General features: G+C 59.8%; 49 protein-coding genes (1 of these 49 running past the window's edge). 10 read left to right on the top strand and 39 right to left on the bottom strand.

The features are described 5' to 3' along the window. The 3 genes from argH to RX395_RS00825 form a co-directional block, all read right to left on the bottom strand. Positions 1–1,321: the 5' portion of an argininosuccinate lyase gene (argH, locus tag RX395_RS00835; RefSeq protein ID WP_316364774.1), read on the bottom strand. Its footprint begins 110 nt before the window's first position; only the first 1,321 of its 1,431 coding nucleotides appear in the window; its start codon is at positions 1,319–1,321; its stop codon lies off the left edge, out of view. Positions 1,322–1,439: 118 nt separating this feature from the next. Next, positions 1,440–1,610 (bottom strand): hypothetical protein, encoded by a 171-nt coding sequence (locus RX395_RS00830; RefSeq protein ID WP_260699153.1) that lies wholly within the window; start codon positions 1,608–1,610, stop codon positions 1,440–1,442. 233 nt (positions 1,611–1,843) lie between these two features. Continuing rightward, the gene (locus RX395_RS00825; RefSeq protein WP_035138001.1) at positions 1,844–3,070 is read right to left on the bottom strand and encodes an argininosuccinate synthase; all 1,227 of its coding nucleotides are present in this window, start codon (positions 3,068–3,070) and stop codon (positions 1,844–1,846) included. 554 nt (positions 3,071–3,624) lie between these two features. Here RX395_RS00825 and RX395_RS00820 point away from each other — a divergent pair. Then, positions 3,625–4,452, top strand: coding sequence for an HAD family hydrolase (locus tag RX395_RS00820; protein WP_316364769.1), 828 nt, complete (start codon positions 3,625–3,627; stop codon positions 4,450–4,452). A 277-nt stretch (positions 4,453–4,729) separates the two neighbouring features. Here the strand turns inward: RX395_RS00820 and polA are convergent, their stop codons facing one another. Beyond that, positions 4,730–7,480 carry a DNA polymerase I gene (polA, locus tag RX395_RS00815; protein ID WP_316364766.1) on the bottom strand — a complete coding sequence of 917 codons (2,751 nt, stop codon included), beginning with the start codon at positions 7,478–7,480 and terminating at the stop codon, positions 4,730–4,732. Positions 7,481–7,646: 166 nt separating this feature from the next. Here polA and RX395_RS00810 point away from each other — a divergent pair, with 166 nt between their 5' ends. Continuing rightward, on the top strand, positions 7,647–9,044 hold the full coding sequence (locus tag RX395_RS00810; protein WP_316364764.1) for an aminopeptidase: 1,398 nt from the start codon (positions 7,647–7,649) through the stop codon (positions 9,042–9,044). Positions 9,045–9,149: 105 nt separating this feature from the next. Next, positions 9,150–9,959 carry a YaaA family protein gene (locus tag RX395_RS00805; protein WP_316364762.1) on the top strand — a complete coding sequence of 270 codons (810 nt, stop codon included), beginning with the start codon at positions 9,150–9,152 and terminating at the stop codon, positions 9,957–9,959. 136 nt (positions 9,960–10,095) lie between these two features. Here RX395_RS00805 and RX395_RS00800 read toward each other — a convergent pair whose 3' ends face one another. Beyond that, a complete protein-coding gene (locus RX395_RS00800; RefSeq protein WP_316364760.1) occupies positions 10,096–10,617 on the bottom strand; it encodes a hypothetical protein in 522 nt (173 codons plus the stop codon). A 171-nt stretch (positions 10,618–10,788) separates the two neighbouring features. On the opposite strand from RX395_RS00800, the gene thiC reads away from it, so the two are divergent. Further along, complete coding sequence (gene thiC, locus RX395_RS00795; protein WP_316364759.1) at positions 10,789–12,123, top strand: phosphomethylpyrimidine synthase ThiC; 1,335 nt, start codon at positions 10,789–10,791, stop codon at positions 12,121–12,123. A 181-nt stretch (positions 12,124–12,304) separates the two neighbouring features. Next, entirely contained in the window at positions 12,305–13,135 is an 831-nt protein-coding gene (gene thiD, locus RX395_RS00790; RefSeq protein WP_316364757.1) for a bifunctional hydroxymethylpyrimidine kinase/phosphomethylpyrimidine kinase, read from the top strand. A 332-nt stretch (positions 13,136–13,467) separates the two neighbouring features. Here thiD and RX395_RS00785 read toward each other — a convergent pair whose 3' ends face one another. The 4 genes from RX395_RS00785 to RX395_RS00770 form a co-directional block, all read right to left on the bottom strand. Beyond that, on the bottom strand, positions 13,468–14,127 hold the full coding sequence (locus RX395_RS00785; protein WP_316364756.1) for an SGNH/GDSL hydrolase family protein: 660 nt from the start codon (positions 14,125–14,127) through the stop codon (positions 13,468–13,470). A gap of 77 nt (positions 14,128–14,204) precedes the next feature. Next, a complete protein-coding gene (locus RX395_RS00780) occupies positions 14,205–15,323 on the bottom strand; it encodes a TIGR02452 family protein (protein ID WP_316364754.1) in 1,119 nt (372 codons plus the stop codon). Positions 15,324–15,462: 139 nt separating this feature from the next. Beyond that, positions 15,463–16,158 (bottom strand): Bax inhibitor-1 family protein, encoded by a 696-nt coding sequence (locus tag RX395_RS00775; protein WP_316364752.1) that lies wholly within the window; start codon positions 16,156–16,158, stop codon positions 15,463–15,465. 78 nt (positions 16,159–16,236) lie between these two features. Next, complete coding sequence (locus RX395_RS00770) at positions 16,237–16,575, bottom strand: hypothetical protein (protein ID WP_117746758.1); 339 nt, start codon at positions 16,573–16,575, stop codon at positions 16,237–16,239. A gap of 250 nt (positions 16,576–16,825) precedes the next feature. Between RX395_RS00770 and RX395_RS00765 the strand changes: the two genes are divergently transcribed. From RX395_RS00765 to RX395_RS00755, 3 genes are all read left to right on the top strand, one after another. Next, complete coding sequence (locus RX395_RS00765) at positions 16,826–17,875, top strand: inorganic phosphate transporter (protein WP_316364750.1); 1,050 nt, start codon at positions 16,826–16,828, stop codon at positions 17,873–17,875. 67 nt (positions 17,876–17,942) lie between these two features. Next, a complete protein-coding gene (locus tag RX395_RS00760; protein ID WP_316364749.1) occupies positions 17,943–18,566 on the top strand; it encodes a DUF47 domain-containing protein in 624 nt (207 codons plus the stop codon). A 281-nt stretch (positions 18,567–18,847) separates the two neighbouring features. Continuing rightward, a complete protein-coding gene (locus RX395_RS00755; protein WP_316364747.1) occupies positions 18,848–19,378 on the top strand; it encodes a nitroreductase family protein in 531 nt (176 codons plus the stop codon). Between the two features lie 167 nt (positions 19,379–19,545). Here RX395_RS00755 and RX395_RS00750 read toward each other — a convergent pair whose 3' ends face one another. The 30 genes from RX395_RS00750 to arcA all read right to left on the bottom strand — a co-directional run bounded on the left by RX395_RS00750 (position 19,546) and on the right by arcA (position 53,058). Further along, positions 19,546–20,220, bottom strand: coding sequence for a DivIVA domain-containing protein (locus RX395_RS00750; protein ID WP_148346099.1), 675 nt, complete (start codon positions 20,218–20,220; stop codon positions 19,546–19,548). A 61-nt stretch (positions 20,221–20,281) separates the two neighbouring features. Then, the gene (locus RX395_RS00745) at positions 20,282–20,527 is read right to left on the bottom strand and encodes a YggT family protein (RefSeq protein WP_316364852.1); all 246 of its coding nucleotides are present in this window, start codon (positions 20,525–20,527) and stop codon (positions 20,282–20,284) included. A 57-nt stretch (positions 20,528–20,584) separates the two neighbouring features. Further along, entirely contained in the window at positions 20,585–21,307 is a 723-nt protein-coding gene (locus RX395_RS00740) for a cell division protein SepF (protein WP_055251691.1), read from the bottom strand. Between the two features lie 60 nt (positions 21,308–21,367). Next, positions 21,368–22,105, bottom strand: coding sequence for a YggS family pyridoxal phosphate-dependent enzyme (locus RX395_RS00735; RefSeq protein ID WP_089571590.1), 738 nt, complete (start codon positions 22,103–22,105; stop codon positions 21,368–21,370). A 119-nt stretch (positions 22,106–22,224) separates the two neighbouring features. After that, positions 22,225–23,082, bottom strand: a complete 858-nt coding sequence (locus RX395_RS00730) for a phosphate signaling complex PhoU family protein (RefSeq protein WP_316364743.1) — start codon at positions 23,080–23,082, stop codon at positions 22,225–22,227. Positions 23,083–23,174: 92 nt separating this feature from the next. After that, positions 23,175–23,978, bottom strand: a complete 804-nt coding sequence (gene pstB, locus RX395_RS00725) for a phosphate ABC transporter ATP-binding protein PstB (protein ID WP_089571588.1) — start codon at positions 23,976–23,978, stop codon at positions 23,175–23,177. Positions 23,979–23,990: 12 nt separating this feature from the next. Next, entirely contained in the window at positions 23,991–24,896 is a 906-nt protein-coding gene (gene pstA, locus RX395_RS00720) for a phosphate ABC transporter permease PstA (RefSeq protein ID WP_316364742.1), read from the bottom strand. Between the two features lie 3 nt (positions 24,897–24,899). Further along, entirely contained in the window at positions 24,900–25,823 is a 924-nt protein-coding gene (gene pstC / locus RX395_RS00715) for a phosphate ABC transporter permease subunit PstC (protein ID WP_316364740.1), read from the bottom strand. 1 nt (position 25,824) lies between these two features. After that, positions 25,825–26,661, bottom strand: a complete 837-nt coding sequence (locus RX395_RS00710) for a phosphate ABC transporter substrate-binding protein (RefSeq protein ID WP_055251678.1) — start codon at positions 26,659–26,661, stop codon at positions 25,825–25,827. Further along, on the bottom strand, positions 26,658–27,458 hold the full coding sequence (locus tag RX395_RS00705) for a polyphenol oxidase family protein (RefSeq protein WP_316364737.1): 801 nt from the start codon (positions 27,456–27,458) through the stop codon (positions 26,658–26,660). The genes RX395_RS00710 and RX395_RS00705 overlap by 4 nt, the downstream gene beginning before the upstream one ends. 216 nt (positions 27,459–27,674) lie before the next feature. Beyond that, positions 27,675–28,829: a cell division protein FtsZ gene (gene ftsZ, locus RX395_RS00700; RefSeq protein ID WP_022094491.1), complete on the bottom strand. Its 1,155-nt coding sequence runs from the start codon at positions 28,827–28,829 to the stop codon at positions 27,675–27,677. Between the two features lie 199 nt (positions 28,830–29,028). Continuing rightward, positions 29,029–29,817: a cell division protein FtsQ/DivIB gene (locus RX395_RS00695; RefSeq protein ID WP_239057629.1), complete on the bottom strand. Its 789-nt coding sequence runs from the start codon at positions 29,815–29,817 to the stop codon at positions 29,029–29,031. Between the two features lie 424 nt (positions 29,818–30,241). Continuing rightward, complete coding sequence (gene murB, locus RX395_RS00690) at positions 30,242–31,153, bottom strand: UDP-N-acetylmuramate dehydrogenase (protein WP_006234257.1); 912 nt, start codon at positions 31,151–31,153, stop codon at positions 30,242–30,244. Between the two features lie 5 nt (positions 31,154–31,158). After that, the gene (gene murC / locus RX395_RS00685; protein ID WP_055286074.1) at positions 31,159–32,577 is read right to left on the bottom strand and encodes a UDP-N-acetylmuramate--L-alanine ligase; all 1,419 of its coding nucleotides are present in this window, start codon (positions 32,575–32,577) and stop codon (positions 31,159–31,161) included. Positions 32,578–32,674: 97 nt separating this feature from the next. Then, positions 32,675–33,790 (bottom strand): undecaprenyldiphospho-muramoylpentapeptide beta-N-acetylglucosaminyltransferase, encoded by a 1,116-nt coding sequence (gene murG / locus RX395_RS00680; protein WP_316364732.1) that lies wholly within the window; start codon positions 33,788–33,790, stop codon positions 32,675–32,677. Next, positions 33,780–35,273 (bottom strand): putative lipid II flippase FtsW, encoded by a 1,494-nt coding sequence (gene ftsW / locus RX395_RS00675; protein ID WP_316364730.1) that lies wholly within the window; start codon positions 35,271–35,273, stop codon positions 33,780–33,782. The genes murG and ftsW overlap by 11 nt, the downstream gene beginning before the upstream one ends. A gap of 35 nt (positions 35,274–35,308) precedes the next feature. Continuing rightward, a complete protein-coding gene (murD, locus tag RX395_RS00670) occupies positions 35,309–36,715 on the bottom strand; it encodes a UDP-N-acetylmuramoyl-L-alanine--D-glutamate ligase (protein WP_316364727.1) in 1,407 nt (468 codons plus the stop codon). A 9-nt stretch (positions 36,716–36,724) separates the two neighbouring features. Further along, complete coding sequence (gene mraY, locus RX395_RS00665; protein WP_006234262.1) at positions 36,725–37,744, bottom strand: phospho-N-acetylmuramoyl-pentapeptide-transferase; 1,020 nt, start codon at positions 37,742–37,744, stop codon at positions 36,725–36,727. A 3-nt stretch (positions 37,745–37,747) separates the two neighbouring features. Beyond that, positions 37,748–39,172 (bottom strand): UDP-N-acetylmuramoyl-tripeptide--D-alanyl-D-alanine ligase, encoded by a 1,425-nt coding sequence (locus RX395_RS00660; RefSeq protein ID WP_316364725.1) that lies wholly within the window; start codon positions 39,170–39,172, stop codon positions 37,748–37,750. A 126-nt stretch (positions 39,173–39,298) separates the two neighbouring features. After that, the gene (locus RX395_RS00655; protein WP_316364723.1) at positions 39,299–40,921 is read right to left on the bottom strand and encodes a peptidoglycan D,D-transpeptidase FtsI family protein; all 1,623 of its coding nucleotides are present in this window, start codon (positions 40,919–40,921) and stop codon (positions 39,299–39,301) included. A gap of 260 nt (positions 40,922–41,181) precedes the next feature. Next, entirely contained in the window at positions 41,182–41,652 is a 471-nt protein-coding gene (locus RX395_RS00650; protein ID WP_055309808.1) for a hypothetical protein, read from the bottom strand. Between the two features lie 90 nt (positions 41,653–41,742). Continuing rightward, complete coding sequence (gene rsmH, locus RX395_RS00645; RefSeq protein ID WP_006234266.1) at positions 41,743–42,708, bottom strand: 16S rRNA (cytosine(1402)-N(4))-methyltransferase RsmH; 966 nt, start codon at positions 42,706–42,708, stop codon at positions 41,743–41,745. A 20-nt stretch (positions 42,709–42,728) separates the two neighbouring features. Next, on the bottom strand, positions 42,729–43,163 hold the full coding sequence (locus tag RX395_RS00640) for a division/cell wall cluster transcriptional repressor MraZ (RefSeq protein ID WP_006234269.1): 435 nt from the start codon (positions 43,161–43,163) through the stop codon (positions 42,729–42,731). Positions 43,164–43,624: 461 nt separating this feature from the next. Continuing rightward, complete coding sequence (xerD, locus tag RX395_RS00635) at positions 43,625–44,566, bottom strand: site-specific tyrosine recombinase XerD (protein ID WP_215694156.1); 942 nt, start codon at positions 44,564–44,566, stop codon at positions 43,625–43,627. A 2-nt stretch (positions 44,567–44,568) separates the two neighbouring features. Next, positions 44,569–46,230, bottom strand: coding sequence for a CTP synthase (locus tag RX395_RS00630; RefSeq protein ID WP_055286060.1), 1,662 nt, complete (start codon positions 46,228–46,230; stop codon positions 44,569–44,571). A 178-nt stretch (positions 46,231–46,408) separates the two neighbouring features. After that, a complete protein-coding gene (locus tag RX395_RS00625) occupies positions 46,409–46,747 on the bottom strand; it encodes a helix-turn-helix domain-containing protein (RefSeq protein ID WP_055286058.1) in 339 nt (112 codons plus the stop codon). A gap of 256 nt (positions 46,748–47,003) precedes the next feature. Next, the gene (locus RX395_RS00620) at positions 47,004–48,485 is read right to left on the bottom strand and encodes a DUF1846 domain-containing protein (protein WP_006234276.1); all 1,482 of its coding nucleotides are present in this window, start codon (positions 48,483–48,485) and stop codon (positions 47,004–47,006) included. Positions 48,486–49,089: 604 nt separating this feature from the next. Further along, positions 49,090–50,577, bottom strand: coding sequence for a YfcC family protein (locus RX395_RS00615; RefSeq protein WP_394815226.1), 1,488 nt, complete (start codon positions 50,575–50,577; stop codon positions 49,090–49,092). Positions 50,578–50,715: 138 nt separating this feature from the next. Beyond that, on the bottom strand, positions 50,716–51,711 hold the full coding sequence (gene argF / locus RX395_RS00610; protein ID WP_006234279.1) for an ornithine carbamoyltransferase: 996 nt from the start codon (positions 51,709–51,711) through the stop codon (positions 50,716–50,718). Positions 51,712–51,816: 105 nt separating this feature from the next. Next, positions 51,817–53,058 carry an arginine deiminase gene (gene arcA, locus RX395_RS00605; protein ID WP_099431519.1) on the bottom strand — a complete coding sequence of 414 codons (1,242 nt, stop codon included), beginning with the start codon at positions 53,056–53,058 and terminating at the stop codon, positions 51,817–51,819. 557 nt (positions 53,059–53,615) lie between these two features. Between arcA and ppk1 the strand changes: the two genes are divergently transcribed. Together ppk1 and rlmD are read left to right on the top strand one after the other, a co-directional pair. Further along, positions 53,616–56,018 carry a polyphosphate kinase 1 gene (gene ppk1 / locus RX395_RS00600; RefSeq protein WP_316364712.1) on the top strand — a complete coding sequence of 801 codons (2,403 nt, stop codon included), beginning with the start codon at positions 53,616–53,618 and terminating at the stop codon, positions 56,016–56,018. Positions 56,019–56,103: 85 nt separating this feature from the next. Continuing rightward, complete coding sequence (gene rlmD, locus RX395_RS00595; RefSeq protein WP_316364711.1) at positions 56,104–57,432, top strand: 23S rRNA (uracil(1939)-C(5))-methyltransferase RlmD; 1,329 nt, start codon at positions 56,104–56,106, stop codon at positions 57,430–57,432. Positions 57,433–57,671 lie beyond the last annotated feature (239 nt).

The following is a 57,671-nucleotide window of genomic DNA, read 5'->3' as shown; positions in this document are numbered from 1 at the left end:
GAGCGGTGCCTCCCTCGGTCGCGCGCGCGGCGACAATCGACGGGATGTCGAGCGCCTCGGTAATGTCGCGCTCAAAGAGCGGGCTTGCCTCCTGGAACACCTCAAACGGCAGGTCCTCAAGATTGCAGCCGCGCTTCTCGCACATCAGGACCAGATGGCCCACCACGGCATGTGCCTCGCGGAACGGCAGACCACGCTTGGCCAGGTAATCGGCAACATCGGTAGCGGCAAGGTGCCCCACGCCGCACTCGCGCGCCATGGCATCCTCGTTGACGGTCCAAGTCGAAATCATTCCGGCCATAACGGACAGGCACTGCATGAGCGTGTGAGCGGTATCGAGCGCGCCCTCCTTGTCCTCCTGCAAGTCTTTGTTATAAGCAAGCGGCAGGCCCTTCATGGTTACGAGCAGCTGCACCAGGTTGCCATAGACACGGCCGCTCTTGCCGCGAATAAGCTCGGCAAAGTCGGGATTCTTCTTCTGCGGCATGATGGACGAGCCAGTGGAGTACGAGTCGGAAAGCGTGATAAAGCCAAATTCGGAGCTCGACCACAGCACGATCTCCTCGGAAAGACGCGACAGGTGCATCGCCATGACGGAGCCGGCGTAATGCAGATCGAGCAGGAAATCACGGTCGGAAACCGCATCGAGCGAGTTGGGAATCACGCCCGCAAAGCCAAGTTCAGCAGCCGTCATCTGGCGATCGAGCGGATAGCTCGTACCGGCAAGCGCGGCAGCACCCAGCGGGCAGTTGTCGGCGGCATCAAAGGCGGCCTTCAGGCGTGTAAAGTCGCGCGCGAACATCCAGGAATACGCCAGCAGATGATGCGACAGCAGCACGGGCTGAGCATGCTGCATGTGCGTGTAGCCCGGTAGAATCACCTTGTCGTACTTCTTGGCCGCATCCACCAGCACATGGCGCAGCTCAAGATTGGCCTCCATGAGCTCCTTGGCCAGCGCCTTGACGCCCAGGCGCGTATCGGTCGCCACCTGGTCGTTGCGCGAACGTCCGGTATGCAAGCGCTTGCCAGCCTCGCCGATGCGACGCGTCAGCTCGCTCTCGATGGACATATGAATGTCCTCGTCGTTGATGTCGAAGGTGAAGTTGCCGGCATCGATATCCTGTTCGATTCCGGTCAGGCCCTCGGCTATCGCTTGCTCGTCCTCGGCACTGATGATGCCCTGGGCCGCCAGCATCTTGGCATGTGCCTTAGAGCCGGCGATATCCTGCTTATAGAGATGTTTGTCGACCGGCAGCGACGCGCCAAACTCCTGCGTGACCTCGGCCACGCCCGCCTCAAAACGACCGCCCCAAAGAGCCATGGAACCGTCTCCTTTCTCCAAATACCAAAACAAGCGCCCAAAGCAATGTGCCCTGTCGCTAAAGCGATTTATCAACCGCTAGTTTTACACACTCCCTACCGTGCGCGGGGCCATGTAGCTAATTTGCAAAGAAGTGACGCACCATGCACTTGGCGCCCAACGTCTCCCTCCGGATGTTGCCCTGCGAACCATCGATCCAGGCCTTCAGGCTCATAGGGACATCCTCGACCTTTGCAGCATCGATCTCAGGCGCGAGGGCAAGCAAAGCATGCGCAATAGCATTGAACATAATGGATACTCCTCATATATATAGGCGCAGAGCCGCCAAATTGATAGAAGGAGCCCCGCCGGACAACCCCGGCGGGGCTCGGACTCAGCCGCAGTCGCGGCATCATATATGCGGGCGGAACGTAGGGGCCACCGATGTTAAGAAGTGTCAGCAAGCATAACGAAAGGTAGGGACCCCATGCGCCCGTTAGGTATCACGCGGATGGGCCGCGCGGATACCAAGGGAAGGAAGACTTAAGCCTGGGCAGCGGCAGAGCTGGGACCCTGGACCTTGGCCCACGTCTTGAGCGACAGCGTATCGATCTCGATAAAGCCGGCGCTGGCCTTCTCGTCAAACGTGGTGTCACGGTCGTAGGTAGCCAGACCGTAGTCATACAGGCTAAACGGGCTCTTGCGGCCGACGACATGGCAGTTGCCCTTAAAGAACTTCAGGCGGACGGTGCCGGTCACGAACTTCTGGGTGTCGGCCATAAAGGCGTCGAGCGCGTTCTTGAGCGGGCTGTACCACTGGCCGTTGTACACGGCGGTGGCCCAATCCTGCTCGAGTTTAATCTTGGTCTTGAGCAGGTCGCCCTCGACGCAGATGTCCTCGAGTGCCTTGTGGGCGGTGATGAGCGTCAGGGCGCCGGGAACCTCGTAGCACTCGCGGCTCTTGAGGCCCACCAGACGATCCTCGACCAGGTCGAGACGGCCAAAGCCGTTGTCGCCCGAAATCTTGTTGAGGGCGATGACGATCTCGGAGAGCTTCATCTTCTTGCCGTCGACGGCGACGGGCTTGCCCGCCTCAAACTCAATCTCGGTGTAAGTCGGGGTATCGGGCGTGTCCTCGGGATTCTTGGTCATAACCCAGGCGTCGTCGAGCGGCTCGTTCCAGGGATCCTCCAGGTGGCCGCACTCAATGGCACGACCCCACAGGTTGTCGTCAATGGAATAGGGGTTATCGTTGGCACCCTCGGGAACCGGCACGTTATGGGCGTGGGCATAGGCGACCTCGTCGGGACGGCACTTCAGATCCCACTCGCGAACCGGGGCGATAACCTTAAGCTCGGGATCGAGGGCCTTGACGGCAGCCTCAAAACGAACCTGGTCGTTACCCTTGCCGGTGCAGCCGTGGGCGACGTAGGTCGCGCCAAACTCGTGAGCGACCTCGACAAGTTTCTTGGCAAGCAGCGGGCGAGACAGGGCGGAAAGCAGCGGATACTTGTTCTCGTACATGGAGTTTGCGGCGATGGCCTTAGTCAAGAACTCATCGGAGAACTCGTCGCGCAGGTCGAGCACCTGGCAATCGAGAACGCCCAGGTCGAGCGCCTTCTGCTTCTTAGCATCCAGGCCGGTCTCCTCCTGGCCCACGTTGCCGCAGACACAAACGACATCGAGATTCTTCTCGTCCTGGAGCCACTTGACACATACGGATGTATCAAGACCACCGGAATATGCGAGAACGACTTTTTCCTTGCTCATGGCTGTTTCCTTTCGCCCTTGGTAGCTAGTTAGAACATCGGTCAGTTGCAAGTCATTTCAAGGTCATATACCGTGCAATATCAGGTTAAATAGCAAAAATCAGCACATACATGCCCTAGAAACATGCAGCAATGTCGTGCTAAAACCCAACGACCTCAAAATGACTCTGTTGAGGCAATTCGCCCCATGCGGACAGAGACGATTGTTATCGTCGTCGGGAAATTGCACGCTGGCGTCGGATGGCATTGTCTGCAGTGGTGATGATCTTTACGAACTGCATCTGCCTCTCCTTTCACGTATCGCCGGGCGCAATTCTAATATCGTAAACGGTACCTTTTCATCGGTAAGCGGTTGTTTTTCCGTCTCCGTTTTCGATGGTCGCTATATTACGCTAAAGTGCCTGCTGCACAAGCGGCAAATTCAAATTTCTGAAAAGTTTTTTCATTAGTTTGTGAAATGCAGTGCAAATACGCTGCGTTCCTGCGAAAATACGCCTGACTACGAGTTGATGGTTATAACATCTGAAACAATTTCGAAACGAAAGGCTCGCTTTTATGCAAACTTACGAATCGGACGCCAATATTGGAAACATTAAGATTCTCGCCGTTGATATGGACAAGACGCTTCTCACCGACGAGCGCGTGCTACCTCAGGGTCTTGATGAGCGCCTGGACAAGCTCGCCGAGGCTGGCATCGTGTTCTGCCCCGCTAGCGGACGTCCGGCCCCCAAGCTCGAGGAGATGTTCGAGGGCATCAAGAACCGCCTCGCCTTTTGTCCCGACAACGGAGCCTGCGTCATCTATCGCGGCAACTATATCTATAAGAGCAACATCGATGTGGCGCTGTATCAGCAGGTCTTGAGCCGTGCCTCGGAGGACCCGCGCGCCGTTCCCGTCCTGTGCTGCTTCGACGAGTTCTACGTGCTTGCCCGCGACCATCAGTACCACGACGAGATCAGCGTCTACTACAACACAATCAACTACGTCGACAGCTTTGAGGGCATTGATTTCGAGTCCAACAAGATTTCGGTCTTCTTCCCCGGCTACGACGCCGAGCCCGCTTTCCGCGAGACCTATAGCCCCGAGTTCTCGGACAAGCTCTACGTCACCAACGCCGGGCGCGAGTGGATCGACTTTATGAACCTGGGTGTCGACAAGGGCGCCGGCGTCGCGCATCTTTGCGAGCACCTGGGCATCGATATCGCTGACGCCGCTGCCGCGGGCGATACGTACAATGACATCCCCATGCTGGAGCGCGTCGGTCACAGCTTTATCGTGGACAACGCCGAGGAGCATATGAACGCGCACGCCAAGTGGCGCATTCCGAGCAACAACGACGGGGGCGTACTGACGCTCATCGACGCCATCTTGGCGGCTCGTTAACGTAGCTCGTCGGACCTGGCCGGGCGAGGCGGGTAAGTTTTTCGCTCGGTCAGGTCCTGGGCTCGCTCGGAAAGCACATTAAGTGCTTTCCGGCTCGTGCGGAATCTACGAAAAACTTACCCGCCTCGCCCGGCCAGGTCCTTGGGTGACTTGCTTGCCACCTAGATGGCGTCTTGGCGCCTAGATACTTTGACTGAATTTAATTGAACGAAAGACGCTCCTTGTTGATAAGGGGCGTCCTTCTGTTTTTGGTTACTTTGGAACTGTGGTTGCTTTCCTATTTGGCGTCGGCCCAGGTTATGCCGGTGCTGGCTTCGGCGATCAACGGTACGCGGAGGTCTACTACGTGCTCCATGACGTCGCGGACCATGGCGGTGAGGCGCTCGACTTCGTCGACGGGGCACTCAAAGTCTAGTTCGTCGTGTACCTGCAGAATCATGTGGGCGGCAAAGCCCTCTTCTTCCAGGCGGCGGCTTACGCGGGCCATGGCGATCTTGATGATGTCAGCCGCGGTGCCCTGCATGGGATGGTTCATGGCCGTGCGCTCACCAAAGCCACGGAGTTGCGGGTTTTTGGCCTTGAGCTCAGGAATGTGGCGACGGCGACCGTACATGGTCTCGGCGTAGCCCGTCTGCTTGGCACGCGCCACCACATTATCGAGGAACGTGCGCACGCCCGGGTAGGCCTCGTAGTAGCGATCGATCATATCGCGTGCCTCGGCCATCGAGATATGCAGCGACTGCGACAGGCCGTAGGCCTGCTGGCCGTACACAATGCCAAAGTTCACGGCCTTGGCGCGGCTGCGTAGGTCGGGCGTTACCTCGGACACCGGCACGCCAAATACGCGCGCGGCCGTCTCGGCATGGAAGTCCTCGCCCTCGTTAAAGGCACGCACCAGATGTTCATCACCCGAAAGATGCGCGAGTAGGCGCAGCTCGATCTGCGAGTAGTCCACCGCCAGAAAGACGCTGCCCTCGCCCGCCGAGAACGCCGTCTTGACGGTACGCCCCAGCTCCGAGCGAGTCGGGATGTTCTGTAGGTTCGGGTCGCTCGAAGACAGACGTCCCGTCGCGGTGATGGTCTGGTTGTACGTGGTGTGCACACGACCATCACCACGGCGCAGCGGACCTAGCGTGTCCAGATAGGTCGACTTAATCTTGGACTTCTCACGCCAGTCCAAAATCAGGCGCACGATCTCGTGATCGCGGGCAAGATCGCTCAACACCTTGGCGTTGGTCGAATAGTAACCGCGCTTGGTCTTCTTGAGGCCCTTGGTCGGAAGCCCCATCACATCAAAGAGTACGTGCGACAGCTGCATGGGACTGCCAATATTAAAGGTCTCGTCACCCGCCAGGTCGCGAATGCTGCGCTCGACCTCGGTGATCTGGGTCGCCAGGCCCTCGGACAGGCTGTGCAGGCGATCGGGATCCACGAGCATGCCCGCGCGCTCCATCTTGGCAAGTACCGGCACGAGCGGCATCTCGATGCCATCGAACACGTTGGCGGCGTTCTCGCGGGCCATGCGGTCACGCAGCGGTGCGACCAGCACCAGCGTCAAGGCCGCCGTGCGAGCGGCAGGCGCCGGAGCGTCCTCACCAGCACCCTCTGCGCCGCGCGCCGCAGGCAGCGCCATCTGCAGATAGGTATCGGCAAGATATGCCTCATCGAACTCGGAGCGATCGGAATCCAACAGGTAGGCGGCAACAACGGTATCGAAGATGCGCGTGGAATCGACTGCCAGCGGATCCATGAGCTCGGGCTCCGAAGAATCGATGGGCGAAAGCTCATGCAGCAGCGCCTTCATATCCGGGCTCGCCACGCGGCCCTCCATAAACAGGCGCGCGAGCGCGCCGGCAATCACGCCGTGGACGAAGTTGAAGCCCTCAACCTCAGCCGCCGCATCGCTGTCGCCCTCCTCGAGCGCGAACAGACCCTTGGACGTCGCCAGCCACAGCGTGCGCGTCAGCCCAAAGAGCGCGCCCTCCTCCTTGTCATCGTCCACCACAGCGGCAATCCACTCGCCTGCCTCGATCGCGCGAGAGATCTCGGCGGCAGCGACAGTGAGCGCCTCGGCATCGCCGGCGGCAGCGCGCGAAACCGCGGGTATCTCAAACGTGCTGACAGTGGCCGCAGCCCCACCCTCGCCACCGATCAGCGACAAGAAACGGTTCTGCATGGCCGTAATGCCGAGTGTGCCCAGCGCCGTGGAGACTTCGTCGGCAGAAAACGCCGGGAAGGACGTTTCGTCAAAGTCGAGCTCGACAGGCGCATCGGTGCGAATGGTTGCGACCTTGCGGCTCAGCAGTGCGTCGTCGATATGCGCACGTAGGTTCTCGCCCATCTTGCCCTTGACCTCGTCGGCATGCGCGATGACCTCGTCCAAGCTGCCGTACTGTGCGATGAGCGCGCTCGCCTTTTTGGGGCCGATGCCCGGTACACCCGGAATGTTGTCCGACGTATCGCCTTTTAGACCGTAAAAATCGGGCACGAGCGCCGGCGTAATGCCGTGATACAGGTCATCCACGCTCTCGGGCGTCATAATCGCCACGTCGGACAGGCCCTTGCGGGTCGAGACCACGTTGACGTGCTCGGTCACAAGCTGATACATGTCGCGGTCGCCAGTCACCAGCAGCATATCGCAGCCGGCCTCCTCACCCAGGCGCGCCATGGTTCCCAGGATATCGTCGCCTTCCCAGCCCTCAGACTGCAGAATCGGCACGTTGAGCGCGGTGAGCAGCTCCTTGATCATAGGGAACTGCGCGTGCAGGTCGGGGTCCATGGGCGGGCGCTGCGCCTTATACTGCGGCAGCATCTCCATGCGCACGCGCGGCTTGCCCTTATCAAACGCCACGACCACACCGTCGGGGTTAAAGGCATCGATCATCTTAAGAAACATGTTCAGAAAGCCAAAGATCGCGTTGGTGGGGCGACCGTCCGGCGCGTTCATGGTCGGCGGCACGGCGTGGAAGGCGCGGTGCATGAGCGAGTTGCCGTCGATAACGGCAAAAGTGCGGCGCTTGTCAGACATATTAAATACCTCGCTTTGGGCTGGGCACGGTTTGCTCACTCCAGTTTACACGCTCCCCGCCCCGCGGCCACCTCACATCAAGCTCCCCCGCCACCGTGAGCCCGCGCGTGATACGATGGCTCACGGTACATCAACCAGCACGATCGATCCGAAAGGAGCCTGCGTCATGGAGCGTCCCTGCGCATGGAAAAAGTACACGCCACAGCAAATCGAGGAGCTCGAGGAGCTTTGCCGCGGCTATAAGCAGTTTTTGAGCGAGAACAAGACCGAGCGCCTGTGCGTCAAGACCGGCATCAAGATGGCCGAGGAGGCGGGATACGTCGACCTGGAGACCGTGATCGCCGAAGGCCGCGAGCTCAAGGCAGGCGACAAGGTGTACGCCGCCAACCACGGCAAGGACCTTATGCTCGTCAACCTGGGAACCGCCCCGCTCGAGCAGGGCTTTAACATCCTGGGCGCCCACGTGGACTCGCCGCGCCTGGACCTCAAGCAGAATCCCGCCTTCGAGGCCGGCGACATGGCCTACCTCGACACGCACTACTACGGCGGCGTCAAGAGCTACCACTGGGTAGCCTCCCCGCTCGCACTCGTGGGCGTCATCTGCAAAAAGGACGGCACCACCGTCGACATCAACATCGGCGACAAGGAAGACGACCCGGTCTTTACCATCTCCGACCTGCTGATCCACCTCTCGAGCGAGCAGATGTCCAAGCCCGCCAAGGACGCCGTCGACGCCGAGATCCTCGACGTGATCGTGGGTGGCCGTCCCGTCAAGTTTGACGAGGACGACAAGGACGCCCCCAAGGAGCCCGCCAAGCAGATGTTCCTGAACATCCTCAAGGAGCAGTACGACGTCGAGGAGGAGGACTTCCTCTCCGCCGAGATCGAGGTCGTGCCCGCCGGCCCCGCCCGCGACATGGGCCTCGACCGCTCCATGATTTTGGGCTATGGCCACGACGACCGCGTCTGCGCCTACCCCTCCATGCTCGCCCAGATCGACGTCGCCAACGTGGAGCGCACGAGCATCACGCTCATCGTCGACAAGGAGGAGATCGGCTCCGTGGGTGCCACCGGTATGACGAGCCGCTTCTTCGAGAACACCGTCGCCGAGATCATGACGCTCGCCGGCGAGGACAGCCCGCTGGCCCTTCGCCGCGCGCTCGCCCGCAGCCGCATGCTCTCCTCTGACGTGTCCGCCGGCTTCGACCCAGGCTATGCCGGCAAGTTCGAGACCAAGAACGCAGCCTTCATGGGTCGCGGCCTGTGCTTCAACAAGTACACGGGCAGCCGCGGCAAGGGTGGTTCCAACGACGCCGACGCCGAGTATGTGGCCCTCGTCCGCGACATCATGGACGAGGCGGGCGTGGACTTCCAGACCTGCGAGCTCGGCCGCGTCAATGCGGGCGGCGGCGGCACCATCGCCTACATCATGGCCAAGTACGGCATGAACGTCATCGACTCCGGCGTTGCCGTCCTGTCCATGCACGCCCTGTGGGAGGTCGCTAACAAGGCCGATATCTACGAGGCCTACCGCGGCTACAAGGCCTTCCTCGAGCGCGCCTAGCCAGTCTCCTTTTAACTTGCGGTGAAATACGGACTAAACTAGCCCATAAACGGCCAAAACAGACCGTATTCCACCGCAACTTCCTTTTTTGGCAGAGGAGTGTCCATGCTGCAGGTCGTCATTTCGCCCGCCAAACAGATGCGGACAGCTCAAGATGCCTTTGACGTTTTGGGCATACCGCCTTTTGCACATCAGACGGCCCGGGTCCATCAGGCACTCCTGAGTATCGAGAGCGAGGGTGGCGCGGCAGGTCTTCAGGCTCTTTGGAACGTGAGCGACAGGCTGCTTACAACGTGCCTGGATACGCTTCACGAATTTATGCCCGTCCTGAGCGATGCCGACCTCGCCGATCCCGATATCGCGCGTCGAATCTCCCCCGCCGTCATGTCCTACCACGGCGTCCAATACCAAAGCATGGCGCCCGAGGTCATGGATGCCGCACAGCTCGCATGGCTGCAAGACCATCTATGGATCCTCTCCGGATTGTACGGATGCGTGCGGCCTTTCCATGGCGTTGAGCCCTATCGGCTCGAAATGGGAGCCAAGCTCGCCGTCGACGGCGCTCGCGATCTCTATGCGTTTTGGGGCGACAAACTTGTATGCGCCATTGCGCCGACCGGCTCCAACACCACGGTCGTCAACCTTGCCAGCGCGGAGTACGCCAAGGCCGTTCTACCCCATCTCGCAGGCGACGCCACGACCGTCACTTGTCTCTTTGGCGAAGGCATCCGCAACGGCAAGCCCATCCAACGCTCGACCGCCAGCAAAAAGGCGCGCGGCTCCATGGTGCGCTGGATGGCAGCAAACGGACTCGAGGACGCCGACCGTCTCACCGAGTTCAACATCGGCTATCGCCACGCCCCCGAACTCTCATACCCAGGCACCCTCGTGTTCATCAACGAACAGATGCTCTAGAGCCGGCACCCAACACTGACCCGCTCAGCCTTCTCTATATAACTTGCGGTGGAATAGTTCCTATTTGAGCCTTTTATCGCACAATCGGGAACTATTCCACCGCAACTTTTATGAATTGGCTGGCTAGGCTCGACACCTATTCTGCTAGACCGTCGGCCTTTGCAATCCCGTTTGTCGAACCGTCCTGATAGACAATCTTGACGTGCTCAACCTCGGACACCGCAACACCCGATGGAGGCTCCAGACGCCATTCCGTCAGGGCGATATCCATGGTCGTGGGCACATCTCCTTGATCTTTGAGCTTCACCGTCAGCGTTTTGAGCGCCGCGTCAAACGTCACGCGTTCGATTTCTTCGCCTGGAATGGACCCACCACTCAGCTGCAACTGCACAAACTCATCGCGCGGGTACCAATAATCGCCCGGAATGGCGAGCGTATTGGCATTACCGCCAGTACTCCTCACCGTCATAATCGGTAGGCTATCATCGGCCTCAAACTCCCAGGCAGCGCCGCCGCGACCGCCAAACGTCCAGATACAAAGGGCAATCACCAGCACGGCAAGCACCGCGAAGCCAATCGCGACCAACCCATGGTGCGCACGGCCCTCCTCGGCCGATGTGTCCCATTGTGTCTCTCGATATAGATGCTTGTCTTCCATGTACGCCTCCCCACAGGCACGCTCGTTAGGCCAATCGTACCCATTCGAGCTATACTTGAGCCCACTACATAAACGGGGAGCTTGCAGGACAAGACGGCAGGCTGAGACTGGGCGCGCCCGCCCTGACCCGCAAACCTGATATGGGTAATGCCAACGAAGGGAGCCGTGCCAATGAGCACACAGACCGAGCCCAAGCTCGTCACGCAAATCGACTTCGCCCGCGCAGGGCAGATCACGCCGCAGATGAAGGAAGTCGCCGAGCGAGAGCATCGCGACCCCGAGTACATCCGCGAGCGCGTGGCAGACGGCCGCATCGCCATTCCCGCCAATATCGTGCACATCAAAAAGGGCATGCGCGCCTTTGGTGTCGGCGAGGGCCTGTCCACCAAGGTCAACGTCAACCTGGGCATTTCGGGCGACAAGGCCGATGCCGCCGAGGAATGGAAGAAGGTCAAGATCGCTGAGGACTTTGGCGCCGACGCCATCATGGACCTCTCCAACTCGGGCAAGACGCGCCAGTTCCGCCAGCAGCTCATCGACGAGACGCCGCTCATGGTAGGCACCGTCCCCATGTACGACGCCATCGGCTACATGGAAAAGCCGCTGGTCAAGCTCACCAAGGACGACCTGTTCGAAGTCGTGCGCGCGCACGCCGAGGACGGCGTGGACTTTATGACCATCCACTGCGGCATCAACAAATCGGTCACCAAGACCTTTAAGGAGACCGGCCGTCTCATGAACATCGTCAGCCGCGGCGGCTCGCTGCTGTTTGGCTGGATGGAGGTCACCGGCAACGAAAACCCCTTCTACGAGTACTTTGACGAGCTGCTCGAAATCTGCCACGAGTACGACGTGACGATTTCGCTCGGCGACTCCTGCCGCCCGGGCTGCCTCTACGACTCCAACGACGCCACCGAGACCGCCGAGATGATCGAGCTGGGCAAGCTGTGCAAGCGCGCATGGGCCGCCGGCGTCCAGGTTATGGTCGAGGGCCCGGGCCACATGGCGCTCGACGAGATCGCCGCCAATATGAAGCTGCAGAAGCGTCTGTGCCACAACGCCCCGTTCTATGTGCTCGGGCCGCTGGTGACCGATATCGGCGTGGGTTACGACCACATCACCGCAGCCATCGGCGGCGCTATCTCCGCCAGCTCCGGCGCCGACTTCCTGTGCTACGTGACGCCGGCCGAGCACCTATGCCTGCCCAACGCCCAGGATGTGCTCGACGGCCTCATGGCCACCAAGATTGCCGCACACGCCGCCGACATCGCCAAGAAGGTGCCCCACGCCCGCGACATGGACGACAAGATGGGCCAGGCACGCCGCAAACTCGACTGGGATGCCATGTGGAAGTGTGCTCTCGACCCGGTCACCGGCAAGAAGCGCTACGAGGAATCCCCTGCCGCCACCGAGGGTACCTGCACCATGTGTGGCAAGATGTGTGCCGTCCGTACCGTCAACAAGATCTTCGAGGGCACGACGATCGACCTGGGCATGGAGGATTAGCCGGGTCTCGAAATCGCTTATTTCTCCATACCAACGTCCGTCAATTGTTGACATGTGAGCATTTGCTTACATTTGCGCAAAGATTGCATCGCCCGCCCGGGTTCGGCATACAGCCGGCCCGGGCATCTTTATAATGCGGGGTAAAAGACCCATTTGAATCCGACCGGACAAGGGAGCGAACATGGATCGTAGCAAGGTACCCGCCGTTCTATCCATCGCAGGATCCGATTCCAGCGGTGGCGCCGGCATTCAGGCCGACATCAAGACCATCACGGCGCACCGTCTGTATGCCGAGACGGCCATTACAGCCATCACCGCACAGAACACCCTGGGCGTCACCGCCGTGCAGGATATCTCGCCAGATATCGTAGCCGCGCAAATCGACGCTGTCTTTGACGACATCCGCCCGAGCGCCGTCAAGATCGGCATGGTTTCTTCTGTCGAGATTATCGAAGTCATCGCCGACCGCTTGAGCGCCTGGAACGCAACGAACGTGGTCGTCGACCCCGTCATGGTCGCCACCTCGGGCGCTCGCCTCATTGCCGAGGATGCCTCTGAGGCACTCACCCGCCGCCTGTTCCCGCTGGCAACCGTCATCACGCCCAACATTCCCGAGGCTATGGCGCTGCTCGATTACGAGGTCGATTCCGAGCGCACGCAGCAAAATGCCGCCATGCTTCTCACCCGCCGCTATGGCTGCGCGTCTCTCGTTAAGGGCGGGCATTTTGCCAACGAGGCAAACGATGTGCTAGCAGAGCCCGCGCCGCTCGATGACGAGGGCAACCACCTGGGCGATCCACTCACCACGTGGTTCCGCCACAAGCGCATCGAGACCGGCAACACGCACGGCACTGGCTGCACGCTCTCGTCCGCCATCGCCTGTGCGCTGGCCCAGGGCATGGAACTTACCGACGCCGTCAACGCCGGCAAGGCCTACCTAACCGGCGCTCTTGCCGCCGGCTTTGACATGGGCAAAGGCTCCGGCCCCGTCAACCACATGTGGCAATATTAAGATTCGCAGCCCAAAACCACTGCAAAGGGGACAGGCACCTTTGCAGTGGTCTTCACAAACATCTCAATCTGTAACAGTTAGAGCCCATTTTTCGGCCCACCTGTTACAGATCGAGATATTCAAATTCCGCTGAGAAGATAATCTCGATCTGTAACAGTAACTCGGCAAAATCGACCCTAGATGTTACAGATCGAGACAAACGACCGATATCGACCTAAATAATCTCAATCTGTAACATCTAGGCCGTTTTCGGCCTTACAACTGTTACAGATCAAGACAAACAAACGAAACAAGCCACCGCAAAGGTACCTTTGTGGTGGTTTGGGGCCGTGCTACTCACCGAGCATGTCCTGGAGCTTGGCTGCCACGGCGTGGCCCAGGCTCTCGTGGCTTTCGGGCATCATGTGCAGATAATCGATATCGCCCGGCTCGGCAAACTCGGCGGCATTCAAAAAGTCGCAGCCAAACTGCTCGGCCACGTGCGCATAGTATTCGGCAAAATGCTCCGAAGCCTCGACGGAGTGTTCGTCAAAGTCGGTCATGTACACATCGGCGATCTGCGGCTTAATCTTGATAGGAGCCATCAGCAGAATGCGCGGACAAGGCGCGGCGTCGGTCCACGGAAACGCGCGGACGGCGCGAATCAGCGCCATGGCACCGCGGGCAATATCAGAAGCTGTCACGTTAAAGACCGTCTTACAGTCGTTGGTGCCCAGCATGATCACGATCGCATCCAGCGGCTTATGGGCCTCGAGCAGCATCGGAAGCGCGCGAATGCCGTTGAGGTTAGTGTCCAGATGACACATATCGTCGCGCACCGTCGTGCGGCCGTTGAGCCCCTCCTCAATCACATGCCAGCCCTCGCCCAGGTCACGCTGCGCCACGCCGCACCAGCGCACATCCTGCGCATAGCGCACCGCGGTGCCATCGCGCATACCAGCCGGATCATAGCCATAGGTATTGCTGTCACCAAAGCACAGAACGTTTTTCATCGTAAGCCCCTCCTTTAGTAAAAAGCCGACGGGAGTAGCCCTCCCGCCGGCTCGACCTATCTGTCGGCACGTACCGATTACAGGTACTTGCGCCAATCGTCATCGTCCTCATCGTCCTCGGCGGCAGCCTGGGCCTGCTCGGCGGCGCGAGCAGCCGCAGCGCGTGCGGCAACCTGGGCATAGGACTCCTCGTTACGCTCGGGGAAGCTTGCCAGCACGTGCTCGAACTTGGCGAAGTCCTCATCCCAGCGCGTAGAAGGCACGGCAAAGAACACCTGCTTGACCTTAAAGTCGCCCGATGCGAGCTCCTCGCGGAAGAGCTCTGCCACGGCCTCGGCGTCAAAGCCGTTGTTGTCGCAGCCCCAAGCACCCAGTACGAGCTTCTCGCGACCCAGCTCGTCGCAGATGGCAAGCACAAAGCGGATGCGATCGCGCAGAGCGTCAAGCAAGGCATCGTCGCTCACGCGATACTCCTGGCGAGCACGCTTGGCGTTGGGCGCGGCGGCCACGATTACGTCGGCATAGGCGTGCACATGGTTGCGGTCGAAGCGCACCGCGGGCACCACCAGCGCACGGTTGCGGTACAGCTCGCAGTTGATGTTGCGGCGACGGTTCTCAACGTACCACTTACGCTGCTTGTCGAGCACGTTGTACAGGTACGAATCGGCGCAGAGCGTCGCCTCCTGTCCCAGATAGCCCTGGATGTAGCCACCGCCCGGATTGGTGAACGAGGCAAAGGCAAGCACGGCCATGTCGCAGAACTGCGCGTAGCCTCGGCCGTTATCCAGAATGGCCTGCGTGGCAGAGGCGTCGAGCACGGCGACCTCGGGCAGGGACGCAGCAGGCTCCTCGGCGGGCTCGGACTCAGCCTCGTCGGCCGACTCGGCGGACTCGAGCGCCACCTCGGGCTCGACCGCGGTCTCCACCTCGGCAGCGTCAGCCTCCACAACCTCCGCAGCCTGCTCCTCAGCAGTCGCCGCCTTCTGGGCCTTGGCCTTCATCGCCGCGACAAAACCGGCAGGCATACCATCGAACTCGCGCACGCCGGCAAGCGAACGCTCGATGTCCTTGGCGCAGGCCTCGGACACAGCCGCCACATGGCGCTCGGCGGCCTTGGCACGCGCCTCGCGCTTGGGATTGGGCTGACCCGCTCGGTTAGACCTGCGGTTACGGTTCCTGTTGTCGACATCTGCCATACGTGGCCACCTTTCCTGTCGCTGCCGCTATCGGCTTTTTCCCATCCATGATACCCCGCCATGCACAAAAAAGACGGCCCCGAAGGACCGCCTTTCGTATCGTTTTACCGTGTCCGGCAGGAAGCGTCGCAACGCCGCGCTAGTCGCGACGGCCAAGGATGTTCAGAATGCGCAGGAACACGTTGATAATGTCCACGAACAGGTTGGACGCCATGAGCACCGCATTGGGCAGCGTGGGCGGCACCGTCGTGGCAACATAGGTGTCGTAGCCAATAAACCCGGCGAACACCACGATCACGATCAGGTCGGTGATGGACTGCGAGACGCCCATGAACATCAGCACGATCTCGACCAGAATCGTGGCAAGCAGGATGCCAAAGCCGATGCCGTACACACGCTGGAAGAACTTGGGGAAGGTCACGCCCAGCGCACCGAAGACAAAGGTGATAGCAGCGGTGGCGATAAAGGCGGTGTTGATAGTGGGCAGGTCATAGTTGGCAAGGCCAAACGACGCGGTCAGGCCAAAGGTGCTCGCAAAGATCACGTAACCCACGAGCGACAGGCCCACGGACTGCTTGCCCGCAGCAGCCGACATCATGACGATACCGACAATAGTCAGGATAAACGAGCCAAAGACCAGTGGCAGGGCGGCGCCGCTCATCATCATGCGGGCAAACGCCATGGTGCTCGTAAAGTAAGCACCGGCGCCCATGGCGCAAAAGCCCAAGAAAATGAGAGCAGACATGGCGAGATTGTACGCGCGCGGCGACATCTCCTTGGCGCGACTTGCGCCGGTCTCGATGGGGCCGTTCTGATAGCCCTGGATATCGTTCATACTTCGTCCTTTCAAAAAGCGCACGACAGCGCCGTAGGTGACAAGATTCCTGCCATTGTACCCGAATGCCGCACGTCCTTACCTACGGCGCTCGCCCTCAAGCGTACGATCAAAGGCCCAGACCCACCAACGCATCACGTGCGCCTGCGAGCCGTCCGCCCGCTCGCGCGTCTGGTCCTCCAGATACAACTCGGTCGCGTGCCCACCAAAACGCACCTTATATGTTGCCGTACGGATGCCGTGGACCATCAGGCCAAACCCAGTGGTCGAGATAATTTCGTCGATCGTAAAACAACGGCCGTCGACCCAGCAGACGGTGACCGGCACGACCTGTCCGCCCGCGAGGATGCGAGCCACGACGTCCACATACTGCTTGTGCACGCGCCGAGTTTTGCCGTCTGTCTGTCGATATTCCATGCCCTCTATTATCGAACGCATGTTTGCATGTTGTAAAGCGAACAGACTGTGGTTTTGGGGTGTTGGGGCGCGCACGCGTGTCCTCATGGCGTGTTAGCAAAAAGAATACCCGCGGTCAACAGGGCTAATATTCAATTTTAGTGCCAAAAAATTCACTTCTCCCATCAGAACTCAGTAAAGAAACCCGCAGGAGGTGATACGATTTATCATGTTTTTGTAATGTGTCTGCAAACTTCGAGAAAGCCCATATATGGACGTAACGTTCTCAACCTTCCTCGGCCAAATTGTGTCGAACCCAGTCCTTGCCGTCACCGTGATTCTCGCGCTCGGCGCCATCTTCGTCAACGGATGGACCGACGCGCCCAACGCCATCGCGACCTGCGTCACTACGCGTTGCATGCCCGCCCGCGCCGCCATTCTCATGAGCGCCGCATTCAACTTCTTGGGTGTGCTCATCATGACGCACTTTAACGCGAGCGTCGCCAATACCATTTCACATATCGTCGACTTTGGCGGAAACAGCACCATGGCGCTCGCCTGCCTGTGCGCGGCGCTGTTTTCCATCGTCGTCTACGGCGCCACAGCGTCGCGTTTTGGCATCCCCACCTCGCAAAGCCACAGCCTTATCGCCGGCCTGACCGGTGCCGCCATCGCCCTCGGCGGCGCGAACAGCGTCAACGTCCACGAGTGGATGAAGGTCATCTACGGCCTGGCGCTCTCCATCGGCCTGGGCTTTGTTATGGGCTGGGTCCTGTGCAAGCTCGTCTCGATTCTTTTCGCCGCCGCCAACAGGCGACGTGCCAATGTCTTCTTTAAATACGCTCAGATCGCGAGCGCTGCGGCCATGAGCTTTATGCACGGCGCGCAGGATGGACAGAAGTTCATCGGCGTGCTCTTTTTAGGTGTCGCCTTCGCCAACGGCCAGACGAGCGTCGGCGATGCCGGCATCCCCATCTGGATTATGCTGCTGTGCTCGGCCACCATGGGCATCGGCACCAGCGTGGGCGGCGAGCGCATCATCAAGTCCGTCGGCCAGAGCATGGTCAAGCTCGAGAAGTATCAGGGATTCTCCGCCGACCTCGCGGGCGCCGCGAATCTGCTGCTTGCCACCCTTACCGGTATCCCCGTGTCCTCCACCCACATCAAGACCTGCGCCATCATGGGCGTCGGTGCCGTCAAGCGCCTTTCGGCCATCAACTTCGGCGTGGTCAAGGACATGATGTTCACCTGGTTCTTCACCTTCCCCGCCTGCGGACTCATCAGCTTTGTCATGGCCAAGCTGTTCATGATGTTCATTTAGTCAAACCGAACGTCCATCCGGACCGTAATACTTCGCCCACCCGTCTTCGCCTCGAAAGGACCCACCCATGGCAAAGAAACCCGATTCGTTCTACTTTGACAACTACGTTGCCTGCGCCGACCTAGCCGTCCAGGCTGCAGAGTTGCTCACCAAGATTTTCGAGAACTTCGATCCCGCGAAGATTCACGATATGCTCGACAAGATGCACGCGATCGAGCATGCGGCCGACAAGAAGCATCATGAGCTTGAAGACGCCCTGCTCACGGCCTTTATCACCCCGCTTGAGCGCGAGGATCTGGACCTGATGAGCTGCTCGCTCGACACCGTGCTCGACCGTATCGAGGGCGTCGTGCAGCGCGTCTACTTCACCAACATCCAGAGCATCCATCCCGATGCCATCGTGATCGCCCACAAGGTGACCGATGCCTGCCGCGCCATGAAGAACCTGATGGTCGAGCTTCCCAATTACCGCAAGTCCAAGACCCTGCGCGAACTCGTCATCCAGATCAACACGATCGAGTCCGAGGCCGACGAGCTCTACATCAACGCTATGCGCAACCTGCATGTCAACGGCAAGGATCCGCTCGAGGTCATCGCCTGGCGTGACGTCTACGCCTTCCTGGAGTACTGCGCTGACTGCTGTGAGAATGTGGCCGATGTCGTGGATTCGATTGTCATGAAGAACAGTTAATTGTGGGTACGTGTCCCGGCGGTCGCGGGCCCGACCACTAATAACCTTTTTCACTCCGGCTGCAAGCAGAGTCGTTCAAAAGGGTATTAGTGGTCGGGCCCGCTCCCTTACGTACCACCATTGGAAACTTTGGCTGATACTTTGAAAGCGATGGGGCTTTTGTTGGCAGGGCCTTGGGGCCCGATTGGAAACTTTGGGACCGCCTTAAACGTTTGGCTGAATGTTGCTTTGGGTACCCTTTTGCTTAGTTTTGGGTTGTTTTATTAGCTTTGGAGGCTCGTATGGGGTATTTGGATTTGGCTCGGACTCGGTATTCTTGTCGTTCTTTTGAGGATCGGCCTGTTGAGCAGGCTGTGGTGGATGCTATTGTTGAGGCGGGGCGTATTGCTCCTTCTGCTTGTAATAACCATCCAACCCGTGTGATGGTGTTGGATACGCCTGAGCTTCTGGAGAAGGCTGCTGCTTGTCAGCCTCGGTTTGCTCGTGATGGGTCTATCTTTGGGGCTCCGCTTATCTTCCTTATCTGCAGCGTTACCGATGACGCCTGGATACGCCCGTATGACCAGATGAACTCGAGCGCCATCGATACTGCGATCGCCTGCGATCAGATGATGATGGAGGCCGAGGAGCAGGGCCTGGGTACGTGCTGGGTGTGCCATTTTAAGCCCGAGGTGGCCTGTGAGCAGTTCAGCCTGCCCGAGGGCATCTATCCCTATCACATGCTCGTCTGTGGCTATCCCGCCGACCACATCGCCGATCCCGAGCATCGCGAGGCCCGCACCATTCCCCTCTCCGACTTCCTTCTCAAGTAGATTTTTGGGACATGCCTTAAAACCTACCCTTGACCGCTCACCCGTTCGCCGAGTTCTGCGCCACTATGTGCAGGGCTCGGTTTTTTATGTTACGCACCCCGGCACAGTCATAAAAAAGGACCCGCAAGCTGCGGGTCCTTTCTAGGCGCTAAATTGTAGGCCGAATGTTAGTCCAAGTCGTCGGCAGCAAAGTTGTCAATCGGGGCGAAAGGATCGGCCACGGGGACAACCGGGTCAGCGACGGGCAGCGGCTCGGCGGGAACAGTCACTGCAGGAGAAGCGGCAGAACCGACCGGCGTGGAGGCCATGAGGTCGGCCGGGAAGGAGTTCTGGGCATCGTCCATGAAGTGCTGGATGAGCTTGAGATACTCGGCCTTGAACTCCTCACGGGAAGCCTTGAGACGATCGATCTCCTCGAGCTCGGCCTGCTTCTCAGTCAGAGCCTGGCGAATAACCTCGCGGGCCTTGGCGTCAGCCTCGTTGCGGATACGCTCAGCGTTCTCGTTGGCATCGTTAACGATGGTCTCAGCGGTCTGCTGGGCAGCGATCAGGGCGGCGGAAATCTGGCGCTCCTGAGCGGAGAAGTCAGGGGCGGGAGCAGCCACGGGGGCGGCAGGAACGGCCTGGTCGGCGGTATCCTGAGCCTGGGCAAGCTGAGCCTGTGCATCGGCAAGCTGCTGCTCGGTAGCAGTCAGACGACCCTTAAGGTCAACGATCTTAGCGAGCATAGCGTCAACCTCGGAAGACAGCGTCTCCAAGAAGACGTCGACCTCAGCAGGATCGTAGCCACGCTTGGCCTCAGAGAAAGTCTGAGCCTGGATGTCTGCAGGGGTAATAGCCATAACAAGTCTCCTTTTTCATCGCCTCGGCGCTACACGCCCGACGTAAGTTACTAAGTCAGTTCTACACGAGTATACCTATAAGAAGCTGCAGAACCAGCCTCTGCACCAACTGCAACGCAATAATCGCAACGACCGGCGAAAAATCGATACCGCCCATCGGCGGGATGAAACGACGGAACAGGTTAAGCCACGGACCGCACACGCTATCAAGCACCGCGGCAATATCCTGAAGCAAACCACCCTGCTTCATGGGAATCCACGTCATGAAGCAGTAGACGATAATGAGCATGGAATAGAAGTTGAACAGCGTGTTGACCAGCTGGACGATAGTGTAGATGTTGATGGGAATCTCCTCGTCTTGTCTTTACTTGAGGTAGCCGTCGGCACGAAGCTTCTTGAGATCGGAATCTTTGACCTCGCAACCGGCGGGCAGCACCATGAACACGCGGTCGCCCACCTCCTTGACCGTGGCACCCAGACCGCAGGCAAAGCCGTAAGAGAAGTCCAAGACGCGCTTGGCAACTTCGGTGCGTACGCCCACAAAAATCAGTGCGACAGGCTGCTTGGTGCGAACGCGGCGCACCACGGTCTCCACGTCGTCATAGCTCTCGGGGCGCAGGACATAGGCCGGCAGCTGCGGCGTGGCGTTGATGATATTGCTCGCATAGGCCGAGGCATCGCTCGGTGCAGGCGCGGGCGCAGCGGCAGCACGGGCGCGGGTGTTCTCGGCGTAGCTCGACGGCGTATCATAGGCACCAGGACGATAACCGCTCGCAACACTGTCCTGCGAGCGCGAAGGCGGGTTATACGTCGTGGCATGGCGGGAGTCATCGCCGACCAGCTGACCGGAGCGCGTATACACGGCAACCGACTCAGCTTCACCGCGGCGCGTCTGACCAAGCAGGCCGTTGCTCGGCTCGTCTTGGGTGTAGAAGCCCTCGCCCGAAGCACCGCTGTAGCCGTTGCCCTGATAACTATCGTCATAGCCGTCATCGTAGCCGTAGTCGTCGTCCTGGCCATAACCCTGGTCGTAACCCTGCTGGCCGCCCAGGTGCATCTTATTTTTAATCTCGTCAAGGAAGCCCATGGTTGTGTCCTCTCGCGGTTTAGTGCAGGCGCCCCGATAATCAGTGCGCACTTCAGAGCCTTATTTTACTGCAAACTCCGGGCTAAATACTACCCTGCCCAGGCGAACGAGTGTAGAGCCCTCCTCAAGGGCAGGCTCAAAGTCCTCGCTCATGCCGCAGGAAAGCTCAGGCAGGTTCAAATCGGGATGCGCCGCCTCCAGCTCATCCCTCAGCTCACGAAGCCCCGCAAAGGTGCGGCGTGCCACATCCTTATTCCCCCGGGGCGCCATAGTCATAAGCCCCTGCACGCAAATTCCCTCAAGCTCCGCAAGCTCACCCGCGGCGGCGCGAATCTCATCGGGCGAAAAGCCTCCCTTCGACTCCTCACCACTCACATTGACCTCAATGAGCACACGCTGGGGGCCGGCGAGCTCGCCTGCCTCAATCTTGCGGACAGCACGGCTCGAGATCGCCTGCGCCAGATGCAGCGAACCCACCGAGTGGATCAGCTCGGCTGAGCCCAGCACCGCATTGATCTTATTGGTCTGCAGGTTGCCGATCATATCGAAGCGCACCTCGGGCAGCTCCGGATGCTCCGCCAGACCTGTGAGCTTGCGAACCAGCTCCTGCGGGCGGTTCTCGGCAAAATGGCGATACCCCGCCTGGATGGCGGCAACGGTCTCATCGACACCAACGGTCTTGGACACGGCAATGAGGCGCGCGGCGTCATGGGGACGGCCCGCGCGATCGAGCGCCGCATAAAAACGTTCCAGAATCTGCTCGCGGCGAGCGCGCATCAAGTCCAAATAGTTATCCATTGCCAATCGCCTCCGCTGACAGCCAAACAAGTAGTCCCATGCTAACGCAAGAGCGCGGCCCCGCATGTGCAAGGCCGCGCTCACTTAGGTATTTACAATCTTTCGACGAACGGGATTACTTACTCCTCGTCGTCCTCGCCATCGTCCTCATCCTCAAGATGATCGAGCAGATAGCGAAGACCCTCGCTGACCTCGTTAACGGGCACCTTGGCAACGTAGCGAGCGTCGACGGCGGGCCTCATGATAACGCCCTCGCCCGAAGGTACGCGCATGCTCTCGAGCTCATCCTCATCAGTGCGGGCGATATCGCCGGCATTCATACGCTGACCAGTCAACAGGAAAGTCAGACGGCAGGCGGCATCGATGGAAATCGAGGCGATGCGATCGAGGTAGCGCGAAACCATGATGGCGCGGCGCAGGTCGTCATAGTTGCTGTCGTCGTCCATAAAGTCGCCCGTATCCATACGGTTAAAGGTGCGGAAGAACTTCTCGTAGGCGGCGTGCACTGGCTCGTCCTCGACGGCCAAGTTGCAGATGATGGACATGTCATTGGTGACGAGCGCAGAAAGCGAAGAGCCCAGCACCTGGTAGACGGCCTCAGCCTCGGCCTCGACCGTGCCGACAAGCTCCTTGGGCAGCGAGATATCGGCCTTGACCATGTGACGCGTAGCGCGGCAGATCTGGCGAACCTTATCGGTCATGCGCTGCAGGTTAAAGTCGACGTAGATAATCGTCTGCAGCAAGCGGAAGTCGGAGGCGACCGGTGACTGCGTGGCGATCAGGTTGTAGCAGACGGCCTCCAGGTTGGCGCAGCGCGCGTCAATCGAAAGCGTGCGCTTCTTGGTCTTGGTGGCGAGCTTGCGGTCGTCGGTAACATAGGCCCTCACGGCATCGTGGAGGGCCAGATCGACGGCCTCGTAGATGCTCAGCATCTCGTGGCGGGCCTCGATGAGCTGACGGGAAAACAGTTTGCGCATGGTTCACTCCAATCAGTTGGGTGCGGTCATGCCGCCCGCACAGTGAATACGCACCGGACCAGGTCCGATCGGCTTGGGACTAGTCGCACCGATCAGCCAAAGCGGCCGGTGATATAGTCTTCCGTCCGCGAGTCCACTGGACTGGTGAAGATCGCGTCGGTTTGACCATACTCGATGAGCGTGGCGGGCTCGCCGGCAACTTCCTGCAAGAAGAATGCGGTGTAGTCGCTAATACGAGCTGCCTGCTGCATTGAATGCGTGACGATGATGATCGTCATCTCGGGCGCCAGCTCGGCCATCAGATCCTCGACCTTAGAGACGGACGTGGGGTCGATGGCGGAGCAGGGCTCGTCCATCAGAAGGACATCGGGTTGCACCGCAAGCACGCGCGCGATGCACAGACGCTGCTGCTGACCGCCCGAGAGCGCCAAACCATCCTTGTTGAGCTGATTGGATACCTCTTTCCAGAGGTTGGCGCGCTTGAGCGATTCTTCCACGATGTCATCGAGGTCGCTTTTGCTAGTCACGCCCTGCAGACGAGGGCCAAAGGCGACATTCTCGTAGATGGATTTGGGAAACGGGTTGGGCTGCTGAAAGATCATGCCCACGCGACGACGGAGATCGACCGGGTCGACACCCTCAGCATAGATATCGTTGCCGTCGAGCGTCATGGTGCCCTCGACGCGCGTACCCTCGATCAGGTCATTCATGCGGTTGATGCAGCGCAAAAACGTCGACTTGCCGCAGCCCGAAGGGCCAATGAAGGAGGTGATGGCGTTTTTGGCGATGTTGAGGTCAAGCCCCGTCAGCGCATGAAAGTCACCGTACCAAAAGTTGAAATCCTTGGCCGTAATGGCCGCTTGCTCCAACGTGGGAGCGGACTGATAAACGGACATGGGACTCCTTAACTAGCGACGCTTGCGCGACAGGAAGCGCGCAAACAGGTTGAAGGCCAGAATGATCACCATCAGCAAGAGCGCGGTGCCGTAGGCTGCGTTCATGTTGATGCCGTCGTTGGCAAGCAGGTACAGGTGAACCGTCATGGGGCGGCCGGAATCGAGCGGCGAAATAGGCAGGTTGATGGCCTGGCCCATGGTGTAGAGCACCACCGCGGTCTCGCCAATGGCACGGCCGATGGCAAGGACGATGCCCGTGGCAATACGGCCAAAGGCAGAAGGAAGCACGATCTTGGAAACGACCTGCCACTTAGTGGCGCCCAAGCCATATGCGCCCCAACGGATATAGCGCGGCACGGCGCGAATAGCCTCCTCGGTGGTGCGCATGACGATAGGCAGCATCAGAAGCGCCAGCGCCAGGGCAGCCGAGACCATCGAAAGGCCCAGGCCCATGGCCTCGACAAACAAGGCGTAGCCAAAGAGACCCATAACGATGGAGGGCACCGAGGCCAAAGCATCGGCAGCATAACGGATGAGCTCGACGACCTTGCCCTGTTTGGCGTACTCGGCCAGATAGACGGCCGCTAGCACGGCGACCGGCGTACAGATGAGCATGGCGAGCGCCGTCACGTAAATGGTCGAGACAATCGTAGGCCAAATGCCGCCCTCGGCGTTGACACCCTGGGGCCAACCGAAGATAAAGTCGAGCGAAATATGCGGTAAGCCATTAACAACCACGTAGGCGATGATAGCGACCAGCACAAGCGTGGTGATATAGGCCGCGGCGCGGAACACGCCGAGCATGATCTTGTTTGACAGGTCCTTGTTGATACGGCCCTTCTTACCGTGGGAAAGGGCACGCTTGATGCGCTCGCGCGACGAGGTCGTATCGACCGTCGTGTCAACGGAATCGGACATAGCCTACCCCCTCTTCTTGGAAATCAGACGGACGATGCCCACCAGCATGGCGGAGATGATAAACAGGACCACGCCCATGCCGAACAGAGCCGAGCGGTGCAGGCCCGAGGAATAGCTCATGTCGAGCGCGATCTGGCTCGTGAGCGTCGAGATGGGGCTCGCAATGCTGTCGGGAATAACCGGGGCGTTACCCACGACCATGAGCACGGCCATGGTCTCGCCGATGGCACGGCCCATACCCAGCACGATGGCATCCACGATACCCAGCTTGGCGGCAGGTAACACGACCTTATAGATGGTCTGCCACTTAGTAGCACCCATGGCATACGATGCCTCGCGAATGCCCATGGGAATGGAATTGAGGGCATCGATGGTAAGCGTCGTGATGGTAGGGACGATCATGATGGCGAGCACGAACCACGCTGTCAGCGCACCAAAACCAAGACCACCGGTCAGTTGTGCGATAAACGGACGAATGATGATCATGCCAAAGAAACCATAGATGATAGAAGGGATGCCGGCCAGCAGGTCGACGGCAGGGCTGATGAGCTTGCGCACGCGCTTGCTGGCGATCTCGACCAGGTACACGGCCGTACCTACGCCCAGCGGCACGCCCATGGCGAGCGCACCGACGGTCACCAGACCTGAGCCGGCAAGCAGCGACATGATGCCGTAGTGGCCCTCAGAGGGCGCCCACGTAAAGCTAAAGAATTCCGCCAGACCGATGTCGGTAAAGACGGGCAGCGCCGAGTACGTGGTAAAGACAAAAATCAGGATGACGGTAACGACCGCCAAGAACGCGCAGGCAAAGAAGATCCACTGCAGCGCCTTCTCCTTGATATAGGTACTGCGCGATACGAGCGCCAGCTCGCGCTTCTTGGGCGTCTGAACATTCTGCTCAGTCTGGGAGTTTTCCTGTGCTTCCATGCTACTCACTCCCCTTCTCGTCGTTGGTGACGGGGATAAAGCCCGCCTCGCGAATCTGCTTGTCCATCTTTTCGGACGTCACGTAGTCGATGTAATCCTGCGCCTGCTGCGAAGGCGCACCCTTCACAAAGAAGTAAAGGTCGCGCGAGATGGGATAGCCGCCGCTCGCGACCGTCTTCTCGGACGCCTCAACATGATTGACCGAGACGGCCTTGACCGAGGTCTTGGCGTTGAGGCTATCGACGAAGCCCAGCGAAATGTAGCCAATGGCACCGCGCGAACGAGATACCACGTCGCGCACCTGGCCCGTGCCCGAAAGAACGGCCGAGCGGCGATCGAACGGGGTGCCGTCCATCACGATGGTGCGAAAGGCCTCACGCGTGCCGGACGCCTCATCTCGGTTGATGACCTGAATCCTCAGGTCCTCGCCACCGACTTCTTTCCAGTTGGTGATCTTGCCGGCGTAAATATCGCGGAGCTGCTCGGTCGAGAGGTTATCGACCGGGTTATCGTCGTTCACGATGACCGCGATACCGTCGTGGGCAATGACGATGGGAGTCAGGCCCAGATCCTGTTCGTCGGCATTGAGTCCACGGGAGGAGCTGGCGATATCGGCCGTGCCGGCGCTGACAGCCTCGATGCCAGCGGAAGAACCCAAACCGGAAACGAGCACGTCGATGCCGGTCTCCTCCTTAAAACCCTCGGCCGCAATCTCGGCGATAGGAAGGCAGGTCGTGGAGCCGGCGACGGTAATGGAAGAGGTAGAAGATCCCGAAGAACAGGCGCACAGCGTAAGCGTAAGCACAGCGGCGCTCAGGACCGATACGATCTTTCTCATAGCATCACGCCGATCGCAGCATGGCGCCCACAGGTGCCGTTCTCGTTACGGTAGGAATAAAAGCGGTCGTTCTGACGCACGGTCGAAAGCTGGGTATCCACGATATTATCCGCGTCGACACCGACATCTACCAGCGCCTCGCAAATGGCAGCGGAAAGATTGAGCATGCGAGAGGTGCTCGCATCGATGCACGAGAACTCGGCGGCAAAGCGATCCATGAGTTCCTGGGATACCTCATATTCGTCACCCAAGATATGGGGGCCGATATAGGCCGAGATGTCACTTGCATCGCAGCCGGCAGCATCGCAAAGCGCCTGGCACGCCTTGGCAGAAATACGTGCAATCGTGCCCTTCCAGCCGGAGTGCACCACGGCAAATCCGCCAGGGGCCACCAGCACCACGGGAACGCAGTCGGCAAAGCAGAGCAGCACGGGCACGTTATGCGCCGTACAGACGATGGCATCGCAGCCCTCGGCAATCTGCTCGCGGACGTCCTCAAGGTCATCGGCGCCGTTCGAGGTCACCGCAACGATATGGTCACCATGGACCTGATTGGGAACGAGCAGGTTGTGCTCGCACTCGGCGGCACCCATAGCCTCGAGCGCGCGACGACGATTTTCTTGAACAGCAAAGGGGTCATCGCCAACATGCGAGCCCAAGTTGAGTGAGGAGTACGCATCTTCGGAAACACCACCGGCGCGCTCGGTGAAGGCAAAGCGAACATCGGATGTCGCGCCCTCCACCAACGTAACTCCATCATGGTCGACACGCGAAACGTTGTCCGCACGTGCTGCCATACTAAAGCCTCCTAATAACACAAGTATTGCGGCGACGCCGCAGCAGTCCGTGCCATACGGCTGCATACTTCATCAAAAAGGATACCCGCAGCGGTAAGGAGCAAACGTAAAGGGAACGTAAGGAGATTGGAGGCTTTCGTTTACAAAGGCGAAACACAACAAAAAAGGGGCGTGCCCAATCGGACGCACCCCTTGCAAGTCGTTGAGAAAAACGAACTAGAAGCTACCGCGCTTCAGGAAGTCGGGAAGCTCGAACTGATCGTTGCCGAAGTTAGGAAGCTCGGTGCCACCAACGTTGCGGGTCGGAGCGGCCTGAGCCGGACTGGTGGCCGGAGCGGTGCGTTGCGGCTCAGCGGAGGCAGCGGCCTTGCTCTGAGACTGCTGAGCAGCAAAGAGCTCGTCCTGACGGTTGACATTGGAGTCGGAGAAGCCCGTAGCGATGACGGTGATGCGCACCTGATCGCCCAGGGACTCGTCAACAACGGTACCGAAGATGATGTTGGCCTCGGGGTCGACGGCGTTGGCGACAACGTCGGCGGCGTCGCTGATCTCCTGGATGCCCAGGTCCTTGGAACCGGCGATGGAGAGCAGCACGCGCGTGGCACCATCGATGGAGCTCTCGAGCAGCGGGCTGGAGATGGCCTGCTGGGCAGCGTCGACGGCACGGGTATCCCCAGAAGAGGTACCGATACCCATCATGGCGGTACCGGCCTGCTTCATGATGGTCTTAACATCGGCGAAGTCCAAGTTGATGATACCGGGGACGGTGATAAGGTCGGTGATGCCCTGGGTGCCCTGGGAAAGGACGCCATCGGCAATCGCGAAGGCCTCGAGCATGGTGGTCTTCTTCTCGGCGATGTCAAGCAGCTTATCGTTAGGGATGACGATCATGGTGTCGACGCAATCGGAGAGGGTCTTAATACCCTCCTCGGCGCTCTTCTTGCGCTTGCGGCCCTCGAAGGTGAAGGGCTTGGTCACGACGGCGACGGTCAGCGCACCGACCTCGTTCATCGCGATATCGGCAACGATGGGAGCGGCGCCGGTACCGGTGCCACCGCCCTCGCCGCAGGTGATGAACACCATGTCGGCGCCAGCGAGCGCCTCGGCAATGTCGTCGCGGGACTCATCGGCAGCCTTGCGGCCAACCTCGGGGTTGGCGCCGGCGCCCAGGCCGCGGGTAAGGTCGGTGCCGATGTGCACCTTGATATCGGCATCAGAGATCGCGAGTGCCTGAGCATCGGTGTTGATGGCAACAAACTCGACGCCGCGGATGCCCTCTTCGATCATTCGATTGACCGCGTTGGTACCGCCGCCGCCGACGCCGACCACCTTAATGACGGCAAGGTAGTTGTTGATCTCTGTCTCGTGCATGTCGGTCCTCCGAACAAAGGTTATAGCCATAGCATGGGTCGACCCCTGCGCACATTAACCTTCAGGTTGAAAGTAAATGCAAAGGTAAACCGTATTATGTTTGCACATTATGAACGTATCAGTCAAATAATTGACCGTGAAAACCAAACAAACCAGATAAACGGCGTGGTATGGCCCCTCAACAAAGCATCAACCAGCGCTACGAGGTCGGAGCGTTCCTAAATGTATAGTTACCCGGAGAGCGCACATTGATATACGTTACGCCCTCTACCTGCGAAAGCAGCTTGGTGACTACGCGCTCCTTCTTGACGATATCGTTCGAATCGCCCAGCGACACCTCAATGCCGTTATTGAGGTTTGCCGAGATGGCTTCGACCGAAGGCGTGGAAATATCCTTGACTTGTCCCAAGAACTCGCTCGAAAAACCACGCACATAATCCAAGCCAGCCTTAACGGCCTTGGAGCTCACCGCCTGGCCGGAAACCGGAGCGACATCCGCCGAGACATCAGTCAACAACACCGCGCCATAGTGCTTAGCGAGCGCCAGCGCGGCATCAATGCCGGTCAGGGTATTTGAGCCCTGCCCCGTCGTGATGACGTTGCCCTGGTCATCCACTTCGACCGACGTCGACAGCGGGGCGATCCAGGTGTCATCATCCCCGATGGCCCAGGCAAGGTCATCGGAGCTGATATAGGCAATTGCGATGACCTTGCGCTCCATAGGCGTAATGATGAGCGTATGCGGGAACTGACGCTGGACATCCACGCCCGAGACCCACGGGTTCTGCTTGAGGTCCTCGGTAATCTGGTCGGGATCGACGTTAAAAAGCGACGTTCCCTCGGGCAAATCGATCAGCTGGATAGCATCGTGCTTCGTCACATGCTCGCTGCCTTGAATCTGAATATCAGTGGCGGTAAACAATCCAGAGTTGATCACCACGACGGCAACGACGACGAGCACGGCCAAGACGGCCAGAACGCCGCCCACGATTTTGCCTTTGCCTGTAACGAGAGAAGCGGCGTCTGACGTTTTATTTGCCATCGCCCCAAGTGAAGACAACGGGTTGACGCCTTTTTTACCCGAAGGCTTCTTGGCGGTAGCCGGCACCGATGTCAGCGAGCGCGGTTTCGATGCGCCAAGCGTGCGACCCGGACGCGCCGCCTTAGTTCCCGTCGAGGGCTTAGGAGTTGCCATGGGACGGGCAGGCTTGGCGCCCATAACAGGCTTTGACGTCAGCGAGGGACGCGAGGACTTTTTTGCGGCCGGACGATTGCCGAGCTGCGAGCCGACAACCGGACAACTGGTCTGTCGAGCATGCCCGACAGACTTAGAGTGCGCGACGGTATTGCGTTGAGGTTTGGCAGGCGCGCCGGAACGCCCTCCGGCGCGGCGGAAGGTTGGTTTCGATGCTCTAGAAGCCGAGGAATTTAACTTCCGGTCTGAGCTCGATGCCATACGCCTCCCTCACCTTTCCGTGCACATGTCTGATAACCGCGGCAACGTCATCGGCCGAGGCAGTTCCGTTATTAACGATAAAATTAGCGTGAACGGGCGAAACTTCCGCGCCGCCAATCGAAAAACCCTTTAATCCACAATCCTCGATAAGCTTGCCCACACTCGCATCGGGCGGGTTGCGAAAGACCGACCCGCAGGATGCGCGACCCATGGGCTGCGTACGCTTGCGCCTCGTCAGGTACCGCTCCATGCGCTCGCGAATGTCGGCCTTGGGTGCCGGTTTAAGTTTGAGCACGCACTCGAGGATGATCTCATTGCGGGGAAGGCTACATTCGCGGTAGCCCCAAGTGATCTCGGACCCCGCATAATGCTTGATACCGGATGCCGGGTCAAACGTTACGACATCCTCAACCAGCGAGCCAATCCATTCGGTCCGTGTGCCGGCATTCATAGATATCGCACCGCCGACCGACCCAGGGATGCCAACGGCAAACTCAAGGCCCGAGAGGCTACGCGACAGGGCATCGTTGACCAGGCGCGCAAACATCACGCCCGCACCGACCGTCAGCGTACAACCGTCATCGGCAACAACCGTGCGCTGAAACTCACGTCCGAGCGAAATGACGGCACCGCGATAACCGCCATCGGCAACCAGCAGATTGGAGCCCTTGCCGATGATGACCCACGGCACCTGCTCGCGATCGAGCACCGCCACGGCGCGGCGGAGGGCATGATAGCTATGGCACGTCACAAAGAGGTCAGCCTTGCCGCCGATACGATAGCTCGTATGACGCGCAAGGCGCTCGTCCTCGATCACATCCGTGTCGATCATGCCCGAGAGCGCCATGACGGCGTTAAACAGACCCATTAGACTTAAGCGTCTTTCTTGGCAGTCAAATACTCGATAAACTCGGGGCCGACAGTCGTAACGTCACCGGCACCCATAGTGAGCAGCAAGTCGCCCTCGCCCACCATCTGCTCGAGCTCCTGATTGAGCTCAAGACGGCTGGAGCAGTACACGACCTCCTTGCCAGGATGCTTGGCGCGCACGGTATCGGCGAGCATCTTAGAGGTAACACCCGGAATGGGCATCTCGCCAGCCGAGAACACATCAATCAGCAGCAGTTTATCGGCATTGGCAAATGCATCGGCAAAGTCATCGCACAGGGCCTGCAGACGCGAATAACGGTGCGGCTGGAACACGACGTCGACATGCTTGTAGCCCAGCGACGAAGCGGCAGCAAGCGTCGCCTTGATCTCGGTGGGGTGATGGCCGTAATCATCGACCACGGTGATGCCATCGATATCGCCCACGTGGGTAAAGCGACGGCGGACGCCCTCAAAGCTCGAGAGCGCCTTGGCGGCGGCGTCGATGTCAAGGCCCAGGACATGGGCGACGGTGAGCACCGCCGTGGCGTTGAGCATGTTGTGGCGACCGGGATTGCTCTTGATCTCCACGGCATGCTCAGTGCCATCCTCAAAGCGAACGATAAAGTCACTCTGGATGCCCTTGACATCCGGGTGCATGCAGACGATGTCGTTGCTCTCGGCAAAGCCGTAGGAAAGCACGTGACGGCCCGTCGACTTGGCGAGCTCGACCAGATGCGGGTCCTCACCGCAGACGATGACGGTGCCGTCCTCGCCCACCAGGCTCATGAATTTGGCGAAAGTTGCCTCGATCTCCTCGATACCCGAGTAGTGATCGAGGTGGTCGGCCTCGACGTTGGTCACAATGACCACGTTGGGGTTCAGGAACAGGAAGGAGCTGTCGGACTCGTCGGCCTCGGCGACAAAGTAGTCGCCCGAGCCGTTCTTGCCGTTCGTGTCATAGCCCTCGACGATGCCGCCGATCAAGAAGCTCGGATCCAGGCCCATGCGGTCGAGCATGGTGGCGCACATCGAAGACGTGGTGGTCTTGCCATGCGTGCCGGCAACAGCGACGGTGGTGTAGCCGTGGCCCAAAGCAGAGAGCATCTTGGCACGGGGCCACACGGGAATACCAAGCTCGCGAGCGCGCACGAGTTCGGGGTTGGACTCCGGAATAGCGGTGGAGACAACAACCACGTCGGGCTTGACCTCGTCGATCGTGGCGGCCTCATGGCCCACATGCACCTTCACACCAGCGCGGGTAAGCTGGCGAATATAACGTGACGTCTTAAGGTCGGAGCCGGTAACGGCATAACCGCGCTCGTGAAGAACGAGGGCGATGCCACTCATGCCGGCGCCGCCGATACCGATAAAGTGGGCGCTCTTAAACTCGGGCGCGGAGGTTGCAGTCTGGGAATCAGCCATGTGCTCGTGTACTCCTTGCGTAAACACTGCCTGTAACCCGTTAACTGTACCGCACCTACCGCATCAGCGCGAGGGCGACCGACGATATCCCGTCTAACTAACGCAAACCCTCTACCGCATCCGCCAGAAGAGCGGCGGCCCTATCCTGAGCCAGACCGCGCGCCGCCTGACGCATGGCATCGCGCGCCGCCGCGTCATCGACCAGGTGCAGCAGTTCATCGGCAAAGGCAGAACCGTCGATATCGGCATCGGCGCAGAGCACGCCGGCCCCGGCGTCGACCAGATAACGGGCATTGGTGGTTTGGTGGTCGGCCGTCGCATGCGGGTACGGCACGAGCACCGAAGGCACGGCGAGCGCAGCGATCTCGGCCACGCTCGATGCGCCCGAACGCGAGAGCACCAAATCGGCAGCAGCCAGCATATCGCCCATGTTGTCGATGTAAGGCTGGACGCGGTAACGCTTCGCCTCCTCGGGCGTCAGCGCCAAAGCGCGCTCGGTCTCCTCAAAGCCGTCGGCACCCGTCGAATGCAACACATAGAGGTTCTTGCGCGAAAGCAGCTCGTTTTTGAGCGAAACCACGCGCTCGTTGAGGTGCTGGGCGCCAAGTGAACCGCCAAAGACGAGCAGCAGCGTAGCGTCCTCGGGAACGCCAAGTGCCTTGCGGCCGCGAGCGCGATCGCCCTCGATCACCGAGCGACGTACGGGGTTGCCGGTCATGAGCACGTGGTCAGGGTCACCTTCGCGCTCAAAGACCGAACGCGCTGCCGGCACCGAGATGCACACGCGGGCGGCGTGGGAGCTCATCATCTTGTTGGCCAGGCCCGGAACAGAGTTCTGCTCATGCAGCAGATACGGAACGCCCGCGCCCTTGCACCACCCCAGCAGCGGAACCTCGACATAAGCACCAAAACCGATGGCGGCATCGGGCTTGCCGACCTTTGAGAAATGACTGGCGAGCGCACGCTTGGCTTTGCTGACACGCCACAGCGAGGTCAGCGCCGTCCAAGGGCGGGAGCGGTCGAAGCCCGTGACCGTAATGGGCACAAAATCAAACCCAGCCTCGGGGACCAGACGACCCTCGAGCTTGCGCGACTGGCCCACGAACACAACGTGGTGACCACGGTCACGCAGCTCTTCGGCCAAGGCGAGCGCGGGGTTGATGTGTCCTGCCGTGCCGCCGGCTGCAATAGCAACGGTCATTTTATCGGTCATGGTAGTCCCTTCGTACACGCGGTCCCTGGTCGTCGGTGCGCAGACGCGCCGACGGGTCCGAGTTCAAATCGATTCGATTATATCCGCCGCCCGCGTTGCGAGGGCTGGGGCGCTGCGGACGGCCTTGCGGCGCCGTTCGCTGACGCGGGCGGGCTGCCGGCTCGGTCGCAGAGCCATCCAGGACGGTAAAACCGTTACGCGAAGATCGCTCGCCGCGCACGTGGGGCACGCCGGCGGTACTCTCATCCATAACGGCAAAGCTCTCACGGCGAAGGTCGTACTCATCGCGACGGGCGCTCTCGTACGAAACTCGCAGGATCAACCCGGCAAGCATAAGCGACACAATGATCGACGAACCGCCGTAGCTAATAAACGGCAGCGGTTTGCCCGTCATGGGAAACACGTTGAGGATGCCCAGCGCGTTAATCAAAAACTGCACCGCGAGAATGACCGCGGAGCCAGACGCCATAAGCGCGCCCCGACGATCGGTCGCCTGCTCGGCAATGCGAAACGCCGAGTAGATCAGCATCGCAAACACCAAGAAGAACAGCACGGTTCCGACAAAACCGACTTCCTCGCCAATGATGGCCAGGATGTAGTCGTTGTGCGCCTCGGGCAGATACGAGTACTTCATGGTTGAGTTGCCGATGCCACGGCCAAACAGACCGCCCGAGGCAAAGGCCATGATGGCAAGCGTGGCCTGATAGCCGTCACCATACTCGTCGGCCCAAGGGTTCAAGGCAACCTGAATACGCACCATACGGTACGGCTCTGCGACAAGCGCAATCACGATCACGAGAATGCCGAAGATTAGCACGCCGATGATAAATCTGGGGTCGAGACCCGCAAACAACGCCATGCACATGAGGGTCAACAGGATGATCAGGACAGTACCGAAATCGGGCTGGATAAAGATCAGAAAGAGCGAAATGCCCAGGTAGATGCCCATCTTGCGAAGGAATTCGTTGATGTTGCCACCGGGCGAAAAGAAGCGATCAAGCATGATGGCCGAATACGCAATGGCAAATGGCTTTAAAAACTCGGAAGGCTGGAACTGAATACCGGCGATGTTGAGCCAGCGCGTGGCGCCACGGCTGCCGCTGCCCACCAAGAACACCAGAAGCAGTAGCCCTATCATGCCGATGAGGAAGATCCTGAGCACATCCTCCCCAAACCAGCTGTCCGGCAAAACGCGCACGATGGCAATCAGCGCCAGAACACCGACCACGGCAAACGCGGCCTGTCGACCCAGAAAAAACGTCGCCGAGCCATTCTCGTGCAGCGCCTCGACCGAAGACGCCGAGTACACCATCAGCAGGCCAAAGCATACCAAGGTAAACAAGCAGGCCATGAATATCAAACGGGGGCGCATGATACGGGCGGGAACGCCGGCAATATAGCGTTCGCTAAACGACTGCCCACCGCGGCTGGAACACGATGTGATGCGCCGTGAGGAAGCACGGTCCGAGTCGGGCCTCCTCATACCTTGTCGGGGGCTCTCCTCTCTCACCGCAACCCCTATTCCATTTGTGATTTCGCTGTAGCGGCAAGCTGAGCCACGTAGTCCTTAAACACGCGGCCGCGCTCCTCATAGCCCGAGAACTCATCGAACGAAGAGCAGGCAGGAGAAAGTAAGATCACGTCACCACGGCTCGAAAGCGAACGGGCAACGTCCACGGCGTCGCGCAGGTCATCCGCCTGGGCGATATCCACATCGCCATCGACATCGGCCTCGTCCATAGCGGCGGTGAAGCGCTCGCGCGCATCGCCAAAGCAGACGACCGAGCGTACGTTATCCATAACAACGCGCGCGAAGTCCGTGAGCGGCGTGCCCTTATCGTGGCCGCCGAGCAGCAAGATCACGTCGTCATCGGGAAATGCCGTCAGCGCCTTCTCGACCGCATCGGTGTTGGTCGCCTTGGAATCGTTGACGTAGCGCACGCCGTCAATCTCGCCACACGGCTCCACGCGGTGCTCGAGCGGCTGGAACGAGGCAAGACCGCGGCAGACACCATCGACATCGGCACCGACCGCCAAGGCAGCCGTGGCAGCGCACAGGGCATTGATAACATTGTGATGGCCCGAGATCTTGAGCTCGGATGTAGCGATGAGCGGGGTCTCGACGCCCTTCAGACGCACGATCATCTTGCCATCGCGCACAAAGGCGGCATCCTCGCCCTCAGGCTCGTCAAAGGCAACCTTGCAGATGCGACGACCCGGCGTGTAGATGTACTCATCGAACTCGTGAATGCCGGCGTCTTCGACGTCGACAACCGCCAGATCGTCATCGACCATATTGTCAAACAGTTTAATCTTGGCAAGCGCGTAGTTCTTATGGCTCTTATGCCAGCCCAAGTGGTCGGGAGTGATGTTGAGCAGCACCGCCACGCGGGGGTGGAGCTCGGTGGTCGTAGCAATCTGATAGCTCGAGAGCTCAGCCACAAACCACTCGTTGTGGGCTCGGCCGTCAATCTCGTTGACCGGCGGCTCGCCGATGTTGCCGACAGCAACGCTGGCCTCGCCGGCAGCCTTGAGCAGATAATCAGTCAGCGACGTGGTGGTCGTCTTGCCGTTGGTGCCCGTGATGGCAATCCAGTTATCGGGCGACAGGCGATAGGCAAACTCGGGCTCACCCATAATCTGGGCGGCATGCTCGCGCCCGGCCTTAAAGAAGCCCGAGAACTCCGAGATGCCCGGGCACGTCACGCATACGTCATAGGCGCCCTCGACCTGTTCGGTCCCATAGACAAACGACGCACCAGCAGCCTCGAGCGCGCGCGTGGCGTCATTGGGCTCAGAGGTGCCGCCGCCACACACGGTAACGGCGCTTACGCGCTCGGGATGTGCCAGCGCCCAGCGAGCGACATCGAGACCGGATTTGCCCTGACCCAAAACGAGCAGGCTAAAGACATCAGCAAGAGGCATGAAAGACCACTATCCCAACTGGAAGAACAAAGCAAGGCCAACGGCACCAAAGGCCGCAGCGATAATCCAAAAACGGATGACAACCTTGGTCTCGGCCCAGCCCTTCTTTTCGAAATGATGATGGATGGGCGCCATAAGGAAGACGCGCTTGTGCGTAAAGTGGAAATAGACAACCTGAATCATGACCGACAGGGTCTCAACGATAAACAGGCCGCCGATGATGAGGGAGACGACCTCGGTGTTGGTCATGATGGACGTGCAGGCAAACGCGGCGCCCAGGGCAAGCGAGCCGGTATCGCCCATAAAGATGCTCGCCGGATAGCAGTTGAACCACAGAAAGCCCAAGCAGGCACCGGCACACGCGGTGCAGAAGATGGACAGGTTCACGTCTCCGTGCAAAAACGCCATGGCAGCCATGGCGAGCATGGCAATCATAGAGGTGCCGCCAGCAAGACCATCAAGGCCATCGGTCAGGTTCACGGCATTAGAAAGACCGGCGATCATCAGCCAGCAAAAGACAATGTAGAGCCATGGGAACGAAAGGCCGCAGATGGTGGTCGAAAGAACACCGAGGTCAATCGTCAGGCCGCCGGGAAAACGAATCTCGGGGGCGACGCCGCACCAGTTGACGGCGAGCACCGTAAAGGTGACACAGATAATGGTTAGGCCGATCATCTTGGCATGAGGCGTCAGACCGAGCGAGCGCCCATGCGTAACGGAGGTCAGGTCGTCGATCAGGCCCAGCACGCCGGTCGCCAGCGTGGCGAGGAGCACGAGCACGAGCTCGGTGGTGAGCTTGCCCATCAGCAGACAGGTCAGCGAGATCGCGACGAGGATGACAACGCCACCCATGGTGGGCGTTCCCTGCTTAACCAAATGACGCTTGGGTCCGTCGGCACGAACCTGCTGGCCGATACCCTCGACCTTGAGTAGCTTGATCCACCACGGCATGAGCAGCAACGCAATGGCGGCGGCGATGCCAAGCCCCAAAAAAGCCTGATACGTTGGATACGAGGGATTGCCGAACATGGGCTAGCACACACCTTCCACAAAGCGGTCGAGCTCAACAAAGCGGGAACCCTTGACCAGTACAACATCATGTTTTTCAAGCGCGCCGCCCATGCGGTCGAGCACCTGCTGATAATCGGAGAACACCTGGATGCGGTCCTCGTCCATGCCCATCATGCGCGCGGCATCGGCCATAAGCTGGGCCAGCTCACCACCCACGCACGCCAGCATGTCGAGCTTCTTGGCGGCGGCATAGGCGCCCACGAGCTCATGCATGCGAGGAGCCTCATCGCCCATCTCGCCCATCTCGCCCAGGATCGCCATACGAGACCCCGTGCACGAAAGCGAGCACAGCAGATCGAGGCCAGCAGCCATGGATTCGGCACTGGCGTTATAGGAATCGTCGATGACGCGGGCACCGCTCTTGGCGCGCTTGATCTCCTGGCGGTGACCGGTGATCGTGAGGCCTCTAAAGGCAGCATCGATCTGCTCGGGCGTCACGCCCAGGCGATAGGCAACTGCGGCGGCCTTAACGGCATTTGGGACGGACTGCACGCCGGGGATGGCAAGCATGGTATCGGTCGTCTCACCCTGGCCGAAATCGAGCGTAAAGACCGGACGGCCCTCGTCATCAACACGAATGTCGCGGGCACGGACCTCATCATCGTCCGAGACGCCGGCCAGCATCACATCGATACCAGCAGGCTGGGCGAACGTATCGCGAATGAACGGCGTAAAGTCGTCCTCACCGCCCAAAACCAGCAGCGGCAAGAAGTCGCCGGCGGCGCGCATACCCTGGACAATCTCGGCCTTAGCGCGGGCGATGTTCTCGCGGCTGCCCAAAATACCGATATGAGAGGTGCCGATCTTGCTCACGATGGCAAGGTTGGGATTGGCGGACTTGGACAGGCGCTCAATCTCGTGGAAATGGTTCATGCCCATCTCGAGCACCAGGACCTCGGTATCGGCCGGAGCGGAAAGCACCGTGAGCGGCATGCCGATCAGGTTATTGAAATTGCCCTTGGTGGCCCAGACACGATAGCGCTTGGCGAGCACGGCGGCGAGCACGTCCTTGGTCGTCGTCTTGCCGATGGAACCGGTAATGCCAACGACCAGGCAGCCAAGCTCCAGGCGATACGCGTGCGCCAAACACAGCAGAAACTCCTCGGGATCATCGGTCAGCAGGATGGCACAGCCCCTGTCCTGCGCCAGCGAGACCAGCTCGGCCTCGGGCTCACGCGTCATCACGACGGCGCCGGCACCCGACTGGACGGCACGGGAAGCAAAATCATTGCCGTCGACGTTTTCACCGGGAAAGGCGACGAAAATCGTCCCTTCCTCGACCTGGCGCGAGTCGATAACGCACCCGCGGCATACCCGATCGGCTTCTCCCGTCACGGTTCGGGCCCCTGTTGCGGCCGCGAGGTTGTTGACGGCGATCTCTATCATTGCAGCTCCCCTGTAAACCTAATAATGCTATCGGCGTATTGTATCCCAGCGCCGCACATGCGTGGTGCAGGGCATGTGAACACCCTCATATGGGACAACAAACAACGCCCCAAAGATTGTAACCCCCTACTTCGTGTGCGGGATACCCAGCACGTCGAGCGCGTTGGCCATAATGGACTGGAACGGCACCGCAGCGGCATCTGAGCCGCTCGGCGTTCCGTCGAGCGTGATATAGCACAGCACCTTGGGCGATTGTGCCGGTGCAAAGCCCATAAAGGACGACATGTAGTTCTCCTTGAGGTAGCCGCCGTTCTCGTCGGCACGTTCGGCCGTACCGGTCTTACCCGCCACGTCATAGCCGTCAACCGCGCCGCCAACGCCCGTTCCCTCGGACACGACCGTCTGCATGCACGATGTCACCTGGGATGCGGCATCCTCAGAAATCGCACGCTCGCCTTCGCCCCAGTCCTTCTCGTCGCCCTTGCTGGACTTATAGAAGTGCGGGGTCATCATCACGCCGCCGTTGGCGATACCGCCCACGGCACGTGCGATCTCAATCGGCGAGACGGACAATGCCTGTCCAAAACTCATCGAGCCCAGCGTGGCGCCGTCATACTGGTCACGCTCCTTGACGATGCCCAGGCTCTCGCCCGGAAAATCGACACCGGAGCTGTGACCGATGCCCCACTTGTCCACATAGGCGGCAAAGTCGTCGGCGCCGATCTTGCGCCCCACCAGGACAAAGCCCACGTTGGACGAACGGCGCATCATCTCGCGCACATCCATGGTCATGGCATAGTCGCGCTTGTCGGCATCGGTGACGGTATCGTCGCCCACCTTGATGCTCGCCGGCACCTCAAACGACGTACTCGATCGCACGACGCCCAAGTCGAAGCCGGCGCCCGCCACGAGCGTCTTAAAAACCGAGCCGGGCTCGTAGGCGTCGGTGACCAGGCGCAAGTTCATATCCTCGGTCTTGGCGTTTTCCAGATCGGTCTGGTCGTAAGTCGGGTACGAGCAGGCTGCCAAGATCTCGCCTGTCGTAGGATCGGTGACCAGCGCCGAGCCGTTCTTGGACTTAGTCTTCTCAACTGCCTCTGCCAGGGCATCCTCGGCCGCACGCTGGATATTGACGTCGAGCGTCGTCACGATATCAACGCCGTCGACCGCAGCCACCTTTTTATAGGCACCGCCCGCGATATAGCTGCCGTCCCTCGCGCGCTCGCGTACGAGAGAACCGTTCGTGCCGGTCAGAAGCTTGTTGTATTGCTTTTCGAGACCCGTCAAGCCGTCGTTGTCTACATTCACTACACCCAGCACCTGCGATGCCAGATTGCCGTATGGATATACGCGCTTCATGGACTGCTCAAAAAGCACGCCGGGCAGGTTCTTCTTCTCCAGCGCCGCGACATCGTCTTCGTCCACCTGGCGCTTGATATACACCCAGGTTCCATCGGACTCAACGAGCTTGCGGCAGGTCTTTTTATCGATTCCAGTTGCCTTGACCAGCGCCGACACCGTCTTGTCAACATCCTCGACAAGCTGCGGGTTCACGGCGATGTTGCGACATTCGACCGACGACGCCAACACGTTGCCGTTGCGGTCGTAGATGGTGCCGCGTTTGGCATAGAGGGTCTGCGCAAGCAGGCGGCGCGCATCGGCACGCTCGCGCAGTTTATCGGCTTCGACAATTTGATAGTCGGCAAGGCGAAAGACGCCCAAGCCCAAGCCAAGCCCGATGAAGCCCATGACGGCTTTGCGGCGAGGCAGAGGTGCGCCTGTGAGCCATTCGGTCGACGAACTCTTGCGCGACCTGGTGTTATGCACTTGAGGGCCGCCCGAGCCGCGAAGTCGCGACGCCGGGTCGTTGCCACGGGACTGCCCGGCGTTGTAAGATTGCCGACCCGTTCCTTGATAACCAGAACGTCCCCGCGACGAGGGACGTCCAGAACCGCGGCCCCCATCGGAACCGCGGCGATAGTCATTTGTCATACTCAGCTACCGTCTTGCTACTGAGCGGTCGCGGTCGCGTTGGCGCCCGCGGCTGCATCCTGCGAAAAGTCAAGTGTAACGCTCTCGCTGGGCTCCACCATGCCATAAGCGCCCGCAAGGTCGCGAATGCGCGTGTCGGCGCCATAGACCGAATGCATGACCTCCAGGTCGGAGCTCTCATCGGTCGCCTTTTCGAGCGTGCTGGTAAGCTCGGCGTTGCTGTTGAGCACCTGGGCCGTAACGCCGGCGAGCGCCACGCGGGCGACGCCGATCGTCATGAAGATAGCCGCAATGATGCAAAACGTTTTAAGAACGCTCATGAAAACCGGGCTTACCGCCTGGTTTGCCTGACGGCCCGCGCCCGTGTAGACATCAAAGCGCGGCGCGCGCTGCTCACGGGGAGCAACGGGGGCCTGCGGCGTCTCACGATAGGCGGGCATGGCGTTCATATCATAGGCGAGTGCTGCGCTTGAAGTGTTGTAGCCCATGATATGCCGCCTCCCATCCCGAGTACGTTGGTAGTGTGTTTAAGCTTCGTTTATGGTGCGAGCGGGAGGTCCAATATCGCGCGGTCGCGCCTACAGACGCTGCGCCACGCGGATTTTGGCTGATCTCGCCCGAGGGTTGCGCTCAACCTCATCAGGCTGGGCAACCAAGGGTTTGCGGGTGATGACCTTGAGTATCGGCACGTTGCCGCACACGCACACCGGAATCTCCGGCGGACACGTGCACCCCTGGCTCATCTCCTTAAAGTGGTTCTTTACGATACGGTCCTCGAGCGAGTGATACGAGATGACGCAGATACGTCCGCCCGGGTTGAGCCACCTGGTGGCGGCATCAAGCCCTCGTTCGAGCACATCGAGCTCGTGATTGACCTCGATGCGAATGGCCTGGAAACTTTTCTTGGCCGGGTGTCCACCATGCCGACGAGCGGCAGCCGGGATACCCGCCTTGATGATCTCGACAAATTGGCCGGTGGTTTCGATCGGTTCTTGCTCACGGCGGCGCACGATCTCGCGCGCGATCTGCGAGGCGAACTTCTCTTCGCCGTAGACGCGTAGAATCCGGGCGAGGTCGTGTTCGTTATAGGTGTTGATGACCTCAGCTGCGTTTAAGGTGTTATTGCCCGGATCCATCCGCATGTCCAATGGGGCGTCCTCGTTATACGAAAAGCCCCTGCCAGGGATATCGAGTTGCGGTGACGAAACGCCCAAATCGAACAGGAAGCCATCGACCCCGGGCACCTCGGCCGAGCAAAGCAGCTCGTCCAAGTCGCCGAAGTTGCCCTTCAGCAGCTGGTGCGGAACGCCGGGAACCTCGCGGTCCAGACGGGCGCCAGCGGCCTCGAGGGCCATGTCGTCCTGATCGACGCCGAGCAAAAGGCCCGTCTCCCCCACCTGCGCGGCCATCTTTACCGAATGGCCGGCACCGCCAAGGGTGCAATCGCAGACAACGGAGCCGCTCTTTAGCCGCAGCGACTCAAGCACTTCGCCGAGCATGACAGGTTCATGCCGATATTCTTGTGTCAAGATCCCACGCTCCATCCGTTACCCGTGCCTTGCCCTTACGAGAAGAAGAGGTCCAGCAGGGCCTCATCGTCATCGTCCTCATCGGCCGCGGCGCGATCCCAAACCTCAAGGTGGTCGTAGTTGCCCACAACCGTGACCTCGCGGTCGAGGTTCGCCTGCTTGCGGAGAGACTCGGAAAGACCGATACGACCGGCGCTGTCCACGTCCATCGACGTGGTGCGCTTGTTGATCGCCCTCATGAGCTTCTGGTCATTAATGTCACGCGGGTTAAAACCCTCGTGGCCCTCACGACCCGCGAAGAGTCCTTCGACCCACTTATCGAAGGCCTCGGCAGAGAACACGTACAGAGCATCGACATCCAGGGCTTTGAACACGCGAACGTGCTCTCCAAGCTCCTCGCGAAGGGGTGCAGGCAGGGACAGACGACCTTTTGCATCGAGATTGCGCTCGTATGCACCAGTCATTCCCATGTGCGCCCTCCCCTCGGTTACTCAGATGGCACGTACGCGGGGAACCACCCCGCCTGTCGACGTCATCAATAATATGGGGAACCGCCCCATTTTTCAACACCTTTCCCCACCCCTTCCCCCACCCCGCCCCACCACTCCACTCACCATATATCGCAAAACACCCCAAGCATATGTTCGAAAACACAATATGTTGTGTTTTCAGCAAAGGCGTGATGCCACCTGTAGAACCACACCCGCGAACCTCAACCTTCAAGTTGACCTTGAGGCGATTTTTACGTCCCTTTACATGCCGTTCACATCGCCCCCAAACTCCCCCACCCAAGGCACGTGCGGCCCACCACCGCGACGCCAAGTGGCGAAAAATGGGACGGGCCCCAGATTGCCCATGCGCGCGCAAAAGCACGCCGCGGCAATCTGGAGCCCGTCCCCAAATACCTATAAATATGCAGGTCAGCGATGTGTTAACGATGTGCCAGCGGGTGCGCCGCCAAATAGACCTCGGTCAGTTGCGTACGATCGACATGCGTGTAGACCTGCGTGGTCGATATATCGGCATGTCCCAAGATCTCCTGTAGCACACGGAGGTCTGCGCCGCCCGCAAGCATATGGGTGGCAAAGGAGTGACGCAGCGTATGGGGATGGAGCCCCACCAGTCCCACCTGGCGCCCGTAGCGCTCACAGATGGCATGGATGCCCTGGCGCGACAGACGGCGGCCGTTCTTATTTAAAAAGACCGCCGAGGTCTCGGTTCCGCGGGCATGGGCCGCCAAGCGAGAACGCCCCTCAGTTACATAAAGCGTCAGAGTTCGCGCCGCGCTTCCTACCAGCGGGGACAGGCGTTCCTTCGAGCCCTTACCACGAACGAGCACAAAGCCATCGTCGATATGGATATCGCCCACATCGAGCCCCACCAACTCGCTCACACGCAAACCGCATCCGTAGAGCACTTCCAAGATGGCATGGTCGCGCAAGCCCATCTCGCCCTCGGGGAAGTCTTGATCGAGCAGCGCCGAGACATCCTCCACCGATAGATACTCCGGCAAACGCTCAGCCTTTTTAGGCAGGCGCAACGCCGCCGTTGGATTTTGGGCCACAGCCCCATCGCGCACCAAAAAGGCATGTAGGCCCTTCACGGCCGCAAGCGCACGCTCCACCGAGGCATCCGAATAGCCCCCATCGCGACGGTCGGCGACAAAGCCCTCCACGACCTGACGGGTCACCTCTTCAAAAGACACAATACCCGCCCGCTCCAGATAGGCGCAGTACGTCGTCAGGTCACGACGATAGGCCGCAATCGTGTTGCGCGCCAAACCCCGCTCGACCGCGAGGTAATCGAGATACTCCCCCGCCGCCACGGCGAGCGACGAGGGAGTAGCTTCGGTATGTTCCTTATTCGCCGGCACCCTTAGTCCGTAGCGAGGTTCATGGGTGTCACCTGCAGACGGTCGACACCCTCGTGCTGGCCGATCGAAGCGCGCACGAACTCGCGGAACAGCGGCTGCGGGTTGGTCGGGCGGCTCTTGAACTCGGGATGAGCCTGGGTTGCCACATACCACGGATGCACGTCGCGCGGCAGCTCGACCATCTCGACCAGGCGCTCGTCGGGCGACAGACCCGAGATAACCAAGCCGGCGTCCTCGAGCTGGTCACGGAAGGCGTTGTTGAACTCAAAGCGATGACGGTGACGCTCGTAGACGAGCTCCTCGCCATATGCCTCGCGAGCAAGGGTATCGGCGGCGAGCTTGCACGGATAGGCGCCCAGACGCATGGTGCCGCCCTTCTCGGTCACGTCCTCCTGCGAGCTCATCAGATCGATGACGCTAAACGGGCCGTCCGGATCGAACTCGGAGGAGCTGGCGCCGGCAAGGCCGACGACGTTGCGGGCGAACTCGCACACGGCCACCTGCATACCCAGGCAAATGCCCAGATACGGAATCTTGTGCTCACGGGCAAACTCGGCCGCGAGGATCTTGCCCTCCAGGGCGCGCTTGCCAAAGCCGCCGGGGACCAGGATGCCCGAGGCGTCGCCCAGAACCTCGGAGACATTCTGCTCGTCGAGGCTCTCGCCGTCGACCAGCTGAACGTCCACATGGCGATCGTAGAAGACGCCCGCATGGTGCAGGGCCTCGATAACCGACAGGTACGCATCGGGCAGCTGCGTGTACTTGCCCACGACGGCGATCTTCACCTTGTCGGCGTGATGGTTGGCGTGATTCTGTTTGCGCAGGAACTCATTCCACTCGCTCATGTCGCGCTCACGCGGGTCCAGACCCAGGCGCTCGCAAATGCGCAGGTCAAAGTCCTGCTCGGCAAGCAGCTGCGGAACATCGTAAATGCTCGCGCAGTCCTCGTTGGTAAAGACGCAATCGGTGTCGACGTCGCAGAAGCTTGCGATCTTTCCGCGGATAGCGTCATCGATATGGTGGTCGGAGCGCAGCACGATGATATCGGGCTGGATGCCAAAGCTGCGGAGCTCCTTGACGGAATGCTGCGTGGGCTTGGTCTTGACCTCGTGGGCGGCGGCGATATAGGGAACGAGCGACACGTGGATGTAGCAGACGTTCTCGGGGCCGGCCTCCTTGCGGTACTGACGGATGGCCTCGACAAACGGTTGGGACTCGATGTCGCCGATCGTGCCGCCCAGCTCGGTGATGACTACATCGGAGCCGGTCTGCTCCTCGATGCGGCGGAACTTGTCCTTAATGGCATTGGTGACGTGAGGAATCACCTGCACGGTACCGCCCAAAAAGTCGCCGCGACGCTCGCGGGCGATCAAGCTCTTATAGATGGCGCCGGTCGTAAAGTTGGAATCGCGGGTCAGGTTCTCATCAATAAAGCGCTCGTAATGACCCAGGTCCAGGTCGGACTCGTAACCATCCTCGGTAACGAAGACCTCACCATGCTGGAAGGGGCTCATGGTACCGGGGTCGACGTTCAGATACGGATCAGCCTTCTGCATCGTTACTTTGTAGCCACGCGACTTGAGCAGACGGCCCAGCGAGGCCGCGGTGATACCCTTGCCCAGAGACGAAACCACGCCACCGGTTACGAACACATGCTTGGTCATATTGAGTTACCTGCGCTTCCCGTAGAAGTTGTTTATCCACATCTTACGGGTCTTCATTGTAATACTCGCGCCGCGGACCGTTCGCAATTTTTCTCGCGTGAGATTGCATTTCTCAATCTTGAAACAAAACGCCGCCCGGTTTCCCAGGCGGCGTCGCTATGGCAAGGGTTACATGCTGCTATCGATCAGAAACCTCGTCCTCAAGCATTTCTTGAACGAGCATGCCGGTACGGACGCCCTCAAGATACCACTCGCCACGTTCGGTGAGGCAAATGCCATTTGCAAGCTGACCGCCGTCGTCGCTATAACGCGAGACGACATCAATCATGCCTTCGGAATCCAAGCGATCGATTGCGGCGCGGGCACGATACGGCGAAACCCCCACGCGCTCGGCAAGCGTTTTGCGCGAGAAACCATACGGCCCGCCATTGTCTTCGGTTTGCTGGTCGATCTCCATCAATACCAGCACCTCGACACGCTTCATATCGTTGACACTCGCACGACCCTTGCCCGCCATAGCAGCCTCCTCAAACCGAGCACGAGCATCTAACGCGCCGTGCGCGACCGACACACCTCACGATGGCAGGTAATATCCATCATGCGGCATCCCGCTAAGGATGAAACAGTTACGGTTATTGTATACCGCTCAAATTGTTTCTAGGCAGGTAAACAGCTACTTTTCGCCGAAATAGGCGCTTTATTGATCAAAAAGCCGTACCGGGCGCTAACCCGATACGGCCAAAATGCAATGCAATTACCGCGGTGCTTCAAACTTAGCGATGGAAGAAACCGCGGCGCTCAAACTTGGGCTCGCAGCACACGTTGATACCCAGTTTGCGCAGTACCGTCTCGTCCGTCGGCGAGATAATCACGCTAAAGAAGGCATCGCAACCGCGCAGCTGCTCCAGGCCCGAAAGGACGCGAGCGGCCGTCTCACTCGTGGCCGAGGTGATCGACAGCGCCATAAGCGTCTCGTCGGTGTGGAGGCGCGGGTTTTTGCTGCCCAGGAAATGCGTCTTGAGCTTGCTGATGGGCTCGATCGCTTCATCGCTAATGACCTCGAGCTCAAGGTCGACGCCCGAGACATGCTTAAGTGCATTCATGATGAGCGAGCTCGCGGCGCCCAGGCGCGTGGAAGTCTTGCCGGTCACCACGGAGCCATCGGGCATAACCATGGCACCCACGGGACCACCCGTCAGCTGCTCCCTGGTGAGGGCTGCCGAGCGCGCCGGTGAGTAGTTCTTATCGATGCCGGCTTTCTTCATAATAATCTTGAGACGGTCGACTTGCTCATCGCCCACGCCGGTACGGCGCACATTTTCGACCGCGGTAAAGTAGCGGCGGACGATCTCCATCTTGGAAGCGTCGCGGCAGGCATCGTCATCGGTGATGGCAAAGCCGACCATATTGACGCCCATGTCCGTAGGGCTCTGGTAGGGGCTCTTGCCCAGGATCTTTTCCATCAGGGCACGGACTACCGGGAAGGCCTCGACGTCGCGGTTGTAGTTGACCGTGGTCTTGTTGTAGGCCTCAAGGTGGAACGAATCGATGATATTGGCGTCGTCGAGGTCAGCCGTGGCGGCCTCGTAGGCAATATTGACCGGATGCGTCAGAGGAAGATTCCAGACAGGGAAGGTCTCGAACTTGGCATAGCCGGCGGCCGTGCCATGCTTGTGCTCGTGATAGAGCTGAGACAGGCAGGTGGCAAGCTTGCCCGAGCCAGGACCGGGGGCAGTGACCACGACGAGCGGTCGGGTGGTCTCGACAAACTCGTTCTTGCCGTAGCCATCGTCGGACACGATCAGATCGACATCGTGCGGATACCCCTCGATGGGATAGTGCAGCTTGGCGGGAATACCGAGCGCGTTCAGACGGTTGCGGAACACATCGGCAGCGGGCTGGCCGGCGTACTGGGTGATGACCACAGCCGCGACAGCAAAGCCGTTGCCGCGGAACAGGTCAACCAGGCGCAGCACATCCTCGTCATAGGTAATGCCGAGGTCACCACGAGCCTTGTTTTTCTCGATGTGGTTCGCGTTGATCGCGATGATAACCTCGACATCGTCGGCGATGCTCTTGAGCATGCGGAACTTGCTGTCCGGTTCAAAACCCGGCAGCACGCGGCTCGCATGATAGTCATCGAACAGCTTACCGCCAAACTCCAAATAGAGCTTGCCACCAAACTGCGAGATGCGCTCCTTAATGTGAGCAGCCTGCAGCTCGATATACTTCGCGTTGTCGAAACCCTGGCGCATATATGGCTCCCGTCCCGTTTCCATTTAATGTTCTAGGCGATTATAACGGAGCCCGCCCTCCCCGATACCCAGACCATCAACAGGCACCAACCAAACACGCCATCGATAAGTTGCGGTGGAATAGTTCCCGTTTAACCCCTCCAGACGGCCAAACAGGAACTATTCCACCGCAACTTCCCTTTTTGGCGCAAACAAACCTGGCCTTTGTATCAATAATGGAAACGTCGCAGGTTGAGCATAAGCCAGCGAAAGCCCGCCAGAGTAGGCAAAGCGCCCTCTGCACCAACAATGGAAAGCGCCGCAGGCAGAGGACGGACAGCGAGCGCCGTCCAGAACGTACAAGTTGGCATGAAAAAGGCGAGGCATAGACCTTTTGGTCATGCCTTGCCTTTTGAATGACAAATTGTCGTTCTGGACGGCGCGTAGCGTCGACCGGTTCCGCGGTTTGGTAAAACCGCGGAACAAAAAGTCGCCCCCTCCCGCGCACGGAACGGGAGGGGGCTAAAGGTAGGAGTCTACCGGTGGGTTGACCCCACCGGACAGACGATGACCAGGTGATCCTTTACAGGATCGTCAAGGTTTCCGTGGGGTACCCGTTGGGTACTTAGATCAGCACGCAGGCGACGGTCAGGATGACGGCGCAGACGACGGAGAGAGCGACAATGAGCTTAAGGGCAAACTTGAGCCAGGTCGTCCACTCGATCTTGGCCAGGGCGAGACCGCCCATGATGGCGCCGGAGGTCGGGGTGAACAGGTTCACGACACCGATGGCGGCGGAGAAGATCATGACCATGACCTCGGGCGAGAAGCCGAGCTTAACAGCCAGCGGTCCCATGATGGGCATGGAGACGGTAGCCATACCAGAGGTCGAGGGGATCAGGAAGGACAGGCCGAAGTAGACCAGGAAGCTCATGGGAGCGAAGATCACGCCGGACAGGCCAGCCAGAGCATTGGCGGCAGCGTCGAGGACGAAGACGTCGAGGCCGGTGTTAGCCATGAGGACGGAGATACCACGGGCGAGGGCGATGACGAGAACAACGGACATCATGTCGGCAGCGCCGGTGATGAAGGTGTTAACGATCTGCTTCTCGGACAGGCCACCGATGATACCGATCAGGACGGCCATGAGGAAGAACCAGGTGGAAGCCTCGTCGAAGTACCACTGGCCAATGGGCAGGCCGGTGATCAGGGCAGACCAGCCCTGGACGACGGCGTTACCGTCGGCGTCGTAGACAGCGCCAGCGTCGAAGAAGTTGGCGACGCCCTCGTTGAGGTCGGCCAGCGGAATGAAGCCGACGATCATGACGACGAAGGTGAAGGCGAAGGCGATCAGAACACCCTTCTGACGACCGGTGAGCTTGACCTCCTTGTGGACCTCGGAAGCAGCCTTGCCGTGAGCCTCTTCGGCGTCCTTGAGCTCCTGCATCGACAGGATGGTGGAACCCTTGTCAGCCTTGACCTTCTTGGCGTAGCTCATCACGAAGAAGATGGACATAGCGGTAGTGACAATCCACAGGACGGCACCGAGGCCGATGATGATGGACTGGTTGACCTCAATGCCAACGCCGGTCAGAGCGTCGACGGCAGCGCCGACGGCGAACGGGTTAACCGTGGAGCCCAGGCAGCCGCAGCCAGCGCCGAGCAGGACGGTAGCGGCACCGACCATGGGGTCGAAGCCAGCGGCCATCATGGTAGCGGCGAGCAGGGCGTAGAAGGGAACGGTCTCCTCGCACATACCATAGGTGGTACCACCGAGGGAGAAGATGAGCATCAGCACGGGAATGAGCATAATCTCGTTGCCCTTAAGCTTCTGCACCAGAACGGCGATGCCGTTGTCCAGAGCGCCGGTCTCGGTCATCATGCCGAGGAAGCCGCCCAGGATCATAACGAAGAGGCAGACGGGCAGGGCGTCAGCGAAGCCCTTAATCGGGGCGGTGCAGAAATCGCTCAGACGGGCGGCAGTAACCGCGCCGCCGGACGTGCCGGAGACGATAACGGTAATCACTGCGACAATTGCCAGCAGAGCAAGAAGAATGGTGAACGATGAAGGCATACCGCGCTTTTTCTTAGCGGTCTCAGTCATGGTTCTCATCCCCCCTTCATAAATCATTTAACTTTCTCGTGCGAAGCGGATCTTCCGTGCCGTGCCCACCGCCCGACGCGAGATATTTACCAGACACAGCCGCTCGGGGTGTTCAACAATACACCCCGAGCGAGATGCTAGATGCTCTTACTTGAGCGTGGCGTACATGACAGCCTTGATGGTGTGCATGCGGTTCTCGGCCTCGTCGAAGACCTTGGAAGCGGGGCTCTCGAAGACCTCGTCGGTGACCTCCTGCTCGGTGATGCCGAACTGCTCGCACTTCTCGGCGCCAATGGTGGTGTTGGTGTCGTGGAAGCTGGGCAGGCAGTGCAGGAAGATGGCACCCGGGTTGGCCATAGCCATGACCTCGGAGGTAACACGATACGGAGTGAGCTGAGCGATGCGCTCGGCCCAGACCTCGTCGGGCTCGCCCATGGAGACCCACACGTCGGTGTAGATAACGTCGGCACCGGTGACGCCGTCCTTGACGTCGGTGGTCAGCTTGATGGTGCAGCCGTTGGCCTCGGCGATGGGCTTGCAGGCCTCGATGACGTCGTCGGCGGGCATGCACTCCTCGGGGCCGCAGGCCACGAAGTTCATGCCGAGCTTGGAGCAGACAACCATGAGGGAGCGAGCAACGTTGTTCTTGCAGTCGCCCATGAAGACGAGGGTCTTGCCCTTGATGTCGTAGTTGAAGTTCTCCTGGACAGTCAGGATGTCGGCGAGCATCTGGGTGGGATGCCACTCAGTGGTCAGGCCGTTCCACACGGGCACGCCGGACTTAGCAGCGAGCTCCTCGACGTCATCCTGGGCAAAGCCACGGAACTCGATGCCGTCATACATGCGGCCGAGAACGCGGGCGGTGTCCTCGATGGACTCCTTCTTGCCCATCTGCGACGAACCCGGATCGAGGTAGGTGACGCCCATGCCCAGGTCCATGCCGCCGACCTCGAAGGCGCAGCGGGTACGAGTGGAGGTCTTCTGGAAGAGCAGAACGATGTTCTTGCCCTCGAGATAGCGGTGCGGAACGCCAGCGCGCTTCATATCCTTGAAGTTCTTGGAGAGCTTGAGCAGGTACTCGATCTCCTCGGTGGTGAGGTCGAGAAGCTTGAGGAAGCTACGGCCGGAGAGGTTAACACCCATGGTTTGATTCCTTTCGAAGAAATGAATTACGTAAGTATTAGTGTTGCCCGTTTAACGGGCGAAGCCGGTGCGGTTGTAGGGGGACCGCACCGGAAACGGAAAGACTTAGAGGTCCTCGCGCCAGAAGGGCATGCTCATGCAGCGCGGGCCGCCGCGGCCGCGGGAGAGCTCGGCGGAGGGCACGACGAGAAGGTCCAGGCCCTCCTTGTACAGCACGTCGTTGGTGACGGTGTTGCGGGCGTAGACGCAGATCTTGCCGGGCTCGACGCACAGGGTGTTGGAGCCGTCGTTCCACTGCTCGCGGGAGGCCGCGATCGGGTCGCCGCCGCCGCAGGGGATCAGCTTGACCTGGTCGACGCCGGTGGCGTCCTCCAGGACGTGCTCGAGGGTGTCCTCGATCAGGCGGATGTTCACGTCGCCCGGGTTCTTGCCGGCGGTCAGCTCGTAGACGCGCAGGGTGCCCATGATGGCGGGGTGGATCGTGAACTTATCGACGTCGATCTGGGTGAAGACCGTGTCGAGGTGCATGAAGGCGCGCGAGACCGGGATGTCGAAGGCCAGGATGCGCTCGACCTTGGAGTCGGAGTTCCAGAAGATGTTCTGGGCCATGACGTCGATCGCGGCGGCTTGGGTGCGCTGGGAGATGCCGACGGCGAGGGTCTTCTCGTTGATGTTCAGCACGTCGCCGCCCTCGGTGTGGAACTGGCAGTCGCGGCGGAAGTACAGCGAGACGTCCTTGTAGTCGGGGTGGTACTTGAAGACGTACTTGCCGTACAGGGTCTCGCGGTTGCGGGTGACCGAGTACATGCGGTTGAGGTTGACGCCCTCGCCGACGACCGCGAACGGGTCGCGGGTGAAGTAGAGGTTGGGCATCGGGTCGATGATCAGGTCGGACTCGGACTCGGAGTTGACCAGGGAGTCGAGGGTCGTGGACGCCGTGAGGGGCATGTCGATCTCGGCCTTGGTCATGCCGGCCATGGTCTTCTTGACGAACTCGAGGTTGTCCTCGATGGAGTCCAGCTTCTCGCGGACGATCTGCGGCATGTGCTGGCCGCGGATGCCGGCCTCGGCGATGTACTGGTCGGTGAACTCGGCGCGGGCGCCGGGGACCTGGTCGAACACCTCTGCGACGAGGTTCTCGAGATAGAGGACCTCCACGCCCTGGTCCCTCAGGATCTGGGCGAAGGTGTCGTGCTCCTGCTGCGCGACCTCCAGGAACGGGACGTCGTCGAACAGGAGTCGCTCGAGCTCGTCGGGCGGCAGGTTGAGGAGCTCGTCGCCGGGACGGTGCAGGCAGACCTTCCTGAGCTTGCCGATCTCGGAAGGCACGTGCAGACCTTTCGTCATGGCCTCCTACCTTTCTTTCGGGCCTTACTGGCCGAATGTATCAGCGCCCCTCCATATGGGACGCTGCTTGCTGACAGCTCTAGTTATATCCAAATTCTATTCGTAATACCACCTCGCCCCCGAACGGTCAGCAAAGTGCGATGAACGGTATTTCGCATATGATTCCCCCATGATGCACTTCGGTTCTCTAAAGCAGGTTTTCAAAGGTAAATGTTCTTTTTTCTAAGGAATTAAGCTAGATTGCACAAATATTTTCATGTTTAGGAATTGCATAGCTAAAACGGTTTTCTGCATATATATGTCGTTTGTCCATGATTCAATTTGGATTCGATTATATTCAGCTCGCAATCATTCTTATTCATACATCCTCACCAGTTGAGTATGGATATAGATTGTTTCCAAACGAGTTGGGCAGTTAGTTGCATGCCTTGGCAGCGTAAGAAGTAGGTAAAGATACCGTTCACGCGATACGTCCGTGCCAGCGGTCGACTAAATTGAGACAATAGTGAAAAGTGTTAGGCTACCGTCCTCTACGGGGACTGAACGGACAGATGCATATGCCGAGCAAAATCGAAAAGAAGCAAGCCGCCGCAAAGCTGCGCAAGCCGCCGCGCGACTTCTCGTACACGCAAAACCGAGAGCTTAGCTGGCTGCGCTTTGACAACCGCGTGCTTGACGAAGCCTTCGATGAGACCGTTCCGCTGTTCGAGCGTCTAAAGTTCGTGTCGATTTTCGAGTCTAACCTCGACGAGTTTCTCATGGTGCGCGTGGGCGGCCTGTCCGATCTGGCAGAGCTCAAAAAACAACCTGTCGACAACAAGAGCAATATGACCGCCTCCGAACAGGTCGATGCTGTCATGGCCGAAATGCCCGGGCTCCTTACCCGTTGGGAGTCCATCTTTAAGAGCATCGAGGGCAAGCTCGACACCTTGGGCGTTCACCGCGCCCGCATCGATTCGCTTACGCCCGAGGAGCGCACCTTTGTAACCCGCTACTTCCAGGCCTACGTGTCGCCGGTCATCTCGCCGCTGGTCATCGATCCTCGCCACCCCTTCCCCAACCTGCGCAATGGCGCGCTCTATCTGGCCTGTGGTCTGGACGGCGCCACCGACGAGGAGAGCCTGCTGGGCCTTATCGAGATTCCCGCCTCGATGAACCGCGTGGTCGAGATCCCCTCGCCCACCGGCACCTACTCCTACATCTTGCTCGAGGACGTCATCCTCGCCTGCCTGGACAGCTGCTTTGGCTCCTATAAGCCGCTGGATCGTGCGCTGATCCGCGTCACCCGCAACGCCGACATCGATCCGGACGGCGAGGGCGTCGAAGAGGAAGAGGACTACCGCCAGCACATGAAGCGTATTCTCAAGAAGCGCCTGCGCCTACAGCCGGTAGTGCTCGCGGTCTCGGGGTCGCTCGAGAAGGCGACGCTCAAGACTATCCGCAAGGCGCTCGAGCTTTCGCGTCGCTCGGTCTTTACCTGCAATATCCCGCTCAACCTGGGCTACGTCTTTGGCATTGAGGGCAAGATTCCCGAGCACCTGCGCAACGAGCTGCTCTTTACGCCGTTTAAGCCGCAGCCCAACCCCACCATCGATATGACCCGCTCCATCCGCGAACAGGTGCTGCAGGGCGACAAGCTGCTCTTTTATCCCTACGAGGCCATGAACCCGTTCTTGGACCTGGTGCACGAGGCCGCCTATGACCCCGAGTGCATCTCGTTGCGCATCACGCTCTACCGCGTGGCCAAGCAGAGCCGCCTATGCGAGTCGCTGATCGATGCTGCCGAGAACGGCAAAGAGGTCACGGTGCTCATGGAGCTCCGCGCGCGCTTTGACGAGCAGAACAACATCGAATGGGCCGAGCGCCTGGAAGAGGCCGGCTGCACCGTCATCTACGGCTCCGAGGGCTTTAAGTGCCACTCAAAGATCTGCCAGCTCACCTATCGCGAGGGCATGGCGCTTACACGCCTGACGCTGCTGGGCACCGGCAACTTTAACGAGAAGACGGCCAAACTCTACAGCGACTTTATGCTCATGACAGCCCATCCCGGCATCGGTGAAGACGCCAACCTGTTCTTCCGCAATCTGTCGCTGGGCAACCTGCGCGGCGACTACCGCTTCCTGGGTGTGGCGCCCGTCGGACTGAAACCGCTCATCATGCGCGGGCTTGACCGCGAGATCCAGCGCGCCCTTGCCGGCGAGCCCGCCCGCGTGTTCTTTAAGCTCAACTCGCTCACCGACCGCGAGGTTATCGACAAGATCGCCGAGGCATCGTGTGCCGGCGTGCGCGTGGACATGATCATCCGCGGCATCTCGTGCCTCAAGCCCGGTGTTCCAGGCAAGACCGAGAACGTGCATGTCCGCTCCATCGTCGGACGCTTTTTGGAGCACGCCCGTGTTTACGCCTTTGGCGTGGACTCGGACATGATTTACCTGAGCTCGGCAGACATGATGACGCGCAACACCGAACACCGCGTGGAGATCGCCTTCCCCGTGCTCGACCCCACCTGCCGCGCCCTGGTGCACGAGTACATGGGCATGCAGCTGCGGGACAACGTGAAAGCCCGCAACCTTACGAGCGACGGCACCTGGGTCCCCGTGGAGCGTGCAGAGGGTGAGAAACCCTTCAACTCGCAGGAGGCTCTGCTGGAGCGCGCTTATCGCAACGCCGAGGCTACGCCCGAGCCCGTCATTGAGGCGAAACCCGCCCCCGAGCCCGAGCCGCAGCCGGTAGCACCCAAAGTCCAAGAGGTCCAGGCGACCGTCATTGAGCCCGAGCCTGCGCCTGCACCTCAGCCCGAGCCGCAGGCAGCTAAGCCCGCGCCCGAGACGAGTACCCGTCGCAAGAAGTCCGCTGGCACGGCCAAGGCCATCAAGCGCCATCGCCCCGGTCGCGTTCGCATGGGTCTGGGCCTGATCGGTCTAGGCCTTAAAACGCTCATTACCGGCAAGACCAAATAGGCGTTTGTAGAAGCGCCCCGCATTTGAGGAAAGCCTCGGATGCGGGGCGCTTTTCCCTGCTACCATGGTGCGGACAACAACGCGAATGACAGGCAGGGATATGAAGCTCACCATAGAATCGATGACGTACGGCGCCGACGGGCTGGCGCATGCCGACAACGGCAAAGCCGTATTTGTGCAGGGCGCCGCGGCAGGCGACACCGTCGAGGCCGAGATCGTGCAGGACGGCAAGTCGTTCATGCGCGCCCGCACCACCGAGATACTGGAGCCGAGCCTCGATCGCATCCAGCCTCCCTGCCCCTTCGTTGGCATTTGCGGCGGCTGCTCGTGGGGCAACCTCTCGCGCACGGCACAGCTTGCCGCCAAGGAGCAAAACCTGCGTTCCACGCTCGAGCGTATCGGCAAGTTCAGCCCCGATCAGGTCGATAAGCTTGTACAACCCATCCGCTACACCAAGGATGATTGGGGCTACCGCAATAAAATCGAGCTCGAACCAACCGTCGTCAACGGTCGCGTGCGTCTTGGCATGCACGGCGTCGATCCCCGCGAGATCGTGACCGTCGATTCGTGCCCGTTGTTCGACAAACGCTTCCCCAAGGCACTCAAATCGGTCGTCGGTGCACTCAATTATCTGAGCGGCAGCCACGACCTGGGCCTCGAGCGCGTGGGCATTCGCGCATCGCGCCGCACCAAGGCACTCGAGGTCGCACTCTGGACGCCCACAGGTTCTTTTCCGCGCTCGCAGGTCTCCCGCGTGCTGGCGGACGCCGCTCATCCCACGAGCATCGTGCGCGTGATGAGCAAGGGCGAAAAGAAGGCCCGCCGTGTCTCCAAGGTCGAAATGCTCGCCGGCGAGGGTTCCTGGACCGAGAACATCGCCGACGGCCAAATGCGTCTTTCGGCCCCGTCGTTCTTCCAGGTCAACACCAAGGGTGCCGAGATTTTGATCGAGCTTGTCATGGAAGCGCTCGACCCGCAGGAAGACGAGCTTGCCGTGGACCTGTACTGCGGTGCCGGTACCTTTACCCTGCCGCTCGCCCGCCGCTGCGACTTTGTCGCCGCCGTCGAGGCCTACGGCCCGGCCGTGCGCGACCTGCGCCGCAACCTCGAGATCAACAAGCTCGATAACGTCGACGTCATTGGCGGAGACGCGGTGCGCGAGTTCCCCGACCAGGATGCCGACGTCTTGGTGGTCGACCCGCCGCGCGCAGGCCTCGCCCCCGAAGCGATCGACCTTATCGCCAGCACGAGTGCCCGCGATGTCGCCTACGTGAGCTGCGACCCGGCCACCCTGGCGCGCGATCTCAAACGCTTTGTCGAAGAAGGCACCTTCTCCCCCGTAAAGATCACGCCAGTCGACCTGTTCCCACAAACCTTCCACTGCGAAACGGTCGTCCACCTCAAGCGCAACTAGACTGTTTGCCCAAGACCACGCCCGATGATTTTTCTGAGACGGGGATAAAAATAAATTTGCTCCGAATGATTATTTAAGGCTCTGTTAGACCAGGATTGACATACATGTGTCACCACGGTGCCATATCGTTGACCCCATAGACCGCGATGATGGGGGCAGCATGAACGCCGAAGACCTGGTCCTCAACTTCAAGAAGGGCATGGCGAACCTCAGCAAGACCGAGCGCCGCCGCGCTATCG

The sequence above is a fragment of the Collinsella aerofaciens genome, assembly GCF_032584215.1.
Taxonomy (GTDB): Bacteria; Actinomycetota; Coriobacteriia; order Coriobacteriales; family Coriobacteriaceae; genus Collinsella.
Note: the sequence above shows the minus strand (reverse complement) of the source record. Positions and strands in the feature narration are given on the sequence as shown.

Excerpts from the sequence above, each read along its gene's own strand:
- ftsW (WP_316364730.1), bottom strand. The coding sequence starts at position 35,273 with ATGAGGAGGCCCGACTCGGACCGTGCTTCCTCACGGCGCATCACATCG.
- thiC (WP_316364759.1), top strand. The coding sequence starts at position 10,789 with ATGAGCACACAGACCGAGCCCAAGCTCGTCACGCAAATCGACTTCGCC.
- RX395_RS00770 (WP_117746758.1), bottom strand. The coding sequence starts at position 16,575 with ATGGAATATCGACAGACAGACGGCAAAACTCGGCGCGTGCACAAGCAG.
- RX395_RS00820 (WP_316364769.1), top strand. The coding sequence starts at position 3,625 with ATGCAAACTTACGAATCGGACGCCAATATTGGAAACATTAAGATTCTC.
- RX395_RS00710 (WP_055251678.1), bottom strand. The coding sequence starts at position 26,661 with ATGAGAAAGATCGTATCGGTCCTGAGCGCCGCTGTGCTTACGCTTACG.
- RX395_RS00735 (WP_089571590.1), bottom strand. The coding sequence starts at position 22,105 with ATGGATAACTATTTGGACTTGATGCGCGCTCGCCGCGAGCAGATTCTG.
- RX395_RS00620 (WP_006234276.1), bottom strand. The coding sequence starts at position 48,485 with ATGCGCCAGGGTTTCGACAACGCGAAGTATATCGAGCTGCAGGCTGCT.
- murB (WP_006234257.1), bottom strand. The coding sequence starts at position 31,153 with ATGGGTCTGTTTAACGCCGTCATGGCGCTCTCGGGCATGATCGACACG.
- RX395_RS00800 (WP_316364760.1), bottom strand. The coding sequence starts at position 10,617 with ATGGAAGACAAGCATCTATATCGAGAGACACAATGGGACACATCGGCC.
- ppk1 (WP_316364712.1), top strand. The coding sequence starts at position 53,616 with ATGCCGAGCAAAATCGAAAAGAAGCAAGCCGCCGCAAAGCTGCGCAAG.
- murG (WP_316364732.1), bottom strand. The coding sequence starts at position 33,790 with ATGACCGATAAAATGACCGTTGCTATTGCAGCCGGCGGCACGGCAGGA.
- murC (WP_055286074.1), bottom strand. The coding sequence starts at position 32,577 with ATGGCTGATTCCCAGACTGCAACCTCCGCGCCCGAGTTTAAGAGCGCC.
- RX395_RS00640 (WP_006234269.1), bottom strand. The coding sequence starts at position 43,163 with ATGGGAATGACTGGTGCATACGAGCGCAATCTCGATGCAAAAGGTCGT.
- pstA (WP_316364742.1), bottom strand. The coding sequence starts at position 24,896 with ATGTCCGATTCCGTTGACACGACGGTCGATACGACCTCGTCGCGCGAG.
- RX395_RS00755 (WP_316364747.1), top strand. The coding sequence starts at position 18,848 with ATGGGGTATTTGGATTTGGCTCGGACTCGGTATTCTTGTCGTTCTTTT.
- RX395_RS00740 (WP_055251691.1), bottom strand. The coding sequence starts at position 21,307 with ATGGGCTTCCTTGACGAGATTAAAAATAAGATGCACCTGGGCGGCCAG.
- RX395_RS00730 (WP_316364743.1), bottom strand. The coding sequence starts at position 23,082 with ATGCGCAAACTGTTTTCCCGTCAGCTCATCGAGGCCCGCCACGAGATG.
- RX395_RS00655 (WP_316364723.1), bottom strand. The coding sequence starts at position 40,921 with ATGGGCTTCATCGGGCTTGGCTTGGGCTTGGGCGTCTTTCGCCTTGCC.
- RX395_RS00625 (WP_055286058.1), bottom strand. The coding sequence starts at position 46,747 with ATGGCGGGCAAGGGTCGTGCGAGTGTCAACGATATGAAGCGTGTCGAG.
- thiD (WP_316364757.1), top strand. The coding sequence starts at position 12,305 with ATGGATCGTAGCAAGGTACCCGCCGTTCTATCCATCGCAGGATCCGAT.
- RX395_RS00775 (WP_316364752.1), bottom strand. The coding sequence starts at position 16,158 with ATGAACGATATCCAGGGCTATCAGAACGGCCCCATCGAGACCGGCGCA.
- ftsZ (WP_022094491.1), bottom strand. The coding sequence starts at position 28,829 with ATGCACGAGACAGAGATCAACAACTACCTTGCCGTCATTAAGGTGGTC.
- rlmD (WP_316364711.1), top strand. The coding sequence starts at position 56,104 with ATGACAGGCAGGGATATGAAGCTCACCATAGAATCGATGACGTACGGC.
- RX395_RS00830 (WP_260699153.1), bottom strand. The coding sequence starts at position 1,610 with ATGTTCAATGCTATTGCGCATGCTTTGCTTGCCCTCGCGCCTGAGATC.
- RX395_RS00750 (WP_148346099.1), bottom strand. The coding sequence starts at position 20,220 with ATGGCTATTACCCCTGCAGACATCCAGGCTCAGACTTTCTCTGAGGCC.
- pstC (WP_316364740.1), bottom strand. The coding sequence starts at position 25,823 with ATGGAAGCACAGGAAAACTCCCAGACTGAGCAGAATGTTCAGACGCCC.
- RX395_RS00780 (WP_316364754.1), bottom strand. The coding sequence starts at position 15,323 with ATGGCAGATGTCGACAACAGGAACCGTAACCGCAGGTCTAACCGAGCG.
- rsmH (WP_006234266.1), bottom strand. The coding sequence starts at position 42,708 with ATGGAGCGTGGGATCTTGACACAAGAATATCGGCATGAACCTGTCATG.
- RX395_RS00825 (WP_035138001.1), bottom strand. The coding sequence starts at position 3,070 with ATGAGCAAGGAAAAAGTCGTTCTCGCATATTCCGGTGGTCTTGATACA.
- RX395_RS00765 (WP_316364750.1), top strand. The coding sequence starts at position 16,826 with ATGGACGTAACGTTCTCAACCTTCCTCGGCCAAATTGTGTCGAACCCA.
- RX395_RS00760 (WP_316364749.1), top strand. The coding sequence starts at position 17,943 with ATGGCAAAGAAACCCGATTCGTTCTACTTTGACAACTACGTTGCCTGC.
- RX395_RS00650 (WP_055309808.1), bottom strand. The coding sequence starts at position 41,652 with ATGGGCTACAACACTTCAAGCGCAGCACTCGCCTATGATATGAACGCC.
- mraY (WP_006234262.1), bottom strand. The coding sequence starts at position 37,744 with ATGTTCGGCAATCCCTCGTATCCAACGTATCAGGCTTTTTTGGGGCTT.
- RX395_RS00705 (WP_316364737.1), bottom strand. The coding sequence starts at position 27,458 with ATGGCAGCACGTGCGGACAACGTTTCGCGTGTCGACCATGATGGAGTT.
- murD (WP_316364727.1), bottom strand. The coding sequence starts at position 36,715 with ATGCCTCTTGCTGATGTCTTTAGCCTGCTCGTTTTGGGTCAGGGCAAA.
- RX395_RS00805 (WP_316364762.1), top strand. The coding sequence starts at position 9,150 with ATGCTGCAGGTCGTCATTTCGCCCGCCAAACAGATGCGGACAGCTCAA.
- RX395_RS00810 (WP_316364764.1), top strand. The coding sequence starts at position 7,647 with ATGGAGCGTCCCTGCGCATGGAAAAAGTACACGCCACAGCAAATCGAG.
- polA (WP_316364766.1), bottom strand. The coding sequence starts at position 7,480 with ATGTCTGACAAGCGCCGCACTTTTGCCGTTATCGACGGCAACTCGCTC.
- RX395_RS00630 (WP_055286060.1), bottom strand. The coding sequence starts at position 46,230 with ATGACCAAGCATGTGTTCGTAACCGGTGGCGTGGTTTCGTCTCTGGGC.
- arcA (WP_099431519.1), bottom strand. The coding sequence starts at position 53,058 with ATGACGAAAGGTCTGCACGTGCCTTCCGAGATCGGCAAGCTCAGGAAG.
- RX395_RS00615 (WP_394815226.1), bottom strand. The coding sequence starts at position 50,577 with ATGAGAACCATGACTGAGACCGCTAAGAAAAAGCGCGGTATGCCTTCA.
- argF (WP_006234279.1), bottom strand. The coding sequence starts at position 51,711 with ATGGGTGTTAACCTCTCCGGCCGTAGCTTCCTCAAGCTTCTCGACCTC.
- RX395_RS00785 (WP_316364756.1), bottom strand. The coding sequence starts at position 14,127 with ATGAAAAACGTTCTGTGCTTTGGTGACAGCAATACCTATGGCTATGAT.
- pstB (WP_089571588.1), bottom strand. The coding sequence starts at position 23,978 with ATGTCCGTTTATCAGTCCGCTCCCACGTTGGAGCAAGCGGCCATTACG.
- RX395_RS00660 (WP_316364725.1), bottom strand. The coding sequence starts at position 39,172 with ATGATAGAGATCGCCGTCAACAACCTCGCGGCCGCAACAGGGGCCCGA.